Source organism: Nocardia glycosmidis, assembly GCF_052545115.1.
The window spans coordinates 57,672-115,342 of sequence record NZ_JBQWRH010000009.1 but is presented as its reverse complement, the minus strand read 5'-3'; the positions used below and the strand labels follow the sequence as shown (position 1 = coordinate 115,342).

The window sequence follows — 57,671 nt, the reverse complement described above, 5'->3', positions numbered from 1 at the left end:
CCGGGGGCGGATCGCCGCGGAAGTGGTCGAGGCCTACAAGAAAGCCAACGCGTAGCGGCGCCGAACCGGGGTACGCGGCCACCATGACTGCGGATGCCTCGTCACAGAATGTGCCGCGGCCCCGTCGCGAACTGTCGCACGCGGTAGGGGCGGCGCTGCGCGGGACACCGGACCGGCCGGTACCCCGGTCGGGTTCGGCGGACCCGTAGGGCGAGGACCCCCGCCGACCACGCGGTCACCGGGCCGGGTCACAGGCGAGCGACCACACGAATCGTGCGTATCCGAGGATCGGCGGCATCCGGCACATTCATGCCCGCCTCGACACCGGTGCGCAGATAGTCGAGCACCGGCCCGTCGATCATCTCCCCGGGAAGGATCACCGGAATGCCCGGTGGATACGGCGTCAGCTGCTCGGCGGCGACCCGGCCCACGGCCTCGTGGACGGGCACCGTCTCCGCGGGCCCGAAGAACGCGTCTCGGGGCAGCATCACCGTGTCCAGTTGCAGGTCCGCGGGGGAGGGCAGGTCGATGCGCGCCGGCGAGGGCTCGGTCAATTGATCGCGCCATGCCCTGATCGCGTCGACCAAGGTATCGACGGTGCCTTTGTCGTCACCGAGGGACAGCGTGGCGAGCAGTCGGCGGTGATCGGCGAGACCCATGTCGATGCGCCGGTGTTCCCGCAGCCAGTCGGCCGCCTGATAGCCGCTGGCCCCGGTGCCGGACAGATCCATCAGCACTTGCAGGCGATCGAGATCGTGCGAGGCTTCGACACCGAGCAGTTCTTGCTCGAGCACCTCGATACCCGGGATCTCGGTCAGCTGCCGCCTGGCGTGCTCGGCGACCCGCAACGCTTCGCCGAGCAATTCGTGCCCGCGCTCGACCATCTGTCTGCGCCAGCCGTCCATCGCCGCGTAGATCAGCACGTTCGGGCTGGTGGTCATCAGCAGGTCGGCGCATTCGCTGAGCCGGATCGGATCGACCAGATCCCCTTGCAAATGGAACACCGAACCCTGTTCGAATCCGGCGCCCATCTTGTGCACGCTGACCACGCAGATATCCGCGCCCGCGTCCATCGCCCAGGTCGGCAGGTCCGGATGGAACGGAAGATGGGCGCCCCACGCCTCGTCGACGATCAGCGGCTTGCCTCGTTCGTGGCAGATCGCGGCGATCGCCGCGCTGTCCGCGCAGGTGCCGTACGGCGTCGGACTCACGATCAGCGCACCCGACGCCTCGGGGTGCTGCTCCCAGGCCTGGCGCACCTGCTGCGGGGACGGCGGGTGGGAGAAATGATGCTGGGCATCCCATCGCGGGGTGATCCAGTGCGGTTGCACCCCGGAGAAGATCAGTCCCGCGACGATGGACTTATGGCTGTCACGTGCTACGAGCAGACCGCCGTCGTGTCCGCCTGCGACCGCCATCATGGCCGCCTTGACCGACAGCGAGCTGCCGCAGGTGGAGAAGAACGCGGTTTCGGCCCGAACCGCGTCGGCCATGAGCGCTTCGGCCCGTGCGAGATAGCCGTTGCGCGCCAGACGGTCGTCCAGCCCGGCAATGACCAGGACGTCGGATCTGAAGGCGTCCGATCCGATGACATCCAGGACGCGTTCGTCGGCGCCGCGTCCTTGCCGGTGTCCGGGTGGCGTGAACCCGTATCGGCCCATCCGGTGATAGTCGGCCAGCGCTTCCAGCAACGGAGTTCGTGAATGGTCCACGGCTACCGGCTACCCGGAATCGGTGGCGGCACACCCCCAGCGTGCGTCCGCTCGCGCCGGCCCGGCCGCCGGGCCTGTCGATTGACGGACGACATCGTGCCGCTGCCGCGGGACGGCGACCCGCTCGGCGTGGAAACCTTTGCCACCCATCGCCTTCCGCTGTCGTATGCGGCACAGGCGGATAAAATATTCCAGCAGAAATCGGACGGAGCGATGAAGATCGTCCTCGATCCCGCCGCGACCACTTGACCGGCGCGAACCCACCCGCACCGGTCTCGATCGAGGTGGTCGCCACCGGGTTCGAGGCCGGTTTGCCGGGTCCGTCCCTGGGTAGCTGCCGGGTATGACTCCTTCACTACGCGCAGTCGTGTGGCGGTGGTGGCTCGAGGCGCCGACCGCCGTGGCAACGCAGGCGGCGCGCGCGGGCGTGGAATCGGCGGTCGTTCTGGGTGCCAAGGCGGCGCTGGCGCCCGTGCACGCGGTCGCGGCGCGCGTGTCGTTGCTGCACCTCGGACGCGAGGAGGAACTGCGCGACGAGTTCGCGGCCCTGGTCGACCCGCACGCGCTGCGATCCCAGCGTCGAGTGGCAGTGCACGACGACCGCGCCACGGTGGAGGTCCGCGGTCTGGACTCGAGCAAGAGCGAGGCCGTCACCCAGGCGCTGCGGCGCACCCTCGACCGCAGCCGCGACGTGCGCTGGTGGCGAGTGAACGCGGTGACCGGCCGCGTCGTCGCCGCCCTCGTCCACGGGGCGGCCGACCTGCCCGCCCTGGTCGCGGCCGTCGAGTCGGTCGAGGCCGCCACCGCCGTCGACGACCTGGATTGGCGGCGCGACTGCGAACACCCCGACGATCGAGAACCTTTGCTGGCGGCCGGAATTCAGTTCGCGGGGGACGTGTGCGCGATCGGGCTGTCGGCGGCGGGAGCAGTACTGCCGCTGCGCGGACCGGCCCGGATGTTGCGCGCGGCGGCCGCGCTGGTCGACACCCAGCCCAGGGCACGTGGACTTCTGGAGGACCTACTGGGCCGTCCACGCACGGATACTGTGCTCGTCGCGGCCGGCGCCGTCGGCAACGCACTGGGCAACAACGCGGCCGAGGGCATCGCGAATCTCGTCATCGACGCCGTATACCGGGGCTTCACATTGGTGGAGGCGCTGACCCGGTACACCCAATGGCAGCGCTGGGAGCCCGAGGTCGACAGACGGCCCGCGCAGCTGTGCCAACCGCTGGCGTCGTCTTCGCGGGTGGTCGAGATGCCCCAAGGGCCGGTCGAGCGAGTCGCCGATGAAACCGCCGCGGGTGCGCTTGCCGGTGCGTTCACCGCCGTCCTGGGCGGGCGCGGCCTGTTCGGCGCGGCCGACGCGTTGGAACTCGGCGCGCCGAAGGCGGCGCGGGCCGGCCGCGAGGCCTACGGCGCGCTGGTTTCCACGCTGATCGGCCGGGGCGGAGCCCTCACCATGCACCCCGGGGCCTGGCGGCGCCTGGATCGGTTGTCGGCGCTGGTCGTGGACGGGGAGGCGCTGCTGACCTCACGTCGCCTGGTCCTCGACGCCGAGACGACCGACGAGCATTGGTCGATCGCCGAGGTCTGGAGTGCGAGTCAGCGTCTGCTCTGGGCCGAGGACACCGCGCACAGCCCTGCTGACGGCTCGCAGCCGGCCGACCACCGGCAGCAGTTGATACAGGCCGGAACGGGGAGGCCGGATCGCGGGGCGACGCGGCGCCCGGTATGGCGAGAGCTCCACGACAACGGCAAGCCGGTCGGCCGAGTCTTGATCGGACGCGAACTCGACCGCCGCGCGCACGCGGTACTCGGGCGAGCGCGAGCCGCGGGGCTGCGGGTGATCCTGGTCGCCGACGCCGATGCCGCCGAGTTGCGGTCGATGTCCGACGAATTCGTGGCCCCGGCCCGCTCGTTGAGCAAACTGGTGCGCGAACTGCAGCGGGACGGGCATGTGGTCGCCGTGCTGAGTTCCTCCGCGCACAAGGCGCTGGCGACCGCCGACGTCGCGATCGGGCTGGCCGCGCGGCCGGACGGCGTGCTGCAGCTGCCGTGGACCGCGGACCTGGTCTGCCGTGATCTCACGCAGGTGCAGCGGATACTGGCCGCCGTCGCTCCGGCTCGTCAGGTGAGCGAACGCGGACGTTCGCTCGCCTTGTCGGCGGCCGCCGTGGGCGGCTTGCTGCTCGCTGTCGCCCCGAACGCGCGCGGCCTCGCTTCGCCGATGGCCGCCGCGCACTACCTGGGATTCTGCACCGGCGCCTACAGCGGGTGGCGCGCGGCACGGACCGAGCCACGCGCGGCGCTCGCCCCGCTGCTGCCCTGGCACGCACTCGAACCCAGGGAGGCACTGAACCGATTGCCGGAGCCAACGGCAGTGTCCGACCGTGCCGAACCGAGCCCACCCGTTCGCATTCCGGGCCTGACCGTCCTCATGTCCGCGACATCGTTCGCGGGGCAACTGCGCCGCGAGCTGTCCGATCCGCTGACCCCGATTCTCGGGGTGGGCGCGATCGCCACCGCCGTGCTCGGCGCCCCGTCGGACGCTGTGCTCCTGTCGTCGGTGCTCGCGGTCAACGCATTGGTCTCCGCGTGGCAGCGCCAGCGCGCGGAAGATGCGCTGCGGCGGCTGTTCGAGAACGAACAGCTCACCGCACGTGTCATCGATCGCGCCGAACTGGACGCAGACGAGCCGCACGAGCACCTCCTGCCCGCGAACCTGCTCACTCTCGGTGACGCGATCGTGCTGCGCGCCGGTGACGTGGTCCCCGCCGACGCCAGGCTGCTGTACGCCGACGACCTGGAGATGGACGAATCCGGGCTCACCGGCGAGTCGGTGACCGTCGACAAGCAGGTCGCCGCGACCCCCGGGGCGGTGGTGGGGGATCGCGCGTGCATGGTCTTCGAAGGCAGCACCGTGGTCAACGGGGCAGGTCGGGCGGTCGTCGTCGCGGTCGGAGCCGACACCCAGGCCGGACGTGCGGCCGCCGGTGCCATCCCACCCGAAAAGGGCGGAGTGCAAGCGCAATTGCGCCGTCTGACCGACCACGCGTTACCGCTGACCCTGACCGGCGGCGGCATCGTGACCGGGTTGGGGATGCTGCGTGGCAGACCGCTGCGGGCCGCGATCGCCGACGGCGTGGCCGTCGCGGTGGCCGCGGTACCCGAGGGACTGCCACTCGTCGCCACCGTCGCTCAGCTCGCGGCCGCCCGTAGGCTCTCCCGGCACGGCGTGCTGGTCCGCGCCAGCCGGACGGTCGAGGCGCTGGGGCGGGTGGACACGCTGTGCTTCGACAAGACCGGCACCCTCACCGAGGGCCGCCTGCGCTTGACCACCCTCGCCGACCTCGACGAGCAGTGGGCCCCGGACGCGGACTCCGATGACGCTCGCAGGTTGCTGCGCGCGGCAGCCCGCGCCTGCCCCGATCCCGACGAGGGCCCGATCGTGCACGCTACCGACCGCGCGGTGGTCGAGGCCGCCGACGACGTGCTCGGCGACGCCACTCGCCCTTGGGATCCGATCGAGGAGATCCCGTTCGAGTCCAACCGCGGTTACGCCGCCGTGCTCGGCCGCACCACCCACAAGCTGCGGCTGATCGTGAAGGGCGCGCCCGAGGTGGTCCTGCCACGGTGCACCGGCGTGCGAAGGGGCGACACCGACAGCGATCCACTCGACGACCACATCCGCGAGCGCGCCGAAAAAGCGATCCACGACCTGGCCGAACAGGGCTTGCGCGTCCTGGTGGTGGCACGCCGTGACCTGCGCGCCGAGCCGGACGACGTCGAGGCCGCCGTCGAACAGCTCACTCTGCTCGGCTTCCTCGGCCTGGCCGACGCTCCACGCCCGCAGACTCTGCCGCTCGTCACCGCGCTGCGGCGCAACGGCATCAGCGTCCGCATGATCACCGGCGACCATCCGGTGACCGCGGCGGCGGTCGCCCGGCAACTGGGCATCGATCCCGGCAAGGTGATCACCGGCGCCGAGCTGGACGGCCGGGACGACACCGCGCAGGCCGAGCTGATCGAACACGGCACCGTCTTCGCCCGGGTCGACCCGCAGCAGAAGGTCCGCATCATCGCCGCGCTGCGCCGCGCGGGGCACGTCGTCGGCATGACCGGCGACGGCAGCAACGATGCCGCCGCGATCCGCACCGCCGACGTCGGAATCGGTGTGGCGGCCCAGGGTTCCGCGGCCGCCCGCAACGCCGCCGACCTGGTGCTCACCCATCCCGATCCGCTGGCGCTGCTGCACGCCCTCATCGAAGGGCGCGGTATGTGGCAGCGCGTCACCGATGCCGTCGGCGTGCTGGTCGGCGGCAACGCGGGCGAAGTGGCGTTCACGCTGTACGGCACCGCCGTCAGCGGCCACGCCCCGCTGCGCACCCGCCAATTCCTGCTGGTGAACATGCTGACGGATATGTTCCCGGCGATGGCGCTGGCGTTGTCCCGCGATCGGGACACCGCCGATCCGGCGGACACGAATGATCCGCAGACCCGGGCCGAGCGCGCGTCCGAACAACTCGCCGACCTCCCGGTCGCACACCTGGGCACGGATCTGCTGCACGCCCTCGCGGTCCGCGGCGTCGCGACGGCCACCAGCGCATCCGTCGCCTGGACCCTGGGCCGCATGACCGGCACACAACCGCGCGCCGCCACCATCGGGTTGGTCGCGCTCATCGGTACCCAACTCGGGCAGACCCTCGTCTCGGGCTACCGCAGCCCGCTGGTCTGGATCACCACGGCCGCCAGCGGCGCGGTGCTCGGTGCCGTGGTGATGACGCCGGGGCTGTGCACCTACTTCGGCTGCCGGCCGCTGGGCCCGGTCGGATGGGGGCTCGCGACCACGTGCGCGGCAACTGCCACCGCTGCCGCCGCCGTCCTGCCGCGGCTGTTCCCAGCCGGCGACCGAGCAGGTGTGTCGAGCACCGACGCGGCTGCGTTGTCGTGACGGGCGGCCGACCCATCCTTTGGCGTTCGCAATGCGGCAGATATTTGTTGCGCACGATGGATTTCATCGACCAGGACCTACCTTCTGCGGTCGCTGATTCCGGACGAAGATTACGCATTTCCCTCGGACGGGCGGGCATTGCGTGTGCGCGCGCAGTGGAGGAAGGTGAATATGTCCGGTGGCGCCGCCGGGGCGCCGCCCTGACCAGAGCAGGAGGGTGGCCCGTGTACGCCCGTTCCAGCACAATTACCGCCCAGCCGTCATCGATCGACGACGGGATCGCATACCTCCGCGAAGAAGTAATGCCGAAGCTGCCCGAAATCGACGGGTGGGTCGGCTTGTCCTTGATGGCTGATCGGTCGACCGGACGCTGCATCGCCACGACCGCGTGGGAATCCGACGCCGCGGTGCAAGGTAGCCGAGGCCGGGTCCAACCCTTGCGCGACGGTCTGGCCAGAAACCTCGGTGGTCGGGTCGATCTGGTCGAAGAATGGGAAATCGCGGTCATGCACCGCGATCATCCGGCCGGTGACAGCGCCTGCGCTCGGTGCACGTGGGTTCAGCTCGACCCGGACCGGCTCGACCGGCTGATCGACATCTTCAAGCTGGAGGTGCTGCCGCAGTCGGAGATGATCGACGGATTCTGCAGTGCCAGTCTGTTCGTCGACCGGGCCACCGGTCGAGCGGTGGGCGCGACGGTGTGGTCCAGCCGTGCGGCGATGGACGCCAACCGTGAGCAGACGAATCGGATCAGGGCTTCGGCGACCCAGCGGGTGGGCGCCAATGTGCTCGAGGTAGCGGAGTTCGATCTGGCGTTCGCGCACCTGCGTGTCCCCGAGATGGCGTGACATTCGGTATCCGGCCGGAGCCTGGATTTCCGGCCGGATACCTTCATATGGGCCCGGCTCGGTGCGGACCCCACGGCCGGATACGGCGCCGCTACCGTGGCGGATCGAGGCCGGTGCCGAGTGACAGTAGTTGTGCGCCACTGTGCGGTGCAGGCACCCCGCACTCCTCGGACTTGTGTTGCGGGAATCGATTTCAGCGCTCGAGGTACGCGGCCACCCGGTATCGATGATCCGGTCGATGTTTCAGGTGTGGTCGGCGGTGCGCGTCAGCCGGGTGCGTTGTATGCCGCCGGGAAGCCCGGTTCTCGAGCACGCCGGCGGCTTCACGGGACCGGCGAAGTGGTCGCTTCCGCTCCTTCGCGACCACGGGCACATGCTCGCGCTGAAGGGAGCCGGCGCCGGGCTACCGGCCGGGCAGCAGCCACGTTGTGACTGGCTGCGCCACGGCGTTTCGCGGAACTTCCACCGAAAAGCCCTACATTCCTAGAATGCCGCTCTAGGATGACGTTGCGGCTGTGGGAATGCCGGTTGCACCACGAGATCGGAGACAAGTTATGCGCGCAGCGGTGTATCACGGGGCCCGGGACGTCCGGATCGAGAAGGTCGAGGATCCCCGGATCGAGCACGCCAGTGATGTCATCGTCAAAACGATCACCACATCGATGTGCGGCTCCGATCTGTACACCTATGGGGGCGAGGCCGATCCGCTGGTGGTCCTCGGCCGTACGACGCTCGGTCACGAGATCTGCGCGGAAGTCGTCGAGGCCGGGGACGGAGTTCGGCGCTTCGTTGTCGGTGATCGGGTGACCTTTCCCTATTCGGTCAGTTGTGGTAGCTGCTTTTTGTGTCGCGTTGGTCAGACAGCGCATTGCGAGACATCGAAGGGGGCGATGTTCGGGGCTGGTGTCGCTTTCGGTGATCTCGGCGGCAGTCAGGCGGAATTCGTTCGCGTCCCGCTGGCCGACGACAATCTCGAGCATGTCCCGGGCCACATCGACGACGTCAGCGCACTGTTCCTGTCCTGCAATCTACCGGCTGCGATCATCGCGGTCGATGCGGCGAGTATCGAGGCGATGGACACGGTCGCGGTGATCGGATGTGGCCCGACCGGGCTGTTGGCACTCGCCCTCGCACGGCAGCGGACCCGCGGGCCGATTCTGGCGTTCGATACGGTGCCGAGCAGGCTTGCCGCGGCAGCGGATCGTGGCGCGCAGGCGGTTGATGCCGGTGGTTCCGACGCACTGTCCGCGGTCGCCGAGGCGACCGCGGGCCGAGGCGTCGACAAGGTGATCGAATTCGCCGGCCGTGGCTCCGCATTCGACCTCGCTCTGTCGATCGCTCGCCCCGGAGCTGTCATCAGCGGTGGCGGCGTCTACCTGGAGATGGAACACCCGGTGTCGCTATTGGATATGTACCGTAAGAACCTGCAGATTCGGTTGAATGGCTCCGCGAATGCCAAGGCGGCCCAATGGAAAGCCATGCAGTTGATCAGTAGCGGCGTCATCGACCCGACCTCGGTGATCTCGCATGAAGTGACACTGGATGAGTTGCCCAGCGCGGCTGCGGCGTTCGCCGACCGCGAGAACGGTTTCTTGAAGATGGCAATCCGTCCCTGACCGGTAACGGTCCGATACCGACGCAGGGCGGTCGCCTGGGCCGGGCCGACACCGGCGGAACTCGATCGAACGGGCCGGCTCTCCTGCGCAAGGATTCGCCGCCCGGCAGGCCGCTCTTGGATCCCGCGGTGGGGCAAGGGATTCAAGAGCTCCGGTACGTGATTCCGGTAGCAGAGTCGATCGCCGATGATCCGGCAGTGCAACAGCGCGGTGACCGTGGGCTATTGCGGAATGGCCGGGTTTCGTCGTGTGTGGCAAGGGTTTCGCTCGATCGCGTGTGCGCTGGAGGCGGAGGCTGCCGCATCGACAGGAGATGCTGTGCTGATGCGCTCGGTCGCCACGAGTTCTTCGGAATACCCTCCGAATAGAGCATCATTCTAGTACGATCAATTAATCAAGTATGTTGCGCCACACCGTGTCCGCCCATCGGCCGGCATCGGTGCGGCGTTTCCAAGACGGCAAGAATCAGCGTCGACCTGGCAGGGACGGTTCCGTGCGGCCGGCCACCGCATCGGCGTGGCGTTGGATTCTTCTCAGCACCTACGGGAGGCTCGAGGGTGAACACAACGATGCCCGAGACCGGCTTCTACACTTTGGCCGGGCAGGCCGAGAATCCGCGTGACCTGATCGGTGAGGTCCGCACCGCCGAGGAGTTAGGTATCGGGGAATGCTTCATCTCCGAAAGGTTTTCCACCAAGGAGGCCGCGACAATATGCGGCGCCGTTGGCGCGGTGAGCGAAAAAATAAGAATCACCACCGGCGCCACCAATCACAATATTCGGCATCCAATTGTGACAGCGTCCTTCGCGACCACGATGCATCGGCTGACGGGCGGGCGGTTCGCGCTCGGCATCGGCCGTGGTATCGCCGATTATCAACGCGCGTTCGGGATGCATTCCGTTACTACTGCGCAGATGGCGGAGTTTGCGTTGGTCATGCGCAAACTCTTCCGTGGCCTGACTGTCACGGACTATGCCGAACCGATGGGCCGATTCCCCGCGCTGCGTCTCGATCCGAACTTCGACGAAGACATCAAACTGGCCCTGGTGGCCATCGGGCCCAACTCCTTGGAACTCGGCGGCCGGGTATTCGACAAGGTTATTCTGCACACGGCTTTCACGGACGAGACCCTCGAGCATTGTGTGCGAATCGTCAAGCGAGCGGCCGAGACGGCGGGACGTGACCCGGCCGAAGTCGAGGTGTGGGCCTGCCCGGCGACTATCGGCGACCACCTGCCCGAAGAACTTCGGCTGCGCAAATTGGTCGGCCGTTTGGCCACCTACCTCCAGGGTTCCTTCGGTGATCTTCTGGTCCGGACGAACAATTGGGACCCGCGTGTCATCGAGCGCTTCAACGAGGATCCGGTAGTGCAAAGTTTCTATTCGCCGACCGGCGTTATGCGCGTTATCGACAGTCCAACGACGTCGATCGAAGATCTGGAACATATCGCGAAGCTGTTGCCCGATGAATGGCTGGCTGCTGCCGCGACCGGTAGCGCACAGGAGTGTGCTGCGACGATCAAAAATAAACTGGATCTGGGTGCCGACGGGGTAATCATGCATGGGGCGTCTCCGGCGCAGCTGGCGCCGATTATTTCGGCGTACCGGTCGATTCGTAAGGGTGCGAACTGATGAGAATATTGACCCGCTATGCGGCGGAGGAATTCACGCCGGAAAATATCAGTGCGATGCTTCGCACCCAACCGCTTTGGGGCGACATATCCGCTACGCACGTTACGTGCACGCCCGTCGGTGCCGGGCTGGTATCCAGCACGTACCGGCTGGAACTCACCTATGCCCAGCCCAGCGCCGCCGCACCGTCGAGTCTTATCGCGAAGGTGTCCTCGGCTAGCGAAGCGAGCCGCCAGTTCGCGGTGTCGACGGGTGGGTATCAACGCGAGGTGCTGTTCTACCGGCGCTTGGCCGGTATCGCTCGGACCCGCACTCCGCGGTGCTACTTCGCCGAGATCACCGACGATCTTGCCGGATTCGTCGTCCTACTCGAAGACATGGCCCCCACCGAAACGGTAGACCAGCTCAGCGGTTGCACCGTAGAACAGGCCGACCTCGCACTCGGGCAAGCGGCCGCACTGCACGCGCCGTCCTGGCAGCATCCTGCGCTGCATGCGGAAACGTGGCTGCCGCTGGAGCAGGTCTGGCGGCAGTTGGCCGAACCGATACCCCGGATAACGCAGACCTGGCTCGACCGGTTCGGCGCCTATCTCACACCGGAGCAGATCGAGACGGTCGTAAGACTTGGTGAGGCGGTACCCCGCTGGCTTGGAACAGTCACCGAACTTCGGTCACTGTGGCACGGGGACTTCCGCGTGGACAACATGATTTTCAACGGCCAGAACGGAAGCACGCCCGTCGCCATTCTCGATTGGCAAGTCGTATCGGCGGGCCCCGGAATCGCGGACGTGTCCTATTTTCTCGGTAGCTCTCTTCGCGGAGAGGACCGTATCGAGCACGAACGCACTCTGGTCGCTGAGTACCACCGACGGTTGACGTCGTATGGCGTCACGGACTACAGCTGGGACCGCTGTTGGCTCGAGTACCGCGCACACGCGCTGTGCGGGTTGATGGCGAGCGTCCCGGTGGCACTGTCTATTCAACGAACCGAGCGTGGCGACGCGATGTATGGCGCGATGGCTGCCCGGGCCGCCGACCAGGTCATCGCCAATGAGAGCTATGCCGCGTTGCAGCAGTTGTGAGGAGACCACGATGAGCGAAATCTCGATCACTGGGACGACGAAGCTCATGAGCAGCACGGCCAGGCGCGACGCGTTCCGAATCGAACGCGCCGATTTCTTGTCGTTCTGTCGCGAACTCGATGAGGGCGAATGGTCGATCGCGAGCAAGGCCGAGGGATGGCGCGTTCGAGACGTGGTGGCCCATCTGGGAGCCGTGTGCCATTCTCTGTTCGACCCGGGCGCAATGCTGGTGTTGCGCGGCCGCGACATCGAGGAAGCCAACGACATCTTCGTCGAACGTCGCCGGACGTGGTCGACAGCGCGGATCGTGGCCGAGTATCAGCGATGGAGTGGGCGTAGCTTGACGCTCGGCCGGATCATCGGCCGGTCACCATTGGCATCGGTCGGGATGCCGCTGGCCGGTCTCGGGCGATTCCCATTCCTCATGGCGCTCACCAGCGCGATGGTTTTCGACCATCACACCCACTTGCGGCACGATATCGCCCCGGCGCTGGACCGGCCGATACCGAGCTCGGATGCGAACCGGATGGCGCTCGTGCTGGAGTGGATGACGGCGGTCCTGGGCAATCAACTGCGCATCGCATCGCCGACATGGCTGGATCGCCCGATTGCGCTCGAGCTGGACGGGCCAGGTGGCGGAAAATGGCTGGTCAGCCCTGCGAATGACGGTGAAACAGCCACTGCCGCAACGGCGGCCACGACGATTCGGGCGGTCGCTGCGGAGTTTCCGGAATGGGCGACTCGGCGTGCGCGCTGGGCCGACCGGAACGTGGCCATCGCGGGCGATGTCGAGTACGGCCGGCAATTCCTCGATTCGATGAATGTGGTGTGATCATGGCCAGGTACGAATACATCGTGATCGGTGCGGGTTCCGCGGGATGCGCTGTAGCGGCTCGTCTGGCCGCTGCCGAGCCCGCCCGCTCGGTACTGCTCATCGAGGCCGGCGGGTCGGACATGCGATTGTCGACCCAGGCGCCGCTGGCCTACGCAGCTCAGTTCGGGGGTGCCACCGACTGGGGTTTCCACTCCGAACCTGAACCGAACTGCGCCGACCGCGTCATCGCCCAGCCGAGGGGCAAGGTGCTCGGCGGCACCAGCGCGATGAACGCGATGGTCTGGGTTCGTGGTGCCCGCAGCGACTACGACGGCTGGCAGTTGCCTGATTGGGCTTGGGACGATGTGGCCCCGGTGTTCCGGCGTATCGAGTCCCACTACCTCCGAGGCGAGAATCACGGGGACTGCGGCCCGATGCGTATCACCCAGTCCGCTGAACCCGACGAGACGTCGGTACGGTTCGTCGCCGCAGCGCGTGCGGCTGGAGTGCCCGCCAACGATGATGTCGGGGGACCAGACCTGGAGGGCGCGGCGCTGTCGCCGGTCACGGTATGGAAGGGAAGACGGTTCAGCGCTGCCCGCGCCTACCTGACTCCGGCAAGACGGCGCAAGAATCTGACCGTGATCACCCGGGCGCTGGTACACCGCGTGCTCATCAGCGAATCCCGGGCCGTCGGCGTGGAGTACGAACATCGCGGGCGACCGCAGGTCGTGCACGCGGATGGTGAAATCATTATCAGTGCTGGAGCTTTCGGCACCCCACAGCTGCTGCAGCTGTCCGGGATAGGCCCTGCCGACCGTCTCCGCGCAGTGGGAATCACCCCGCTGGTGGACAGCCCGCGAGTGGGGCACGGACTCGCCGACCACCCGTCGACATTCATGAGCTGGGATCTACAGCCAGGCTTCACCGGCCTCGCAGATGCAACACATCCGAAGTGGCTGATCCAATGGCTGATACGGCGCACCGGCAAGCTCGCCAGCAACCTCATCGAAGCCATAGCGCACATTCGCACGACCCCGGATCTCACCGACCCCGATTTTCAACTGATCTTCGCACCGGTCTACGCCTCGGGATTGGGCGATTCCGCACAGCGCGGACCGGCCTTCACGATCGCGCAATCGTTGTGGACACCGGCCAGCCGCGGCAGCGTTCTGGTCCGGTCACCCGACCCCCGAAGTGCACCGGCAATCCAGCTCAACACCTTTGACCGCCGGGCGGATATCGATGCGTTCATCAGGGCGGTCCGGCGCACCCGCGAGATCGTGGCCACCGAGCCACTCGCCTCGGTGGCGGCGGCCGAGATCAACCCCGGCCCACACGTCGTCACCGATCGCGATCTGGAACAGTGGATTCGTGGGAATGTCTCCGTCACAGGCCATCCTGCTTGCACGGCGGCCATGGGATCGGATACCGGCAGTGTCCTCGACGAGCACCTCCGGGTGCGTGGGGTCGCTGGTTTGCGGGTCGCCGATGCCTCGGCGTTGCCGGACATCCCGCGGGCGAATACCAACGCCCCGGCGATCATGATCGGCGAACGCTGCGCCGAGTTCATTTGCCGGGACAGGGCAGATCTTCGCTCACGCGGCGTCCCGCCGTGATCATGCACAGCCGGATTGCGCCAGAAGGCTCGCCGGGCGATGCATAGGCTCAGGCATGCCATGAGCATTGTCCCGAGTACTATCGCAACCCCGAGCGGCATCGCCGCTCCCAGGATGAGTAGGACGGCGCCTATAGTTCGCAGGTGGCCGCGAGTTGCGCCATAGGCCGTGCCGGCTGTTGGCCGAGGCTTTCGAACATTGCCGAAGCCCCGGCCAGGCCAGGTCCAGAGAGCCAGTCCGCGATCTTCTGGGTGGCATGCATAAACAGTATGGCGGCCAGTACAGCCCGTAGAATGAACAACCCGATGTCCACGGGGACCCTCCGTGGCGGAGTTCTACGTTCCGATGGGCGCGGCAGGATGAGCGACGATCGGGGTGCGTACCTTGCCAAGCCGGTCGACCTCAACCACGACCTCGTCGCCTGGGTGGAGCAGAACCGGAGGTTTACGACCCATTCCGATGCCACCCGGTGTCCCGGTGGCGATCACATCTCCGGGAAGGAGGGTGACAGTATCGGATATGTAGCTGATGATGCGGCCGACACTGTGGATCAGGTCTTTGGTCCGGCCTTCCTGCATCAGCTCGCCGTTGACATGAGTCGTCAACCGCCACCCTTCTCCGCTGCCCGGATCGCCTGCCTCGTCGGCGGTAATGACAGGTCCGATGGGACCACTGCGGTCAGCGTTCTTGCCGAGGGTGAACTGAGGGGTTTCCAATTGCTTGCGCCGGGCGCTGAGATCATTGAAGGTTGCGTAGCCGAGGACATGTTCGAGTGCGTCGGCCGCACTGATGTGGCCAGCGGTGTCGGCGATAACGACAGCCATTTCGACCTCCCAGTCCAGGCCGTCCTCGTAAGGCGGGACCGGCGCTGATGCGCCGTCCACAATGAGAGATTGCTGCCATCGGCCGAAAACCATCGGGTTGGCCGGTTCGTCGAGGCCTGCGAGGTCTTTCGACTCACCGGCATGGCTACGGTAGTTGATCCCCACGCAGAAGATGCGCGAGGTCACCGGCACTGCGGGGGCGAGAGTGAGGGTCTGGACATCGAGGATTGTCTCGGGGGTCGCGGCCAGATGGCGGCGAGGGTCGGCGTAGAACTCGTCGGCCGCGGCCAGCGGCCGAGCCTTGTCGCCGTCGAGCGTGGCGATCCAACGAACGCCGTGCTCGTTGGTGAAGCCAATCAGTTTCATGTCAGGAGTTTCCGTCCGTGTCAAAACGTACTGGGGGCAGCTCGCCGTAATGGGGGCCGTCGGGGTAGTCCTCCACTGTCGAGCCGTGTGGGATCGAGTCGAAGTCGCTGGGGCCGCCATAGGGGCGTGCCATCTCGTAGGCGATTTCGCGGGCGATCCTGCCGTCCTTCATCTCGAAGCAATGGACGAGACGCATACTGATCCGGTCGCCGGGTTCGAAACCCAGGTTCGGCATCTCATCGCCGACGACTGTTAGGTCACAGAGTTGGTCGTCGAAGACGAAACTCTCGGTAGCGAACCGGCGGAGGGTGATCGCCCGGTTGAAATGAATCGTGCGGAAGATCGCCATGTAGGCCTCGCGGACCTTGGCGGCATCGGTGTGGACCTGGCCGCGGTTCGGGGCCTCCCACACGATGTCAGGGCCGTACAGCGCAATCGCTTTGTCGATGCTGTCTGGATTCTCGTTGTGAAAATGAGCTTCGACGACCTTCAGGTTGTGAGCGATCAACTCCTCGCGCGACATCTGTGAGACATCGACACCGACATCGACGCCAGCAGCAGTAGCCATCTGCCCTCCAATTGAACATTATGAACATGATGATTTGGTAGCTTGGCAGCATGGGCCCCGGTCGTCAAGGGTTTGCGATACTGAGTTGAACGAGACCGTTGGTGGTTAGGAGCCCTCTGTGACCGCAGATCAGTCAGACATACGCTCTGACGGCGCCAGCACGGCTGCGCAGAAAGTGATCTTGTCGCCACTTGTACGCCGCTCCGCGCAGGCGCAAAGCCGCGCGGACCAAGTAGCGGCCCAGCTCGCCGAAGTGATCGCCAAACGGAAGCCCCGGGAGCGCCTGGGCACGAAGAAGGAGCTCCAGGCACAGGCAGGGGTTTCCATCGGTACTTTCAACGAGACCCTTCGAATCCTTCAGTCGAAGGGACTCATCGAACTTCGGCCTGGCCCCAATGGTGGCCTCTTCACCGCGGAACGTTCTCCGATGGCCCAACTCGGCGACGCGGTCCTCGAACTCGATATCAACGCCGCCTCGGTCGCTGAAGCGATGGACATCCGAGACGCGCTCGATCCTCTCCTGATCGAGGACGCTGTCCGCCATAGCTCAGAGCGCCACATTGAACTCATGCGTGAGGATCTCGACCGCATGGCAGCAGCCGTGTCGAGCGAAGACGGTATCGCGTTCCTCCGCGCCAACTGGAAACTGCATGCCACCATCTCCGATGTCAGCCCGCGGCCGATGCTCAAGGCCTTCTATGTCAGTCTCCTCAACCTCATCGAAGAGCACACGATCGCGATCGCCAGCGCTGCGATGGAACGCCCCCTTGCCGGGTTCCATCAAGAGCGGTACATCATCCACAGCTGTCTCGTCGAGGCAATCGCCGCCCGCGATCTGAAGTCCGCACTCGAATTGTCGAGCAAGCACAACAGGGGGATCGCGCGGCCCTCGTCATAACCTGGGTTGATTCTGGCGTGCTTACGGGCGCGATCACCTCACCTGCGCCGATGGTGAGCACGGGGCCGGTCTACGCCTGGTCGGCCGCACGGCCGCAGCCTCTTTCGAGGTAGTCGGACACCTCGAGGTATTGCGTTCGGAACGCCTTGGACCGGGAGCTTCGCGCATACTTCGATGAGCCATCGATCAGCATCCCGTGGTTCCTGATGCCGATCGCGGGTACCGCGACAATCAATTCCAGCGACACGCAACGCATCCGCCCCCAGGTGATCCTCGAAGGTGCGGCCGAGGACTGCGGGTGTCTCGGCGCCACTCTGAGACCGTCGAACGGGGTCGGCTCCTTCGTTCGAGGTGCTCGGTAATGTCGCGCGTGGCGGGCCTTGCGTGGGCGGGACCTCGGCAACCGTGGTCGGTTATCGGAGAGGGGGTAGGGGCGTGGCCTGCGCCGGATTCAGGGCGTCGAGGAGCAAGCTCAGGTATCGGCGGCGGCTGGGCTTGTCGAGGTCTATGGCGCCGAGTGCGGTGATCGTCATAGCGACCAGGTAGGGAACGTCTCTCGGTTCGATGTCGGGGCGCAGGTTTCCCGCAGCCTGTGCTCGTGCGATCGCCGGTCCGAAGGTTTCATCGCTGCGGCCTAGGAAATCAGCCGTGACTCTTGGCAGATTGCCGATCGAGTCGGCGAGCCCACGTTCGGCTCGGGTGATGTCGGCCAGCCGTTCGGCCACTTCGAGCAGAACGGTGCGGGGGGTGTCGCTCTGATCCAATTCGCCCAGTAGTGGCTGAATTTCGGTGGTCAGAATCCGTTCGTAGACGGCGAGGGCCAGTGCTTCGCGGTTGGGAAAGTGGCGATACAGCGTGGCTACGCCGACGCCGGCCTCCCGTGCGATACGTGCCAGCGTCGTCGAACCTTCGTTGGCCGCGAAGAGGCGTCTCGCTGCCTCGATGATCCGGGAAACGCTGGCGAAGGCATCCGTCCGAATTGGTTTCGACGGCACGCGCACTCCGCTCCTTCTTTCCATCCGGCCGTGCCGGGGTTGTGATCGAGCATACCTTGACCGTAAGTGATAGTCGACTACTGTTTTGATAGTCGACTATCGGTCGGCCCGTGGACTGCGCGATGGCGGCTGTAGCTCGCCCGAGAGGAACAAGCAATGTCGACCCTGCTGTACGGCGTCGGTAAGACCGCCTTTCGGCGACCTTGGTATTTCCTAGCGGCATGGTTGCTCGTGCTGGTAGCGATAGCCGGCGTGCTGTTCGCCAGCCCGCCCGATCTGAGCAGCGAAGTGCGTATCGACGGCACTGCGGCCCAGACTCTTATCGACGATCTCGGCGCGAAGATGCCGCTGATGTCCGGCGGTCAGGGAATCATCGCGTTCGAGACGACGGACGGTTCCCGGATCGACACCGGCGCGAACCTGAGTGCTCTGCTCGCCGCAGTCGATGGCGTGTACACCGCCGACCACGTCATCGACGCTCGCCAAGTCGTGGCGCAGGAAGCGGCCAAGGGGCCGGCGAGTCCGACGCTGGCCGCCGCGGGTGCGATCGCGCAGCTCGATGCGCGGGATGCCAAGTCGTCATCCACGGCGATACCACTCACTGTCGACGGACTGCCGGTGCCAGGCGTGACCATCTCACCGGACAGCTCCGCCGCACTGTTCCAATTCCAGTTCGACCAGCAAACTTTCGAGTTGTCCGAGGAAACGATCGATGGCACGGTAGCCGCGGCCGAGCATGCGATGGATGGCCGCGACATCGAGGTTCTGCCCTCGGCGGCGATGATGCAGGTGCCAGAGATCCTTGGTGCCGGTGAGGTAGTGGGTATCGGGATCGCGGCGCTGGTCCTGCTGGTGACACTGGGCTCGGTGGTCGCCGCAGGCCTGCCTTTGGCGACCGCGCTGGCCGGCGTGAGCGTCGGCGTGGGTGGCGCGCTGGCGATCTCGCATCTGATCTCGATGCATTCGCTGAGCGCCGTGCTCGGGCTCATGATCGGTCTGGCCGTGGGCATCGACTACTCGCTGTTCATCGTCAACCGGCATCGCCGCTTCATTCTGGACAACGAACTGACCGCCGACGAGGCGGTGGGACGTGCGCTCGGAACTTCCGGCACAGCTGTGGTTTTCGCCGGCGCGACCGTCGCCATCGCGCTCCTGGCTCTGGCGATCGTCCAGATCCGGCTGATCACGACGATGGCGATGACTGCGACGGGTACCGTGACGATCGCCGTCCTTGCTGCTCTGACGCTCCTGCCTGCGATGCTCGGCCTGGTCGGGGAGCGTATCTGCTCACCCAAGGCGCGCCTGGCTGCTGCATTCGGCCAAGCGAACCGCATGCCGTCCCGTTCGAAGCCGACGGTCGCAGCCCGGTGGGCGGAGTTCGTGATCAGACGTCGCTACCTCGCCGCGGCGGCAGCGCTGCTGGTGGCCGCACTGCTCGCGTTCCCCGCGGCGCAGATGAGCCTCGGGCTGCCATCAGGTGCGAGCTATGACCCCCAGACGCCGCAGCGCCAGAGCTACGAGGTGGTGCAGGACCGCTTCGGCGCGGGGTACAACGGGCCACTCGTGGTCGTCGCGGATTCGGGTGGCCGGCCAGGCCCGATCGCCGCGACCGATATCGCCGCCCTCTACCAGGATCTGGCGGGGACGCCCGATGTCTCCGCAGTCGCCCTGGGGGGCCTCAGCGCCGACGGTCGCACCGCTGTTTTCTCGGTCGTCCCGAGCAGTGGGCCGTCGGATCCGCAGACGGAACACTTGGTGCAGGAGATCCGGGGCCGTGCAGCGGAGTTCGCGACCAGGCGGAATCTGGACGTGGGTGTTACCGGTTTCACCGCGCTCGGAATCGACGTGTCCGATCGCCTCGCCGACGCGCTGCCGGTCTACCTCGCGGTCGTCGCGGTGCTGTCGATCCTCCTGCTGACGCTCGTCTTCCGCTCCATCGTCATCCCGATCAAGGCGACCATCGGATTCGTCCTCAGCATCCTCGCCGCCTTCGGGGCGACCACCGCCGTGTTCGAACTCGGCTGGGGGCAAGCGCTGTTCGGCATTGACGCCACCTCGCCGGTGATAGCGGTGTTGCCGATCGTGGCCACCGGCCTGCTCTACGGGCTCGCGATGGACTACGAGGTCTTCCTCGTCTCCTCGATGAAGGAGGCTCACGCACAGGGCCGACCCGGCAACGCCGCGATCACCCAGGGTTTCGACCAGGCCGCACATGTCGTGGTCGCCGCCGCGGTCATCATGACCGCGATCTTCGCTGGGTTCATTTTCAACGCCGACCCGATGGTCCAGCAGTTCGGATTCGCCTTGGCGGTGGGTGTCGTCGTCGACGCGTTCGTCGTGCGAATGCTCTTCGGCCCGGCCGTGATGTCGATCTTCGGTGACGCGGTGTGGTGGCTCCCGCGCATCCTGCAGCGCCTGCTCCCGGACATCGATATCGAAGGCAGTGGATTGGCTCGGGAATTGCCGGACGACCGACCCGCAAAGACCGCCCTTGCGGGAGGATTCAGCAAGGAGCGCGCAATCCTGTGATCTTGCATCTGTAAGAGTCACAGGATTGCCGGGCGCATCCCCGATGCCGCCGCTGAGAGTAAGCGCGACGGCCCTCGCCTGCTGTTGGAGCGATCGGCGAGGGTCGTCTGCGTACGAAGGCATCGTCTTGTTCCATCCGAGCTGAGGCATACTGGGTGCCGAGCCCACCCGTCGCACCCGGCGCAGGTATCGAAACCACTGCCGGGCGTATCGTGACCGCATGGGCGTCATCGGCGAACTGTTCCCGGGCAACAAACTGGCCCACGACGGCAGCGAAGACGGAGACGGGCAGACACATACTCCCCGATTCGACATCGATCTCGACACCGGAGTGGTGCGGCTGCCTCGCGCATCCGATCCAGCCGCCGACAAGCGACCAGACAGCGGACCGCGAGAAGCGTAGGCCCGCGTCCAGACGGTACCGCTGTGGTCCACCACAGCGCTTCCTGATTCGACTCGGGCAGAGAATATCTCGCCGATCGCACCGATCGCCGTGGGCGGCCGCCACCGGGGAAGGCCATGAATCACCCTTCGGCAAGATCCTCTCCGGCGCAGGCCTCCGGCGCATCGATCTCGATGCAGGGGACCGGAGCACGCGTCGGCAGATAACTCGGCGCCACACCACCCCGGCGAATCAACCGGCTGTACACGTCCACCGCATCCGTCGGCCGACGGGCCAACGTCGGATCGGTCAGCACATCAACCGTGTACAGGCCGAACCGCGGCGCATAGGAACCCCACTCGTAGTTATCGGTGAGACTCCAATAGTTGTAGCCGATCACGTTCATCCCATCGGCCTTCGCGCGCTGCAACCAATACACCGTGTCCCGCAGATGATCGGCACGGGTATAGCCGTCCGGCCGAACCTGCCCGTTCTCCGTCGGCAGCCCATTCTCCACCACATACAACGGACGATCCGGAAACTGACGCGCGTAATGCCGCAAAGCGTAGTAGACACCCTCCGGGTGCACCGGCAACTCCCACATCGGGACACCGCCCGCCGAACCGCCTTGCGCCGACTCCCCGGTCTGCGGCAGCGGAGCGAAATAGTAATCAACCCCGATGAAGTCCAGTTTCGCCGAAATTCGATCGACAATCGGCTGATTGACCTCCGCCTCCGCACCCGCGACATAGCCCAGATTGCTGGTCACCATCGCGTCCGGACGATACCGATGAATGTCGTCGTAGATCTCGTTGTGCGCCTGCGCGATCCGATCGAGCATCGCCGGCGCCTCCTCGACACTGATCCCACCCGTACGCAACTCGGTGCCGACATACGCGGCGGGCTCGTTGAACGTCACCCACAACGGCTTGCGTGAGGCATACCGTTGCACCACCTTGCGCATATTCACCAGCCAGTCCTGCACCATGCCCGGATTGCGCCACCCGCCGCGATCCGACGCCCATCCCGGATACACCCAGTGATCCAAGGTCAGCATCGGCCGCATCCCCGCCGCCACAATCCGGTCGATCACACTGTCATAGAAACCGAATGCCGCCTCGTCCCAAGTATCCGGCGCCGGCTGCAACCGCGCCCACTCGAGGCCCACCCGGTACACCCGCACCCCGAGCCGCGCCGCCAGCTCGATGTCGGTGATGTAGCGGCTCGCGAAGTCCACCGAGTCGCGATACGGATCGGCTGTCGCACCCGAGGCGATGTAGCGCGACCAGTTGCTGTCCGGCGCCTGGCCTTCGGACTGAAACCCCGATGACGCCACACCCCACAAAAAGTCCGGCGCGAGCGCCATCACTTCCGGAGGCGCCTGAGCAGTGGAGACGCCTGACACCATCAGCATCGACGCTACGGCCGACAGCGCGGCCGACCCGCGTCGGGACCTGGGTGTACGCATCGCCGAAGCGTAACTGGCTGGTTGCTGTGTTCTCGTGCAGAAATCTGCGTGTCGCCGATCGCGAAACCGACACGATCCGCTCACCCCGCGCGTCCTTGCGAAACGCCGCAAACCACCACAGCCGCGAAACAATTGACCGCGCACATCCGCCGCCGATCGAGCAGACTTGCCGGGGTGACCAGATACGCATTCGATGCCGACCGCGCCGCCCTCGTCGCCACCTGGGCCACCGGACGAGGTGACCTCGCCCAAACGGTGGCGATACTGCCCCCGCAGGCGACCGAAGACCAGGCTACCGATCTGGCGTCGAACCTGACTACGCTGTCGCGTTTCCAGTGGCGCACCTACACCCATCCGGCCAGCGCCGCCGGCGACCCCGACGTCCCCAATAGCGAGGCATGGCGGCGCGCCGATGAACGAAGGAACTTCAAAGAAGTCGAAGCAGGGCTGCGCAGCCCCAACTTACCCACCGGTGAAGGCCTCCTCGTCTCCTACAGCGGAGTCATCGAATCCGCCCACCGCATCGGACGAACGCTGCACGCCATCGACGACGACATCCTGCGCGACACCCTCATCGCCGAAGTACGCGCGGAACAGGAAGCCATCGAATCCGCCGAACGCGGCGACCTCTCCGGCCGCGCCCGGCAAGCCGTCGAACTGTCCCGCCCCGACGTGTCCCCGGCCCAGGTCCACGCCGCCGACGCACTCCTGCGTGCCGATCCGCTCGGCACCACCGAACTGTTCACCGAACTCGACCCGGCCTCCGCTTCTGTCGCCGCCGCACACTGGCTGTACGCCGCGGCTGAGGTCGCCGGCGAGGCCGCGAGCATACCCACCACCGATGTCGTCGCCGAAGCCGACGACATCGAAGCAATCCAAGTCGACACTCCCACCCTCGTCCTCGAACGGCTCGCCGCCGGCGACACCCCCACCGAGGTTGTCCTCGACCTGATCGCCGAAGCGATTGCCGTGCACGAAGGCCGGGTCCCGGCACCGTGGAGTCTCGTCGCCCGGGTCGCCGAAATCGAAGCGCAAGCGCACCGATTCGGCGTCGACGCCGACACGCGCGAGGCGATGCTCACCGGCTTCCGGATCAGCCGCCTCGACCCCGCGCGCCCCGCCCTCGACCTCCTGGAAGACCTCCTCGACGGCATCCGCGGCTGCCTGCTGGTCTATACCGCGCACACCGTCGGCGACGAACCCGAATCCCGGTTCGCCGCCGATGTCCGTCTCGAAGCCGACGCCGACCCCGAAGATCTCCTCTAGCGCCGCGTTGGGGCATACACCCGCGATGCCCCGTCCGACCGGGACCAGCGGCTACGGCACCCGCGACACAGCGATCGCCGACTCGGTAAGGCTGCCCAGATACAGCACGCCGTCCTGCTCGACCACGCCGGTCACCATCGAGTAGGCAGTGCCTTCGGTTTGCAGATCATGCACGACCTTGCCGTCGAAATCGACCGCCATCACCCACACCGTCCGCGCCGGCTTCGGCTGCATCCATCCCGGCAGCGCCCACACGATACGTCGCAAAATGCCCGGTAGTGGTAGTAGGCGGTCCAGCAGTGGATTTCGTGGCGACGGCAGCGTGATCCACACCGAGTTGTCGCTGCCGAGACCCATATTGTCCGGGAATCCGGGCAGGTTCTCGATCAGCTGGTCCTGCGTCCCCGCCTGCGGGCCGGTCAGCCAGTAGCGAGTCACCCGGTAGCCGCCGGTCTCGGCGACCAGCACGCAGGAGCGATCGGGCGCCAGGACGACGCCGTTGGCGAACTGAAGGTCGTCGATCAGCGTCTCCACCGTGCCCGACGGATCGCGGCGGAAGAGGCGACCCGTGCCCGAGTGCTCCAGGATGTCGCCCATGTACTCGGCGAGGGAGTACCGACGCGACGACGCCGAGAAGTAGATCGTGCCGTCGGCATCGCGAACGACATTGCTGGCGAACCGGAGACGCTCACCGCCGAACTCGTCGACCAGCACCGTGATCTTGCCGGTGGGGTCCAACTCCAGCAGTCCGCGCTCGAAATCGCAGATCAGTACGCGGCCGTCGGCGTCGGCGTGCAGGCCGAGCGGACGGCCGCCGGTGTTCGCGAGCTCGCGCACGTCGCCGGTCGCTGGGTCGACGCTGAGAATCGCGCCGTCCTCCGTGCCGGCCACGATCCTGCCGTCGGGGGAGCGCACCACGTCCTCCGGGCCTATCCCGGGCAGCTCGAGCCTTCTGATCTCGGGAAGAGGTGGAACGCTGCAGGTTTGACGGGCGCGGAGCGGCGGAGGCGGTGGCGTCCAGCGTTGTGGCTGCATCGTCGAGGCGAGCATGGGATCAGGGTAGCCGGGGAGTGCGGAGTTCTCCCGAGAAAAACGACGCGAGTAGGAGAGGGCTGTTCTGGTCGCGCAAGGTGGCACCTCCAGTGGTAGTGGCAACCGGCAGCGGTGGAAAATTAACATGTCCTTACGTAGATATGCGCATTAACGAATGTATTTCATCACATCGTACAAACAACCCGCTCACCGCACTCTTCGGACAAGCACAGACGCCGGGGGAGCCGAGCCCGGACTGGGTTCTCGTCACGGAAACGCCGCGCGAAAGCTGAGCCGGGCCCACCTCGTTGCGATCGTCTCGGCGACCCTTTCGGCGGCGGAGCGGAAGCGATTCCATGCCGGTCAGGGCTGGTGGGTGATGGTGTACCAGAGGATGGCGAGGGTACCGAGCGTGAAAAGCGGGGACACGATCCAGATTTCGAGCTTGTTGCCGGTTCGATCGATGACCGGGAATCTGACGCGGAGCTCGAACGGCCAGAACAGGCGGCAACCGCGGTCGGTGAGGCAGTCACCGATCAAGTGCGCCAGCGCGCCCAATCCGACCGCGAAGGGCAGCCAGACCGGCTTGTCGGCGATCCAATGCTCCATCGTGAAGGTGCCGCCGGTGGCGAGCACCACGATCGGCCCCCAGGATTTGAAGCCGTTGCCGGACGGGCACAGGTGGAGTGCGCGTACGGCCAGGGCCAGCAGAAAGAAGACGAGGCTCAGAGTGAACCAGCGGCCGAGCCAGTGCTCGCCGGCCCAGGTTCCGTACGCAGCAGCCGCGACGAACGCGAAAGAATGCGTAGCGTGGCGATGCCCGCCCGAGATCCAGGAAATGAGCCGGCACGCGGTATGCGTAATCGGGCCCAACGCATGTGCGATCGTGCCGTCGGGGTGATCCGCATCCGGGAGCAGCGCGGCGCCCGCCGTGAGAAACACTCCCAGTAGCAGATCCACCGTCCCGAGCTGCCCCGTGGCATTCTGCAGGGCCGGAAAGGTCAGTACCGAAACCGGCAGTGTCGCTGCCGCCGCCGACCAAGCCAGCGCACCGCTGGTCGCATGTGAATGTCCGAGCATCGCTCGAACATTAGTTCAGCTATCTATTCCGATGCGAATGCCGTTGTGCGGTAGAACAAGCTGAGGCTTCTACGGGGGAGTCGAGTTGCTCACCTGCGATCAGCTTCATGCCCTTGGCGTTTGCGGCCTGCGCATCGACCGCATGTGATACCAGAGTGCATGGCATCCGGACTGGATCGCCGCATCTGCTAATCATCTCGATACGTAAATCTGCGCATGTATGCATGTAATGAAATATAACCCTCAGAAACATGACAATCACACAAAAAACCGCACATAAGACCGGGCAGCCCGTTACCTTCAACTGCGAGGCTGCCAGCGCCTGCAGCAGTACCGATCCGGTTCGAGGCAGGGGAGAAGCGGTTCGTTGCCGAGGCTACGGTTCTACCTTCATGCCGAACCAACCGCGCACGTGGTAGTCGTGTCTGAGGCCATCAGCGGTGCCCGAATGCGGAGTCGGCACCGGCGCGCAGCTGAGACAGCGGCCAGCCAGACGATACCGACGAGTCTGCGTCAGGCGGGGGGCAGCCCACCGAGGGTCGCGATGAACCGCTCGCTGATCTCCACCTGTCGTGCCGGATCGAATGTCTCGCGCGTCAGCACGCCCATCACCTGCATGCCCATCAACGAGGTCAGCAGGGCGTCGGTCTCGAGTGCGGTGTCGACGTCGGCGTCGATCTCGCCGGCGGTCCGGGCGTCGTCGAGGAAGCCGGCGATGCGGGTGCGCCAGGCGTCCATCACGTCGGTGTTGAGTTGCGCCATCGCCGGGTCGTACATGGCGCGCTGCCACAGGGTGGTGGCGAGTCGCGCTTCGAGGAGCGTCTCGTCGGTCAAAGGCATGACCTCGCGGCAGAAGATCCGCAGGCCCACGAGGCCGCGGGCGTCGCCGATCAGGTGGGCCACTCGCTCGTTCGTGGCCTGGTAGATGTGTGCGAACGCGAACCGCAGCAGCTCGTCCTTGCCCGCGAAGTAGGTGGCCAGGGCGCCGTTGGCGTAGCCCGCTTCCTCGGCGATCGTCCGCATGCTGACCGCGGACAGCCCACGTGTCGCGATCAGCCGCCATACGACGGCGGCGATCTCACGGCGGCGCTCGTCGTGATCGACGATCTTGGGCACAGCGGGCTACCTCCCAGGTTGATCGGGGGACGAGTAGACGCTACCCACTCGTCCCCCGACTGCGCACCCGGGCTACCGGCGTCAGCGCTGGTACGCCTTGGTTCCCTGGAACCAGGTCTGCTCGACGACGGTGCCGTGAGTGGTGTCACAGCCGGCACCTCGAACAGGTTGCGGTCCAGGACCATGTAGTCGGCTCGAATCTCCTTGGAATTGAGCTATCTGGGGCTTTGACGATGTGAAGATCTGTGCGTTGCGATCACGAGTCGTGATCCAGAGCATGGTCAGGGCGAACACACATTCCGCGAACGCCAAGCCGAGCGATGCGCTCATCGCGGGATCAGACGAGGACATCGAGATGTCGACGACACCGACCGCGTGGGCGTGTGTGCCGTGCACGTGGTCCCCGGTGAGGTGTGCGCCGATCATGACGCTGGACATCGCGGCGGTCAGCGCCCACGCCGGGGGAGCGGCTCTGTGGGAACTCATGCGCACCAGGTGGACACCGCAGGCGACGCACGCCACGGCCATCGCCGCGACGCCGGCCTGCCGGGCCACGCCGATGTCGTGGATCATCGTGAGGTGCGCCGCGGCCGACACCGCGGACAGAACCAGCGCGAACAGTGCCGCGAGCCGGTGGCCTGCGTGCGGTTCCCGGCGGTCAGCCGTTGCCGTGACCATGGCAGTGGCTCGCGCTGGTCGGCGGAATGTTCATGACCGGGCAGCGGTCGTTGAAGTTGTAGGGCTTCAAGGTGAATCCCGCGTAGTCGGTGGGCATGATCGGCCAGTCCTCGGTCCGCGGGAAGTGGGTGATGCCGAAGGTGTGCCAGAGCACGATGTCCTGCCCGTCGACGTCCCGGTCGGCGGAGAGATAGGCCGGCAGCCCGCTGACTCCCGAGCTCTGGTTCACGAAATCGCCTGCGGCATAACGCTCGTGCACGTCGTACCGACTGACCCACACTTGGTTCGTGGTGAACGCCGCGCGGGTGGCGATCGAGGAGGCCGGGTCGGCGAGCAGTGTCGGATTCTGCTGCGCGTGCAGCGCGTAGGACGGATGATGGCCCATCCGTCCGGTCTTCTCGGTGTTGACGACATGCCACGTGCGGCCGGACTCGGCGTTCGCGCGGCGCACTCCCTCGGACTCGCGGGTGATCCTGGTCCTGCGGGCGGTGAAGGCGTTGCCCCACGGATTTCCCTCGCCCATCGGCACACTCACGGCGTCCACCTCCTCGACCCCGTTGGCGATACCGTCGACCATCATGTCCAGTCGGGCGCTGAACAGGTGCTGGTGGTAGGGGAGCCCGAGGCCCGGGGCGACGAGGCTCTGGTAGTCCGAACCCTCCTCCGGATATGCCGCGGTGAACGCCATCCCGGTCAGCTTCGCCTCGAGCTCGATGGTGCCGTCGAGGTAGAGGTACCAATAGAACCCGTAGTCGTAGTTGCCGACCGTGGTGAAGAAGCTGATCACCAGGCGACGTTGACGCCGGACCTCACTGGTGCCGGTGAAGATGTCGGTGTGCTTCCACAGCGTGCCGTAGTCCTCCTCGTGCATGCAGATCGCGTTGGTGATGGTGCGGGGGCTGCCCTGCTCGTCGGCGAGAACCGCGTCGAAGTAGTGGATTTCGCCGAGGCAGTCGCAACCGAGTCGCAGGGAGTTCGCGTAGCGTCCGTACACGTATTCACCGGTGTCGAAGTAGTTCTGCCAGTAGCGATTCGGTGACGGATCGCCGTACGGAACCACCATCTCGTTGATGGATGCGCGGTAGAGGACGCTGCGCCCCTGGTACTCGAGATTGCGCAGGACGAGCCCCTCGCGGGCGTCGAAGGAGATGTCCAGCGACCAGTTGGTCCAGTCGATGTGCTCACCCGTCACCGTGAAGCTCGGACCCTGCGGCTGGGTGATCTCGATCGGTTTCAGTCCGGCGAGGGGTGCTCCGGCGACCTCCGGGGTGTCGAAGTTCGCCGATTCGGTGGGCACCTCGAACAGGCGGTAATCGATGATGTCGACGATCTCCCGGTTGATGGTGTCGACGTAGGCGCACAGTCCGTCGACGGGGTGCGCCCACGGCAGATCCTTCTCGTGGTCCTGGACGAAGGCGAAGGACCGGATAATGCGGCGGCCCTTCTCGTTCGGGTTGTCGTAGGTGCCTGCGGAGAGTGGGACCGAGACGGTCTTCGCGGGATCGACGCCACGCTTGCGCAGCGCCTCGGCCCACTGCGGGTCACTCGCGAGGAACTCGGCGACGATCCCGAACTCCTCGTCGAGAATCGGCAGTTGCCCGACCTCCTGATCGACGGGTGCGCTGGACGTCACCGAGCGCTGCGGCAGCGAGACGACGTTGTCGGTGGCGGCGCCGGTCGCGAGGTCCAGCAACATCACCCGGACGTGTCGCTCGGGCGCTGGGGCGTCGCCCTTCGCGTGAGCGAGCACGTCGGCCTTGTCGGGCTCCTCGAGGCCGACGTAGACGAAGCGGGTGGAGGTGGTGACGAGAGCTGCGTCGACGAGGACCTCCCTCGCCAGGACGATCTCCTCCGCGGTGAGACTTCCGAGCACGTCGCTGGTGGTGTCGGGCGGGTTCGTGGCGGTCATGGCGCTCCTCGAGATGTTATCCGCGCTCGGTACGATGCACCCGAACTGAAACTCTACGTTAGTAGAAAAAAACTGGACTGTGAGCGCTTCGGCCGAATTGCACGACGTAACAACTTCGTTTCGCTCGAAGCTTCGATCACATTCGCTGCCACCGATCGTGCGCGGGGTCGTCTGCAGTCGGCGCGAAGCTTTGGCGGGCCCGGCAACGTAGCACTCCGGCATTTGGTTGCGCTCGATCAAGGTCATCAGCGTCCAATATGGGGTTCGGCACCAAGACCACACCCGACGGGCGCCGATCCTCGCCGGGCAGGCGGTTGTACCCGTACCGAGTAAATCGCCTCCGCGATGGTATCGACGGCCTGAAGCTCGGGGAAGTACCTGCCCGACCAGCTAGTTTACATAATATGGATTATCGGCGTAAATTTCGGGTGGTCTGCGGGGTGCTACGCGTTGTGTTGATCAGAAAAAATTGACAGCAATCCGGGGTTCTGGGGTGAGTCTGCTTGTGTTTGCCCCCCGCAGTCCTGGCCTTCTGTCTCCGTGTGTTCGTCCGTTTGAACCAAGGTGCTCGGCGACCTTTCGATGGCAGGATCTTTGCGGTATCGGAGATCTTTGCGCGTGCGAGTTTTGCGAAGGTTCGGGTCGCTCAGGCCGCTGCGAATCCGCTGGGTGCCACTTCCCCTCCTCCCCCTCCCTTCCGCCACTGCATCGAAACGTCACAGTGACATAAATCGGCGGACGGGCCGGCCCCCGATCCGTGGGAGCCCGCGTCGAGCACCGGAGGTGTCACGGCGCGGATCCCGCCGCGCTGCGCGTCCGGACCCGTGACTTGGTGACGGACGCCGCGGCGCTGTCGGCGCGGGAGGTCTCCCACCTGCGCGTGCAGCCGTCTGCCCCCACGGGGTGTCGCGGTCGGGACCTCGACGACTCTTCCTACCGCGGTCAGGAGGTGGGTTTGTGTACCCGGTTGCCGTGGAATTGCAGCAATGCCGTGAGGGTTTGCTCGGGGGCTTCCAGTTGTGGGTAGTGGCCGATGCGCTGCAGTTCCACCACGTCGGGGTCGGGGATCAGCTGGCGGTAGCGGCGCACCATGTGCGCGCCGGAGACCGGGTCGGTGAGTCCGTCGACGATCCGGATCGGTACGGGGGCCTGTTGCAGGGCGCCCACCCAGCGCTGCCGGTGCGCGCGGCGCTCGGCCATGTAGCGGATCAGCTTGTGGCCATTGCGTTTGCCGTGCTTGCTACACCACAGTAACCAGAATTGGTGGAGTTCGGCGTCGGCGGGTTTGGTGTCGGGCCCGAACACCGCGGCCAGGCTGCGGTGGAAGGTGTGCTCGGTGCCGAGCATGCTGATGAGCGGTCCGAGTGGGCCGGCCAGTAGCCGCTGGATCAGTCGCGGGTGGTGCGCTTCGGGGAACAGGCCGCCGTTGAGCAGGCACACCGATTCCAGCACCAGCGACTCGTCGCCGGCGGCGCGGCGTTCGGCGTCCCGGGCGAGCAGTTCCTGGGCGACGGTGTCGCCGTAGTCGTGGGCGAGGATGTGGAATCGGTGGATGCCCTGCTCGCGGAGCAGGTTCTCATGAATGTCGGCCTGGTCGGTGATGCGGTAGTCGTAGTGGCGTGGTTTCGCCGACCACCCGAAGCCGATCATGTCGAGCGCGATGACCCGTGCGAAGTGTTCGCACAGACTGGGCCAGATCCGGTGCCAGTCCCAGGACGCGGTGGGGAATCCGTGGATGCACACCAGGGTCCCCTCCGTGCCGCCGCCGCCGTCGCGCCAGAAGATTTGGTGGCCGCGATGCGTGAAGCGCCGTCCGTTCGCCCGCCAGGCGGTGAACTCCTCCATGTCTACCTCCTCGTCGCCGACATGCATGGTGTGTGGGTGCCCGGACCCAGTAGTTCAGTCGGCCATACGCGTGTCGGGTGCCGCGCGGGCCATGTGCCGATCGTGCGCTCTGCGAGAATTCCACCGTGGATGTCGCGATCGGCTTGGTTGTGCTGGTTGCGTCGGCGGCCGCGTTGGCGGCGCTGGCGCGTCGGCTCGGGATTTCCGGGCCGTTGGTGCTGACGCTGGCCGGGGTGGCGGCGTCGTATCTGCCGTTCGTGCCGGAGATCCACTTGGAGCCGCAGATCATTCTGCTCGGTTTCCTGCCTCCTTTGTTGTATACGGCCGCGATTCGCACGTCGCTGGTGGATTTCCGGGCGAACGCAGGCACCATCGCGTGGCTGTCGGTGGGGCTGGTGTTGTTCACGACGTTCGCGGTGGCGGTGGTGGTGTGGTGGTTGCTGCCGGTGCCGGTCGCGGTCGCGGTCGCGTTGGGGGCGGTGGTGGCTCCGCCGGACGCGGTGGCTGCGACGGCTGTGGCGCGCCGGGTCGGGATGCCGCGGCGGATCGTCACGATCCTGGAAGACGAGTCGCTGTTCAACGACGCCACCGCGCTGGTGGCGTTGCGGACGGCGCTGACCGCGACCGCGGGGACGGTGTCGGTGTGGCAAGCCGGTGGTGATCTGGTGTTGGCGGCGGGTGGCGGCGCGGCGATCGGGATCGTCGTGGCCGCTGTGCTGGCTATGCTGCGCCGGCGCATCACCGATCCGGTGCTGGATACGACGTTGTCGTTTCTGGCGCCTTTTGTGGCGTATCTGCCTGCCGAGGGCATCCACGCGTCGGGCGTGATCGCGGTGGTCACCTGCGGCATGATTCTGGGGCACAACGCGCCCGTGTGGCAGAGTGCGGCGTCGCGGATCGCCGAGCGCATCAATTGGCGGACCATCCAGTTCATTCTGGAGAGCGCGGTGTTCGTCCTGATCGGGTTGCAGGTGCATGCGATTGTGGAGGGCGCGTGGGGCAGCGGGCTGGATCATCGGACGCTGCTGCTCGCGGCGCTGGGGGTGTTGGCGGCGACGATGATTGCCCGTCCGGTGTGGGTGTTCGGCTCGTCGCTGGTGTCACGCAGCCTCGGGATGGGCGGCGCGGTGCCGCTGAGTCAGTTGGTCGTGGTGTCGTGGGCGGGGATGCGTGGCGTAGTGACGCTGGCGGCGGTGTTGCTGTTGCCGCCGGACACTCCGCAGTTGCCGGTGTTGAAGCTGCTGGCGCTGGTGGTGGTCGCGGGAACGTTGCTGCTGCAAGGCACGTCGTTGCCGTGGCTGGTGCGGTGGCTGCGGCTGCGTGGTCCCAGTCGCGCCGAGGACGCGCTGCAGAAGGCCAATGTGATGCAGCAGTCGACTGCGGCGGGTTTGGCTGTGCTCGAGGCGCAAGCGACGCCCGATACACCGCCCGGGGTGGTGGAGATGTTGCGTGATCGCGTCACGTGGAAGGCCAACGCGGCGTGGGAGCGGCTCGGGCGGGCCGAGTCGGAACTGGTGACGCCGACCGCGGAGTATCGGCGGCTGCGGTTGGAGATGTTGCGCGCTGAACGGGAAACTGTTTTGCGGGTGCGCGATTCGGGCACGGTGGATTACGAGATCCTGCAATACGTGCTGGCGCGGTTGGATTTGGAAGAGTCGATCATCGATCGCTACGACGAGACGGAGGAAGAGCGGGGCGAACCGCTGGCGGCGCCGCCGTCCGAGGAGACTTGTGCGCATTTGCGTTCCGCGCCGTTGGTGCGTTCGCACGCCGGGCCTGACGAATGCGCCGAATGTGTCGCGGAAGGGCAAGCGTGGGTGCATCTGCGGATGTGTTTGTCGTGCGGGCACGTCGCCTGTTGCGATTCGTCGCCGGGTAACCACGCGACCGGGCACTACGTCGGTAGCGGGCACCCGGTGATGTGCAGTGTGGAACCGGGCGAGGCGTGGCGGTGGTGTTATGTCGATGAGCTACTCGGGTAGCGAGCGGGGTTCAGCGCTGGGCATGGGAGTAGATCAGGCGTGCGAACTCAGCCAGCAGTCCGTCCAGGGACAGGTCTTCGCCGCCCGCGGTGATCTGCTGGTAGCCGACGAGCATTGCCATGCCCAGGGAGGTGACCACGGCGGCGGTTTCGTCGTCACCGACGACTCCTTTGATCGCTTTGTGTACGGTGCGCCTGCGGGAGTCGTCGACGCGTTTGAGTGCGAGATTGACCGATTCGTCGTTGGCGGCCCAGGCGCGGATCGCGGCTTCGGCGGTGTGGTGCAGTCCGGCGGCGAGGTCGGACATGGCGCGGATGTCATTGTCCGGGTTGCCCTGGTTGAACGGCATCGTCTCCAGGATGCGCACCTGGCGGTTCTCCCAGTGGTCGAGTAAGGCGTCGACGAATCCCTGCCAGCTGCCGAAGTGGTGGTAGAACGATCCGCTGGTGACGCCGAGCCGACGACACAGTACGCCGATGTTCAGGCCCTTGAAGCCGAATTCGGCGAGCACCTCCAAGCCGGTGTCGAAGTACTGCTCTTTGGTGACCACACGTGACATTCGCGGCGCCGTTCTCTTCGTTCGGGCGGGGGTCAGGGACCGAACAGTACCCCATCGTGGCGTCCGGCCGGGTGGCGCCGGGCGATGTACCGGTGCGTATATCCCCGCGATAGGGGTGCCCGGTTGCCAGCTGAAATTGCTGGCGCCGGTGCGCGATCGGTCTTATGAGCGCCGCGGTGTTCGCCGAGCCGGAATTCGGTGCAGGCGAGCCGGTTCGGGTGGTGTGTGGCCCCAACAGCCCGAGTCCAGGATTCTCGTGCATGTGAGCACTTCGGCACGGACCCTGAGTACGGTCAGGTGGTTGACCCGGAAATTGTTGCCACGAATGCGTTTACAGGTGGATGCCCAGTAGCGCGTCGGCGGCGCTGGTGATCAGGGTGGGGGCTTCGTTGTCCTGGCCGCCGTAGTCGATGGCCTGACGGGCCCAGTTGTCCACGGCGTCGAGCGCTTTGGGTGTGTCCAGATCGTCGGCCAGATGCCGGCGCAGCCGCGCGATCGTGTCGGTGGCCGAGGGGCCCGTCGTCAGCGCGGTGGCTTCGCGCCAGAGGTGCAGACGGTGTTGCGCCTGCTCGAGCAGCGTGTCGGTCCACATCCGGTCCTGGCGGTAGTGACCGGCCAGCAGGGCGAGACGGATCGCGCCGGGGTCGACGCCGTCGCGGCGCAGCGCCGAGACCAGTACCAGGTTGCCCCGGGACTTCGACATCTTCTCCCCGTCCAACCCGATCAGACCGGCGTGCACGTAGTGGCGGGCGAAACGTCGGCCCGCGATCAGCGATTCGGTGTGCGCGGCGGAGTATTCGTGGTGCGGGTAGATCAGGTCGCTGCCGCCGCCCTGAATATCGAATTCCGGGCCGAGGCGGTTGACCGCGATCGCCGAACACTCGATGTGCCAGCCGGGTCTGCCGGTGCCGAACGGGGCGGTCCAAGACGGTTCGCCGGGACGGGCCGCGCGCCATAGCAGCGCGTCGATGGTGTCGCGTTTGCCCGGACGGTCCGGGTCGCCGCCGCGTTCGGCGAACAGCCGTTCCATGGTGGGACGGTCGTAGCCGGATTCGTAACCGAACTGCTCGGTGGCGTCGGCACGGAAGTAGACGTCCGGGTATTGGGGGTCGTCGACGATGTAAGCGGCACCCGACGCCAGCAGCTTCTGCACGAATTCGACGACTTCGTCGACGGATTCGATGGCGCCCACGTATTCGCGGGGCGGCACGACCCGCAGCGCGGACATGTCCTGGCGGAACAGATCGGTCTCCGCGGCGCCGAGTTCGCGCCAGTCCACGCCGTCGCGTTCGGCGCGTTCGAACAGCGGGTCGTCGACGTCGGTGACGTTCTGCACGTAGTGCACGTCGTGGCCTGCGTCGCGCCACAACCGGTTGACCAGGTCGAAGGTCAGGTAGGTGGCGGCGTGTCCGAGATGGGTGGCGTCGTACGGGGTGATCCCGCAGACGTACATGGTGGCGGTAGTGCCGGGGGTGACCGGCCGGATCAGTCGGTCTGCGGTGTCGTGCAACCGCAACGGCGGTCCTGCTCCGGGGACGGCGGGGATGGCGGGGGCGGACCAGGACTGCATGGTATGAGGGTAAAGGGGTGGTCGAGGGCATCCGCAGCCGCCCCTGGCCTCGACGTCGGCCGGCGGGTGCGGAAACCCCTCGTGACCTGCGCTTTCCAGCAAATCGTGGGATGTCAAGATTTTGGGTTTGGCTGAATCACCTGTCGCGGCGGGTGGGATCGGTGATGGTGTCGGCTCAGAAGGCGGGCCACGGGATGGGACGTGCGGTGCGCGGGACCGGCATCACCGGGTTGTCGAGCACGTCTTGGGTGCGATCGATGAGCGCGTCGATCTCGGCGTCGGTGATGTGTTCGCTCAGTGCGTCGGCGAACACGCCCGGCAACTGTTTGGCGAATGCGGTGATGTCCGCGATCAGGCCGTCGTCGATGGGTTGGCCGGCCCAGCCCCACAGCACGGTGCGCAGTTTGTGCTCGGTGTGCAGGCAGATGCCGTGGTCGACGCCGTACACCTGACCGTCCACGCCTTCCAGCGCGTGACCGCCTTTGCGGTCGGCGTTGTTGAGCAGGATGTCCAGCACCGCCACGCGCTGCAACCGGGGATCGTCGGCGTGGATCAGTGACACTTCGTTGCCGTCTTGGTCCAGTGCGCGCAGCACCTCACGGAATCCATCGGGTACTGTGCCGGCGGGGCACAGGTCGATCAGGTCGAGTCGGTCGCCGCGGTCGGTGTGGTTGTCCACGCCGTCGACCCAGCGTTGCACCATACCGAGCCCGAAAGGACCGTCACGCAGGATGGTTTCGGGGATGATTCCCCAGCCGAGGGCCTCGGAGATCAGATACGACGCCACCTCTCGTCCGGCCAGGGTGCCGTCGGGAAAGTCCCACAGCGGTTGTTCGCCGCGGATCGGTTTGTAAACCACGCGCAGCGGCGGCTGCTGCACCTCGCCGTCGAGCACATCGCAGACCAGGGTCACGTTGCTGGCTGTGTTCACCCGCCCGATCACCGTCAGCTCGCCGCTGCGGAATCGGTCCCCGGCCTCGGTCACCGAATCACTCCTCCAGTTCGGCCGCGCCGAAGATGTCGCCGCGTTTGTAGCCGTTGGTGCGCACGCACATGTGCCCGCGCGCCGACAGCGGCTCGCCGCACAGCGGGCACGGCGGCCGGCCCGCCGCGATCACCCGGGTGGAGCGCAGCGCGAATTCGCGGGCCTGGATCGGGGTGAGGAACACCCGCACCGCATCGGGTCCTTCCTCGGTGTCGTCGAGCACCACCGACTCGTCGACCTCGGTTTCGGTGATCGCCAGCAGTTCCACCACCACCGCACCCGCATCGGCGTCCCAGCCGAGGCCCATGGTGCCGACACGGAACTCGGCGTCGATCGGGGTGACCAGCGGCGCGTTGTCGCTGACGTCCTCGGCCTGCGGCGGCACCTCCGCGCCGAAGCGGCGCGCGACCTCGTCCAGCAGCAGACCCATCCGGTCGGCGAGCACCTTCACCTGCTGCTTCTCCAGCAGCACGCTGACTATGCGCGGATCCTGCACGGCCTGCAGATAGAACGCGCGATCGCCCGGCTCACCGACGGTCCCGGCGACGAAACGATCGGGGGTGCGGAATACATGGATTGCGCGTGACACATGCACCTCCTGATACGTGACCTTGATCGACTACCCGCGGCGCGCGGATTCCATACACCGACTGTTCGGTTGTTCACAAGGAATCTCGGCGCTCCGCATTCCCATTATCCGCACTTCCCGCGGCACCGAGCTCGCCGCCGGGAACTGGACCGGCGGCTACGGTGTCCGGCGCTGCCGACGCGGCGCCCGCGGGTTGCCCGCCAGCGGCGGCGAGGGCGGACAGATCGGCGCCGGTGTCGTTCATCCGCCACACATACGGCGCGGTCGGGGTGTAGCGGATGACGCTGATGGAGGCGGGTTCGACCATGATCCGCTGGAAGCCGTCGAGGTGGATGCCGAGCGCGTCGGCGAGCACCGCTTTGATCACGTCGCCGTGCGTGCACGCCACCCACAGTGCGTCGTGGCCGTGGTGCTCGGCCAGTGCGCGGTCGTGGTCGCGGATCGCGGCGACTGCGCGGGTCTGTACCTGGGCCAGGCCCTCCCCGCCGGGGAACACCGCACCGGAGGCATGTCGCTGCACGACTTTCCACAGCGGTTCGGTCAGCAGTTCGGCGATCGGGCGGCCGGTCCAGTCGCCGTAGTCGACCTCGATGAGCCGGTCGTCGAACACCGGATCCAGCCCGAACTTTTCCGCCAGCGGCGCCACCGTGCGCTGGCAGCGCAGCAGCGGGGAATGCACAATGCGTTCGATCGGCAGCTCGGCCAGTCGTTGGGCCACGGTCCGCGCCTGCTCTTCGCCGCGCTCGGTGAGCTCGACGCCGGTGCTGCGACCGGCCAGGGTGCGGGCAGTGTTCGACGTCGACACACCGTGTCGCAACAGGATCACCGTCATGCGGTCAGCCTAGCGATCATGTCGCCGGGACCACGCCTGCCGCCAGCAGGCCCATGATGATCAGGCCCAGCACGATGCGGTAGCCGACGAACCAGCCCAGCGAATGCTTGCCGACGAACTTCAGCAGCCACGCCACCGAGGCGTAGCCGACGACGAACGCCACAATCGTCGCGACCAGCAGCTGCGCCCCGCTGGCATTGAGTCCCTCCCCTGCCGGTTGGAATGCGTCGGGCAGGCTGAACAGGCCTGAGGCGGTCACCGCGGGAATGGCGAGCAGGAACGAGAACCGCACGGCCGCTTCGCGCTCCAGGCCGAGGAACAGGCCGGCGGTCGCGGTCGCACCCGAACGCGACACGCCCGGGATCAACGCCAGGCATTGGGCGAAGCCCATGATCAGCCCGTCGCGGGTGGTCAGCTGCTCGAGTGGACGGATCTTGCGCCCGTAGTACTCACCGGCGGCGATGACCAGCGCGAACGCGATCAGCATGAACGACACCAGCCACAGATTGCGGGCGCTGGTGCGGATGTGGTCCTTGAACAGGAAGCCCAGCACCCCGATCGGGATGGTCGCGATGATGACGTACCAGCCGATGCGGTAGTCGAGTTCGCGCTGGGTCTGCTGGTCGAGCACGCGTGTGTGTTCGGCGGTGATGACCGGAAGTTTCGTGGTGGGCTGATCGTGCAGTGGCAGCTCCTGCCGGTCGCGTGGGCTCACCCGTTCGCGCAGACCCGCGAACCAGGCCAACACGATCCGCCAGATGTCCTTGGCGAAGTACACCAGTACCGCGGTCTCGGTGCCGAGCTGGGTGACCGCGGTGAACGACGCGCCCGCGTCGTCGCCGAAGAAGACCGCCGACACGATGCGTAGATGCGCCGAAGAGGAGACCGGCAGAAACTCCGTGAGCCCCTGCACCAGACCGAGCACCAACGCCTGCACCCAGGTCATCGACTCGCCAACCACGAACCAGCCTCCGCTTCCGCCCGAAATGCCTGCTGTTACCTGGGCAATGTTTCGGCGGTCTGTCGCGTCGTCGTGACCACCGCCGCAATCACGCAGCGACAGTACAGTGTCCGGGCTGCGGCGGCTTGCCCGGCCGTTGTCGCTGCCGCCGTCGCGTGCGAGAAGTGCGACCCACTGCGCTGGTGAGCGTCCAGTTGCGTAGGCACACTCTAGGCTTGACGCCGTGACGATTGCGTGGGCACGGTGATGGAACAGCGGACGGTCGGCCGCAGCGGCCTGCGGGTGTCGCGGATAGGACTGGCGACCCACACCTGGGGTGCGCATACCGATGCCGACACCGCGGCAGTGCAGTTGGTGGCGTTCGCCGAAGCCGGCGGAACGCTGGTCGACACCTCCCCCGCTTACGCGGGCGGGGCGGCGCAGCGGATCCTGGCCGAACTGCTCGGTGATCTGGTCTCGCGTGACGATCTGGTGCTCAGCGGCTGCGCGGGGGTCGCGCCGCGGATCGCGGCCGCACCGGGGGGATCTGCTGTGCCCGCGCCGGAGCCGGTGCGTCCGGAGGTGGATACCTCGCGCCGTTCGCTGCTGCGCCAACTCGATCGGACGCTGCTCGAGCTGGGCACCGACTACCTCGACATCTGGCATGTGGCCGCCTGGGATCCGGCGACGCCGTTGGACGAGGTCGCCGCGACCGTCGAATACGCGGTCCGTTCGGGGCGGGTCCGCTATGCGGGGGTGCGGGGTTTCAACGCCTGGCAGGTCGCCAGTCTCGCGGCGGTCGCGCCGGTCACTGTCGCGCAGACTCCGTACTCGTTGCTCACGCGTGAGACCGAAACCGATTTCGTTCCGGCGGCCCGGCATCATGGTGTCGGTGTGATCGCTACGGCGCCGCTGGCCGGGGGCATCCTCACCGGCAAGTATCGCGACGGGGTGCCCGCCGATTCGCGGGGCGCGGATGAGGCGACCGCCGCCGAGATCCGGCACCGGCTCGATGAGCACGCCACCCGGGTGGTCGAGGCGCTGGTGACCGCGGCCGACGGTCTGGCGACCTCGCCGCTGGCTGTCGCGTTGGCCTGGATCCGCGAGCGGCCCGGTATCGCGAGCATGATCGTCGGCGCCCGCGATATCGGGCAGCTCACCGGCGTGCTGGCAGCGGAGACGCTGGAGTTGCCGCGGGCGATCGCGGCCGCCTTGGACGACGTCAGTGCACGCACCGAGTGACAGAGATTAGCCTTACCTGCATGAGCGCGCGAACCAGGAACACAGCCCGGTATCCGCTCGTGCCCAGCGCCGGCGAGGCGCGGGCATGAGCGCTGCGGTGGCCTCGGCCGGATGGGGGAACCGGGTCCGCGGGGTGTGGTGGCGGGCGGTTGTGGCTCTGCTCGCGGTGACCCTGCTGGCCGGGGTGACTGCGTGCGGCGGCGGCGCGGATTCACGCGGTGGGCGCGGGCCGGCGACGGCGACCCTCACCGATCTGGATCCGGTGCCGGTCGGGCCGGAGCCTACGCCGACGTTGCCGGTGCGGGTGCGTTCGTTCGACGGGGGCGAAGTCACCGTCACCGATGCGAGCCGCATCATCGCGGTGGACCGTTACGGCACCCTGGCCCAGATCGTCTACGCGCTCGGGTTGGGGTCGAAGCTGGTGGGGCGCAGTACCTCTGCGGGGTTTCCGGCCGTGCGTGGTGTGCCGAATGTGGCCGGCGGCAATGGGTCGCTGAATGTGGAATCGGTGTTGGCGCTGCGGCCTTCGGTGTTCTTGACCGACACCACCAGTGCCGCGCCTGCGGTGCGGGAGCAGTTGCGTGCGGCTGGTGTGACAGTCGTCTATTTCGACCCGCAGCGCACGATGGATGGGGTGGTGCCGCAGATCGAAGCGGTCGCGGGCGCGTTGGGGGTGCCCGAGCGGGGGCAGGCGCTGGCGCAGCGTACCCGTGCCGAGATCGTCGCGGCCGGCGCCGCGGTGCCCGCTCCGCAGCCGCCGTTGACCATCGCGTTCCTGTATCTGCGTTCCACGGCGATCACGATGCTCGCCGGGCCGGGGTCGGGTGCGGATGCGTTGATCGCGGCGCTGGGTGCGCGGGACGCGGGCACGGCGGCGGGGCTGAAGGAGCCGTTCACCGCGATCACCAGTGAGGCGATGATCGGTGCGGCGCCGGATGTGTTGCTGGTGATGTCGGACGGGCTGACGTCCGTCGGCGGCGTCGAGGGGTTGCAGAAGGTGCCCGGCATCGCCCAGACTCCGGCTGGGCGCAGCCGGCGGGTGGTGGACATGTCCGATGCGGTGCTGCTGAGTTTCGGGCCGAACACCGGCCGGGTGATCGCGGCGCTGAGTCAGGCCGTATACGGCACCGGGCAGGCATGAGCGTTACAGCGACGGCGCGACAGGTTTCTCCCGCGCCGCGGTCACGGCGGCGTTCGCAGGTGCTGGTCGTGTTCGTGGTCGCGGTCGCCGGGTTGGTGGTGCTGGCGCTGGTGTCGGCGGCGATCGGGCAGGTGCCCACTACCCCGGGCGAGGTGGCGGGCAGTGTGCTGCACCGGGTCGGGCTGGATCTCGGGCCGATGCCGGCGCATCCCTCGGGGGAAGTGACGTTGTGGCAGGTGCGTTTCCCGCGGGTGGTGTTGGCGGTGCTGGTGGGTGCGGCGTTGGCGACAGCGGGTGCGTTGTTGCAGGGGGTGTTCGCCAATCCGCTGGCCGAGCCCGGTGTGATCGGAGTGTCGGCCGGTGCGGCGGTCGGGGCGGGCACGGTGATCGTGGTGGGTGGGGCGTTCGTGGCGGCGTGGTCGGTGGCCGCGGCCGCGTTCGTGGCGGGTCTGGCGACCACGTTGCTGGTGTACGTGTTGGCGCGCGCGAACGGCCGCACGGAGGTCGTGACGTTGGTGCTGACCGGTGTCGCGATCAATGCCTTCGCGGGTGGGGTGATCGCGCTGCTGTTGTTCGTGGCCTCCCCCGCGGCCCGCGACCAGATCGTGTTCTGGCAATTGGGGTCGCTCAACGGTGCCACCTGGGAATCCGTCGGCGTGGTGGCGCCGCTCACCGCTGTGGGCGTGGCGGCGGCGGTGTTGCTGGCGCCGCGGCTGGATTTGCTGGCGCTCGGTGAGTCCGCTGCTCGTCATCTCGGTGTCGACGTGGAGCGGCTGCGCCGGAACGTGATCGTGGTCGTCGCGGTCCTGGCCACCGCCGGTGTCGCGTTCACCGGAATCATCCTGTTCGTCGGGTTGATCGTTCCGCATCTGGTGCGCATGCTGGTCGGTCCCGGCCATCGTGTCCTCATCCCGCTCAGCGCCATCGTCGGGGCGGTGGTGCTGCTGGCCGCCGATGTCACCGCCCGTTCGCTGGTCGACAATGCCGATCTGCCGCTGGGTATGCTCACCTCGCTCATCGGCGGCCCGGTCTTCTTCTGGCTGCTGCGCCGCACCCGAGCCCGCTCCGGAGGCTGGGGGTGACCGCCCGCCGCTTCGGCCGAGGAGCAGGTGGCTGCGGCGCCTCGGGCTACGGCGCAGGGAGCTGCGGCCGGTTGGGAGGTGTGCGGTGAGTGTGTTGCGGCGGGTGCACGAGTTGCCGGTGCGGCCGGTGCTCGGGGATGCCACGGTGCGGGCGGTGGGGGTGAGTGTGGATCGTCATGGCGGCGGTGGGCGGGTGCGTCGGGTGCTGGAGGGCGTCGACTTCGAGGCCGTCGCGGGGCAGGTTGTGGCGCTCGTCGGACCCAATGGGGCGGGTAAGTCGACGCTGCTGGCCGCGCTGGCCGGGGAATTGACGCTCAGCGCGGGCAGGGTGGAACTCGACGGGCTGCCGTTGACGCAGTGGTCGACGCTGGACATGGCGCGGCGGCGTGCGGTGTTGCCGCAGACCCACACGGTCGGTTTCCCGTTCACCGCGCGGGAAGTGATAGCGATGGGCCGTGCGCCCTGGGTGCGTACCGAGCGTCGCGAACTCGATGACGAACACATCGCCGCCGCGATGGCCGCCACCGATGTGGAACACCTCGCCGCCCGGTCCTTTCCGACCCTTTCCGGTGGTGAACGCGCTCGGGTCGCGTTGGCTCGGGTGCTCGCTCAGGACACCGCGACGTTGCTGCTGGACGAGCCGACCGCGGCGCTGGATCTCGGTCACCAGGAAGCCGTCCTGCGTTTGGCCGCCGCCCGCGCCGGCGCGGGAGTCGCCGTGGTCGTCGTGCTGCATGACCTGGGGATCGCGGCCGCGTACGCCGACCGCGTCGCGGTGCTCGATTCCGGGCGCATCGCCGCCGACGGGCCACCGCGCGATGTGCTGACCACCGATCTGCTCACCCGTGTCTACCGGCATCCGGTCGAAGTGCTGGATCACCCGGTCACCGGCGCCCAACTGGTCCTGCCGGTGCGCCGCTGAGCCTGGGATGCGGCGGTCGGCCCACCGACCGCCGATCTCGGTGTCGCCGTCTCGTGCCGCGGCGCGCGGACCGGTTCGGGTTGCCGTAGCGGCGCCGGGCACTCCGGCCTGCGCGGCTTACCGCCAGACCAGTTTGAGCACCGCGGGTGTCAGCAGCATGCGGATCACGGTGGCATCCAGGATCAGTGCCGCGATCATGCCGTAGGCGATGTATTTCATCAGTACCAGATCCGAGAACCCGAACGCGCCGGTGACCACGATGAGGATGGCTGCGGCGGAGGTGATGACGCCGCCGGTGTGGGCGATGCCGGAGCGGATCGCTTCCGGCGCGTCGGTGCCGGCGGCGCGCGCCTCCGACATCCGTGACAGCAGGAACACCTCGTAGTCGGTGGATAGTCCGAACACCACTGTCACGATCAACGCCAGCACCGCGAACATCAAGGGGCCCGTGGTGAAACCGACGATGCCCGCGCCGTGGCCCTCGACGAATACCCAGGTCAGCATGCCGAGTGTGGCGACGAGGCTGAGCGCGCTCATCGCGACGGCTTTCAGCGCGAGCACGACTGAACCGAACGCGGCATACAGCAGCGCCAGCGCCGCGGCCACCAGGATCGCCAGCAGCATCGGCAGGCCGTCGAGCAGACCGTTGATGCTGTCGCGCTCGAGTGCGGGTACTCCGGTGACCATTACCCGCACCCCCGCTGGTTCGGGGATCGCACGCAGCGCGGCGATCACCCGGTCGGCGTCACGCTTGTCGGCCAGCCCTGCGCTGAGCACGTCGACGCCGGCCTCGGTCGCCGCTGCGGGTTCGAAGCGGCCGGTCAAGCCGGGAATCTGGTTGGCGGCGTACCGGATGTCGCTCAGCTGCCGCGGGTCGGCGCCGACCACGACGAGTTTCAGGGGTTCGGTGCGGAAGCTGGGGAACAACTCGTCGAAACGTTGCTGCGCCAGCCGCGCCGGATGGTCTTCGGCCAGGTACCGTTCGCTGAGTCCGCCGAACTCGATGTGCCGCAGCGGGATGGTGAGCGCGAGCAGCGCGAGCACGATCGGCGCGGCCACCGCCAGCGGTCGCCGCATCGCCCACACGGCGAGGCGGGAAAAGAATCCGGCGTCGATCTGCGCGTCGGTTCTGGTGCGGGAGAATCGTTTCCAGGCCAGGAAGTCGATGCGGTGCCCGACGATGCTCAACGCCGCCGGCAGTGCGGTCACCGACAGCAGCGCCGCGAACAGCACCGAGCTGATGCCGCCCAGCGGCACCGAGCGCAGCACCCCGTTCGGGAAGATGAACAGCGCGCCGAGGCTGATCGCGATGATCGCCGCGGAGAACAGCACAGTACGTCCGGCGGTTGCGACGGTGCGGGCGGTGGCTTCCTGCACGTCCCGGCCGGCGGCGAGTTCCTCCCGGAACCGGGTGACGGTGAACAGTCCGTAGTCGATCGCCAACCCCAGGCTCACCAGGGTCGTGACGGCGCCGGCGAAGACGTTGACGTCGATGTGGTCGGTGAGCAGGCGCAGCCCGCCTTGGGTGCCCAGGATGGTCATGCCACCGATCAGCACCGGCAGCAGCGCCCCGATCACGCCGCCGAACACGAAATACAGCACAACCGCCACGATCGGCAAGGCGATCAGTTCGGCGTGTCCGATATCGCGCTGCATGCCGGTGTTGATGCCTTCGACGATCGGCTGCAACCCGGCCGTCTGCACCGTTGTGCCGCCCGGGCCACCGCCGGCGCGGCCGGCGCCGAGATGGTCTGCGATCACCGCGTAGTTCTCGACGGTGGCGGTGCCCGAGCCACGCAATCCGACGCTGGCGAAGGCATGGGTGCGGGTGGCGTCGGTGGCCTGCGCGGAAAACGGGCTGTCCCAGTAGCTGTCGATCTTCAGGATGCGATCGGGGTAGGTCGCCCGCAGCGCGGCGAGTTGTGCGGTGACCGGGCCGCGGACGGCGGGGTCGTCGACGGTGGTGCCGTCGGGGGTGGTGTAGAGCAGGATCAGGTCGCTGTCGGTGTCGCGGCCGAACGTGCGGTCGGCGAGTTCGGCGGCGGCGACCGATTCGCTGGTCTCGTCGAACCAGCCCTCCTGGGTCAACCGGCTCGACAGATCGCGGCCGTACCAGCCCGACACCAGCACGAACAGGATGAAGACAGCCAGCACGAGCACGCGGTGGCGGTGGATGAACCGGCCCCACCGCAGCGATCCGGGTGTTAGCATGGGTTCGCGGCCCCGTTCAGCCGCAGGCCGGTGTGCGGTAGTCGGCCGAACGCAGGATGCCGCACAGGTCGGTCCGCGAGATTCGCCACTTGCCGTCGATCAGCACGAAGTGCACGATCGTGGTGCGCACGGCGGTGCCGGTGCCGTCCTTGTCCAGTCGCATAGTGGCGGTCAGGGTGCCGTCGTGGTTGTCGAACACCGGGGCGGTCACGCCGTAGACGGCGCGTGGATTGTCCCGCAGCGCCCGGTACATGTCCGGGATGGCCTGGCCGAACGCGTCGCCGTCCTCGATGAGGGCGGTGCGTTCGCTGTCGGGCAGGGCCGGGTCCAGCGCTCGTTTGATCTGGGTGTCCAGGTCGGCGGCGGACGGCAGCGGCGGGTGTGCGGCGCCGGCGGAGATGGCGATCGAGGACGACAGCGACGCGTTCGCCGAGGAGCGGGCGGCGTCGACGGCGGCTTCGTCGGCTCCCCTGTCGCAGGCGGCGCCCGACGCTGTCAGCAGCAGGCCGGCCGCGGCCACCGTGGTTCGGGCGAGTCGGGTGTGGGTCATCGGCACTACCTGCCGTCGATGACGGAGTTGATCCGTCACCGCAGGACCCGCACGCTGGTGGCGTCCCGGCCGGCGGCGTCGATCGGCGCGGCGGCGGGGACCAAATCCCGCACCAGTGCGATGACACTGCGTTCGTGGTCGATGTCGGTGGCGGTGGCATCGGCGACCGCGCACACGTCTTCCGGTCCGGGTACGGCGCTGTCGAAGGCGCGGCGGTAGATCTCCAGCGTGAGCATCGCGCGGACGGTCCGCAACGCGAAGGCGTGGCCATCGGCAGTCGCCCCGAACCCCTGCGCGTGTAGGCGGCGCTGCAGTGCGGACGGGTCGAAGGCATCGGTGTCGGACATGGTGAAGCCGTGCTCGGTGCCGGGGTGGCCGAGGGTGATGTCATCGATGGCAAACCCCGGCGGATGGTCGGCTTTCAACCGGATCTCCCTGAATCGGACGGTGGGTGGGCTCCACCGTAACTCCGATCTTCGACATCGCGCCCGAGCCGACACCCGGTCGGCCGGTTCGGTACGTCATCATGGTCAGATGGTGAGGTTGCGGAAGATTCGTCGGTAGTTAGGAGTTCGGTGCATGCGCCCTCGCGGCTCGGTTCTCTCGGCACTCGCGGCTGCGGTGGTGCTGGTGGTGCTGTCCGGTTGCTCTTCCCGTACCGGCGGTGCGGACCTGCCGACCAGGGATCCGGCCACTGCGGCGGTCGCGCCCGCGGTGACCGCGCCGCCGGCGGGCCGTGTGCTGCCCGCCGGCCCGGTCGCCGCGCTGGAATCCGATCCCGGTACCGGGCTGCTGGCCGCGCTCGACGGCACCGCCCTCACCGTCATCGACCCTGACGCCGCCCAACCCGTGGTGCGCACCGTGACGCTGCCGGAACGCGCGAGCGCTCTCGCGCCGGGCAGGCCCGGTGAGATGCTGGCGACCGCGCCGGGGCGGGTGCTGCGGGTGGATCTCGCCGCGGGCACGGTCAGCGAGGTCGCCGTCGATGGTGACGTGCGGTCGGTGCTGCCGCGGCCGGACGGTGGGCTGCTGGTCGGCACCGCCGACGGCCGGGTGCGGGAGGTGGCGGCGGGTGGCGCGGTGACCAAGACGGTGTCCGGGCTCGTTTCGGCCGATGAGCTCGCCGAAGCCGACGGGAAACTCACCGTGCTCGACCGCCGCCAAACCGCGATCTTCGAAGTCGACCTGGGCGGTGGCCGGCTCGGGCTGGCGCTGCGGGCGGGTGACGGTGCCGCGGAGATGATCGGCGACGCGCGCGGCCGGTCCATAGTCACCGACACCGCCGGTGGTGAGCTGCTGGTCTACACCGCGGGACCGCTCGTGCTGCGTCAGCGTTTCCCGGTAGGATCTTCGCCTTACGCACTTGCCTACGATCAGCGGTCCGACACCGTGTGGGTGACGTGTACGCAGAGCAACGAGGTCGTCGGGTTCGACCTGTCGACGGGTATACCGAAAGAAGTGGGACGCTATGCCACCGTCCGGCAACCGAACTCGGTGACCATCGAGCAACGCAGCGGGGACTTGTTCGTAGGATCCGCGACCGGCGACGGTCTGCAACGGATCGGTGCGGACGATCGGAAGAGAGGGCACTGATGGCTCGGACATCGCGCGCGGGCGAGGATTCCGCGGCAGCCGCTGATCCGGCAGCACACCGGCGGCGCGGGCGTGCGCTGCCCGCGGGCTGGGAGACCACCAGCGATGATTACGAGTATGTGCCGCTGCGCTTGCCGCCGGATGTCACGCGGGTGACCGCGTCGATGCGGCTGGCGATCCAGGCCGAGTTCGGTGGTTGGGAGCTTTCGAGGGTGCGGGCCTACACCGACGGCAGCAGGCGGGTCCTGCTGCGGCGGCGAAAATCCACCCTACTACCCCAGTCCGAACCCGGAATGTGAGCCGATGTACGCCCTGCTACTCCGACTGATGTTCCTGGTCGCGCCGGAACGCATCCACCACCTCGCCTTCTCGGTCATGCGGTTGGCGGGCGGCTGCGCGCCGCTGCGCTGGGCGATGAGCAAGATTCTCGTGACCGACGACCCGATCCTGCGCACTACGGCGTTCGGGATCGAATTTCCCGCGCCGCTGGGGTTGGCCGCCGGGTTCGACAAGAACGCCGACGGTGTCGACGCCTGGGCTCCGCTCGGGTTCGGCTTCGCCGAGATCGGCACCGTCACCGCCCAGCCGCAGCCCGGCAATCCCGCTCCGCGATTGTTCCGGCTGCCCGCCGACCGGGCCCTGATCAACCGGATGGGTTTCAACAACCAGGGTGCCGCGGCTGCCGCGCAGCGGCTGCGCACCCGGCGTGGCGGTGTGCCGATCGGCGCGAACATCGGTAAGACGAAGATCGTCGAACCGGACGCCGCGGCCGCCGACTACGCCACCAGCGCCGCGCTGCTGGGCCCGTTGGCCGATTTTGTCGTGGTCAACGTCAGCTCCCCCAACACCCCCGGCTTGCGGGATCTGCAGGCGGTCGAATCGCTGCGTCCGCTGCTGCGGGCGGTACTGGACAGTGTGCGGGTGCCGGTGTTGGTGAAGATCGCACCGGACTTGTCCGACGAGGACATCGACGCGGTCGCCGACCTGGCTGTCGAGCTGGGTTTGGCCGGCATAGTGGCCACCAACACCACGATTCGCCGCGACGGGCTGCGCACCGATCCGGATGAGGTCGCCGCCATGGGCGCGGGCGGTCTGTCCGGACCGCCGGTGGCCGACCGCTCGCTCGAGGTGCTGCGCCGGTTGTATCGGCGAGTCGGTGACCGGCTGGTGCTGATCTCGGTCGGCGGTATCGAAACGGTCGACCAGGCGTGGGAACGTGTCCTCGCCGGCGCGGCACTGCTGCAGGGCTACACCGGCTTCATCTATGGTGGCCCGTTCTGGATGCGCAAGATCCATCGTGGTCTGGCGCAGCGGCTGCGTGCCGGCGGATACCGTAGCCTCGGCGACGCCGTGGGCGCGGAGCACGAAGCGCACGCCTGATCTTCCGCGCGGTTCAGCCGTGGACGAACGGGGGGTCGATCGTCGGGGTGAGCGTTCGGTGGGTGCGTGCTCGCCGCCCCGGCGGCGCCGGGTCTCCTTTCGGTCGCAATTCCTTCTCCAGCCGCGCCGCCATCCGTTTGGCCAGCAGGATCACCGCCTGTTCGCGCAGGATGCCCAGTTCGTCGGCGTGGACGTCGACGCGGGCCTGCGTCATCCGGTCGTGCACCATGTGCGGGTCGCTGAGCAGTTCGTCCAAGCGCATGCCCGCCAGCGCCTGGGTGCGGGTCAGTCGTCGGTCCGGTAGCCAGCTCAGTCGCCAGCCATCGAAGGTGTCGCTGTCGCGGTAGGCGGCTTCCGGGGTTATGTCGCTGGTCATCGTCCATTCGGTGGTGTGAATGGTCATCGCTGTCTCCGGTGCGACTGGTGGAGCGAGGCCGGCTCCAGGGTGCTGAGTTCGATGATCACGAATGCCTCGAGTCGTGCATCCGCTGGTACAGCGCAGTGGATGTGTGCTGCACCGTGGTTTCTGCGGTGTCGGTGCGCGCCGAGAGGTCGGTTCGGTGGGCCGGGGTGCCGCGTCGGAAGCTCGGCCGCGTGGGGGTTCGGGTGCGCCGGTGCCGGCCGTATCGTTTCCGGGCGGCAGGCATGCTCGCCCGATTCGGTGCGGCGTTGCTGGTGGGCCCGCGATCGGCAGCGGGTATCGCCGTGGCTATCGACGTCCCAGAGGAGTGTGGGCCCGAACCCGGGCGAGGTGCGGTCGAAGGGGGAAAGCCTTCGCGCTGACGCGTGGCAGGCGATGACCGGGATGCGGTGTTGCGGGACGGTCCGGCGGCTCGTTTAGTCCACCACCGACTTCGGCGCCCGCTGGGTATCCGATCCGGCGGGGCGGTGGTGCCGTCGCCGTCCGATCTGCCGTATTCGGAGAATCATTCTCATCACCAGCCCTCCCTCTGTCTGGTGCCGCGATGGGGATCGCCTATCAAGTGTGGCATTTGCCGTTCCCCATGCGCAATTGCCGTTGTAATTTGGTAATTGACAATTCGCTTGCCGGCTAAACCCGATGTGCCGGTCTACGTGCGATCGAGGGGGTCGCCCATGGTCCCGCAGGATTCGGGAATGGTTGCCGTTCGCGATATCCTCACCCGGCTGTGCAAACGGTCCGGCCTGAGCTCGGATCGGTTGCGCAGCACCGAAATCGACGTACTGCCGCTGCTGGACCTGCTGGCCGTGCGCCAGTACGCGCGGCGCGCGGGCATCGAGCGGGAAGAGGCGGTGCTGCCGCTGGTGCGCGAACTGGCCGGGCGTTTGGAACCCACCGACCGGCTCATTGTGGATGCGGAACTGTCGCTGGGGTTGCTGCGTGCAGACCCGCCCGCCGCCGTCGATGCCGGCCGGCTCTATGCCGCGGATCTGGGTGAGCGGCGCGAATATCTCATCGAGCATTGGGCTGTCCTGCACGAAGTCCTTGGGGCGCAACCGTTTCCCGTCGCGCCGACGGTGCGGTCCCTGCGCGGTGCGCCCGAGCGCCGCGCGTTCACCGCGTTGGCCGCGCAGCTGGCCACAGCCTCGGTGTTCGCTGGAGCGCATGTCGCGGCAACCAGCGCGACCACCTCGAAAACCACTGTCGGCGAATCTGGTTCGGCGAAGCCTCGCGGCGTGGTGACCGTCGTCGGCGACGCGGTCATCGACCACATGTACCTGGTCGACCAGATCCCCGGCCCGGGCGGCACCGCGGGCGGCGGCTACCAGGCACATCCCGGTGGCAAAGGACTCACCCGCGCGGTCGCCGCCGCGCGGCTCGGTCTGCGGGTACGGCTGATCTCGGCCGTCGGTGACGACGACGCGGGCAGCCGCATCCTGGAATACCTGCGTAGCGAGCGCGTCGACACCGAACTGGTCAAAGTGGTGCCCTACGCGCCGACTCCGGTCACCGCGGTGATCGTCGCGGGTACCGGCGCAGCGAGCACGATCGGCTGCAAAGACGAGCGAATCCGGCTCAGCGCCCAGGACTTACGCAGTGACGCGATCCGCGGCGCGATCGCCGCCTCCGACGCGGTGCTGCTGACCTTCGAACAACCCACCGCGGTGCTCGAGCAGATCATGGCGGATCTGCGCGGGCTGCGGTCGCGGCCGCTGGTGGTCGTGCATCCGGCGCCGCCGCTGGATCGCCCGCAGTACTTGTACCAGCACCTCGGAGTGGTGGATTACCTGGTCGGCGGTGACAAGGACCTGGGCGCGCTGGCGATGGTGCCCGCCGCGGTCGGCGACTGCGGGGAAAAGACCGCGACGCTGTTGCGTGCCCTCGGGGTCCAGGCGGTGTGCGCGATCAAGGATTTCCGGTGCGCGGTGTGGTCGGACCAGCTCAGCGACCGGTTCCAGCCCTTCCCGACCGCGCTGCGCGACTCGGTCGGCGCTCACGCTGCCTTCTCCGCAGCCCTGGTATATCGTCTCGTCTCGACGCGCCGCCCCGCCGCACGCAACGACTACGTCTGGGCGACCGCCGCGATGGTGGCGACGCAATCGATCGGGGACGTCCCGGGAGCAATGCCACTGGTCAGTGAGATCGAACGGATTGTCAAACTCGCTTCGGAGGAGCATTGACCAGAATTGTGGACCTTGCCGACACCGAGCATCGGTTCCGTCGCAAGGGGCATGATCTGCGTGTTCGAGTGGTGGAGCTGAGTGGGGACGCCGAGCGCGGACACCTGCTGCTGTTCGGCGCGGTCGCCGACGAATGCCTGGTGCGAGTGCATTCGCGGTGCCTGTACGGGGAGGCGCTGCGATCGCAGGACTGCGACTGCGGCCCTGAACTGGACAAGGCCCTGGATCTCATCCAGGCCGCCGGCGCCGGGGTGTTGGTGTATCTGGAGCAGGAAGGTCGCGGCGCGGGACTGATCGCCAAGGCCCTGGGGTATCGCGAAAGCGAGCGCACCGGCGCCGACACGTTCGCCAGCTATGAGAACCTCGGCTACCCCGCCGACGCCCGCACCTACTCCGCGACCGCCCGCGCGCTCGCCGACCTGGGATTACGGTCAGTGCAGCTACTCACCAACAACCCCGCCAAGGTCGAAGCTCTGCGGCAGGGAGGTTTGCGGGTCACCGCGGTGCCCTTGCGCACGCGGGCGCTGAGCGAACGTGCCCGTGCCTACCTGGAAGCCAAGCGCGTCCAGCGCAAGCACTGGATTCCGACCGACTCCGCGCCGTGGGCAGTCGAGGAGCCAATCGGAGACGAGCCGTTGACCCTCTCGATGTAAGGGCCACGACAATCAGGAGACCGCGCGACGGCGCCAACTCGATCGCCATACGCACGGTGGCGGTACCCAGGTGGGCGGCACGCCGTTCTCGATCTGCAACATCGGTTTCCCTGGCCTCCGATTGAACATGCGTTTAACATATTGAACATGCGTTCAAAGGATGAGCTGCCCGAAATCGAGAAGATTCGCGTCGACCTCACCGGAGCACCGCAGACGATGCTCGCAACGTTGTATGCCAAGGCGCTGGACGCCGACGCCGAGAAACCACTGCTGGGCGACACCTGGGCCAAGGACGCGGTGCGCCGCATCGACTACAACTGGCGACGCACCAGCATCACCGCACGCAACCAGTCCGGAGTGACACTGCGCACGGTCCACTTCGACAACTGGGCGCGTGAGTTCCTCGCCCGTCATGACCGTGCCACCGTGCTGCACCTCGGTTGCGGGCTGGACAGCCGAGTCTTCCGGCTGAACCCCGGTCCGGACATCGAGTGGTACGACATCGACTACCCCGACGTGGTCACCTTGCACGAACAGCTCTACCCGCCGCGCCCGCATCACCACCGCGTCGCCACGTCCGTGACGGATCCGGCGTGGCTGCAAGCGATTCCCGCCGACCGTCCGGTGCTGATGATCGCCGAGGGCCTGACCATGTACCTCACCGAAGACGCCGGCGTCGCCCTGCTGCGCGCAGTGGTCGGACACTTCCCCTCCGGAGAACTGCAATTCGACGCATTCAACGCCCTCGGGATCAAGGCGCAGAAAATCAACACCGTCGTCCGGCGCTCCGGCGCGAGGCTGCACTGGGCGATCAATGGGCCCGACGACATCGTCTCCGCGGTCCCCGGAGTTCGGCGGCTCGCCGCGATATCGGTATTCGACGCCGAGGCGTTCCGCAGGGGAATGCCCGGCAGATACCGGTTGATCGGGAAGGTGATGTCCGTGGTACCGGCGGTCCGGATGATCGCCCAGTACCACCGCTACGCTTTCTGAACCTGCTGTCCTGCCGATGTCGGCCGATGGACGCTCTCTGCGCAATCGCTCGGATCGAGCCGCAGCTGCTCGACGTCGCTGTGATCCGCGCCGAGAAGCCCTGTAGACACCTCAACTTCTCTCCCCGGAAAGCGTTGTGGCCCTGAGCGATTTCGCTCAGGGCCACAGCCGTTTCGCCCGGCAAGCCGAGGCCGGTGGTTACTTCTGCTCGTAGGTGCCGATCAGGGTGGCGCGGGCCAGGGTGTGGGCGAACAGGTTGAAGCCGAGGTAGGCGGGGGTGGCGTTCTCATCGATGCCGAGGCTGTCCACATCGACGGCGTGCACGACGACGAAGTAGCGGTGCGGGCCGTGGCCGGGCGGTGGGCCTGCGCCGACGAAACCGCGGAAGCCGCCGTCGTTACGGAGAGTGATCGCGCCGGCCGGGAGGGCGCCACCTTCCTCGCCGCTGCCGGCGCCACTGGGCAGGGAGCTTACGGTGCCCGGGATGTCGGCGACGGCCCAATGCCAGAAGCCGGACGCGGTGGGCGCGTCCGGGTCGAACACGGTGACCGCGAAGCTCTTGGTTTCCGCCGGCACACCCGACCAGGACAGCTGGGGGGAGATGTCCTTGCCGCCCGCGCCGAAGACGCCGCTGACCTGATCATTGTTCAACGGCCGGCCGTCGGTGACATCGGTGGAGGTGAGGGTGAACGACGGCACCTGGGGCAGTGCGTCGTACGGGTTGTAGGCCATGGAACCTCTTTTCCGGATCGTTCAGCTGTGTAGGAGGAAGTGTTCCAGCACGCGGGTGCCGAACTCGAGCGCGGGCACCGGCACCCGCTCGTCGACGCCGTGGAACAGCGCAGTGAAGTCCAGTTCCGGGGGCAGCTGCAGCGGGGCGAAGCCGAAGCAGCGAATCCCCAAGCGGGCGAACGCTTTCGCGTCCGTACCGCCGGAGAGCATGTAGGGCACCGTGCGGCCGCGCGGATCGTGAGCGAGCACGGCGTTGTTCATCGCGTCGACCAGATCGCCGTCGAAAGTCGTCTCGTAGGAGTCGAGTTTGGTGATCCACTCGCGTTCGACGTCGGGGCCGAGCAGCTCGTCCACCTCCCGTTCGAACGCCGCCTGCCGCCCCGGCACCACACGGCAGTCCACTACCGCCTCGGCGGTCTGCGGGATCACGTTGGCCTTGTACCCGGCCTGCAGCATCGTCGGATTCGCGGTATCGCGCAGGGTCGCGCCGATGATGCGGGAAATGGTGCCCAGCTTGGCCAGCTGGCCTTCGATATCGGGGCTCGACGGATCGAACTCGAGGCCGGTCTCTTCGGCGACGGCGGCGAGGAACGCGGCCACCGAATCCGAAAGAACCAGGGGGAAGGTGTGTTTGCCCAATCGTGCCACCGCGTCGGCGAGGATGGTCACCGCGTTGTCCTCGTGCAGGAACGAACCGTGGCCCGCGCGGGCCTTGGCGCGCAACCGCATCCAGCCGAGACCCTTTTCGGCGGTCTCCACCAGATACAGCCTGCGTTCGGTGCCGTCGCGGCGCGGCACGGTCAGCGAGAACCCGCCGACCTCCCCCACCGCCTCGGTGACACCGTCGAACAGATCGGGGCGGTTGTCCACCAGCCACTGCGAGCCCCACTTGCCGCCGTTCTCCTCGTCGGCCAGAAAGGCGAAAACCAGATCACGCGGCGGCACCGTGCCCTCGAGCTTGAACTGGCGGGCCACCGCCAGCGTCATACCGACCATGTCCTTCATGTCGATCGCGCCGCGACCCCACACGTAGCCGTCGCGGACGGCACCGGAAAAGGGATGCACACTCCAGTCGGCGGCCTGGGCAGGTACCACGTCGAGGTGTCCGTGGATCATCAGCGCGCCGCGACCAGGATCGGCCCCTGGCAGCCGCGCGAAGACGTTCCCGCGTCCTGGTGCGCCGGACTCGACGTACTCGGTGACATATCCCGCCCGGTGCAGCTGGTCGGCCACCCACTGCGCGCACTCGCGCTCCCCTTTCGTGGTGGCCAGATCGCCGGTATTGGAGGTGTCGAAGCGGATCAGCGTGCTGACCAACTCCACCACTTCCGACACCGCGCGAGCACTTCGGTTCGGATCGATTCCTTCGCCAGTTGCGGACACGCTCCCTTTCCTACCATCCGGACGGCGAAGAAACCTGGCGGCTGCGGTCTCGGGTCGGGTCACCGGGCCCGCACGGTGCGATATCGCGCCCGGCGCAGTTGCCCTCAGTGTGATCGCAACTCTGCCCTACCGGGCCCACTTCGTTGGGGAACGCCCCGGGAGCAGGCCGATGGACGTACTGGCTAGTGCGCAGTGGGCTCGTGTCGAGGTACCGGTGGCGCCGCTTGCGTTCGCACGACTCCGCGATCATCGATGCCGGCGCCTGACGCTGGTCCTTCACCCGATCCGTCACTTTCGTTGAGCCGGGCGCGAGGCGGGCACCGCGACTTCGTCGCCGCCTCGAGAACCTCCTCGACCGCCGACATCCGACGGCCACCTGCTCCCCCGCCTTGAACATACGTTCGAAGAACTCCACTGACCTCCCGCAGAAAAAGCCCGGCTCGCCCACCGCCGGGCCATCCGCCTGCAGCCATCCGAGAATCAGCAGGTCGGGCCGCGATTTGGTCCACGCCCGACGATCCGATAATCTTGCTGAGCACACCGGTCCGGGTGGCGGAATGGCAGACGCGCTAGCTTGAGGTGCTAGTGCCCTTTATCGGGCGTGGGGGTTCAAGTCCCCCTCCGGACACAGAATTGTGGCATTTATGCCCCCCAAAACCGGGTCCGGGCATCGCCTGGACACCCTGTCCTGGCCGTACACCGTCACCTGCGAGTTCGCTCCGTTTGGCGGTGGTCGATGTGACCGATGACACGGTATCCCCGCTGATCCCTTCCCTCTCCTCCATCGGGCTCACCGGTGGCGATGGCTGCGGAATCGGTGCCGGTCTGCTCGATGGCGACCATCGAGCAACCACCAGCACACACCGCGGTGTACAGCGTGCGCCCGGTCGACACCAACGGGCGCGTGGTCGACAAAGCCGTTCTGCGAGCACTGGATTGGCACCCCGGAGACCTGCTGTCCTGGCGGATCACCGCGGGGGCTGATCGTGATCACCCGCCCCGGCTACGGCCGCCGCGGGATCACCAAGCACGGGCACCTATCCCTGCCCGCCCATGCACGGCGCGCCGCAGGCATCCACCATCACGACAGGGTCCTGTTGGCCGCCGATCCTGATCAACACCTGCTGGTGGTTTCCCACCACACGTCCTCGACGAAATGGCCGCTCACCGCTTCTGCGAGGGAGTGGGACGATGAGCGCACGCAGCGACGCCGACATCGCCGCGGTCCGGATAATGATGGACCGGCTCGATCTCACCGTCACCGACATCAGCGACGACACCGGTCCGGCCACTGTTTCTCGGGCTCGAACTCGAGATCGTCGTGCCGGAGCACGCCTACACCGGCGCGGTCGAGTTGGCCAAATGCCCCCATCAACAACAGACCGCCTCCTCACTATTCACTCACCGGCCACCTCTACGAGAACCTTGACTGCCCGCCCGGACCTCAGTTGTTCGAAGCCTTCGGCGATGAGTCGTTCGAACGGAATCGTTTGCACCCACCCGTCCATCGGGAAGGCTCCTGCCGCCAATTGCCGGAGCACGTCAGGAAAGTCGTTGTGGTATCCCATGGACCCGGTGATCGAACGCTCTGCCATCAGCAGCTGATTGGTAGCGATTGGCACCGGGGCAAGGTGCGCGGCGACGACAACCAACCGGCCCTGCGGGCCAAGTGCCTGGATCCCCGCAGTCACCGCGTCGGGGACACCTGCTGCGTCGACCACAGCGTTGGCTCCGTCCCCTACGAAACTCCGCAGTTGACCTGGAAAGGCGTCGGCTCCGGGATCGGCCGAAGCCAGGCCGAGCCGCTCGAGCACCGCACGCCGATCCGGCGACGGTTCAACGACGAGTACTCGGTCGACGCCACGTGCCCTGAGACTCAGTGCGGTGCCGATGCCTATGGGGCCACCACCGAACACGACCGCGATATGCCCAGCCGTCAGTCCGGTCCTGGCCGCTGCGTGCCACGCTACCGCCATCGGCTCGGTCAGAGCGCCCGCCTGAAGGCTCACCCCGTCGGGCAGCGGATGCACGGCAGACCGCCGCACCACGGCGGTGTCGGCGAGGAAACCAGGCGTCATCAGACCGTAGAAGGCAGCGTCAAGGTTGTAGCGCTCGTCGTCGCCGGGCCTGCGGAAGATGGGCTCGAGCGCGACCCGCTGACCAACGACCACATCATCGACTCCCTCGCCGATCGCCGAGACCTTTCCCGAGGCTTCGTGCCCCAAGGTCAGCGGCCCCACGTGTCCCGTAACCGGGTGAGCTTCGTGAACGGGGATGAACAACGGGCCGTGCAGATATTCATGCAAATCGCTGCCGCAGATCCCGTTGTAGGCGATCCGGACCGCTACCTCACCGGGTCCAGGAGCCGGCTCGGGTAAGTCCTCCAGTCGTATGTCGGTCTTGCCGTGAAACACCCAGGCCCGCATAGCTCTCCTTCCGTCGAGCCCAACACTGGCACACCCATGCCGCGCCCAGGAGTCCACGAAAGTGGACGACTGCCGT

The 57,671-nt window shown here is 67.1% G+C and carries 49 protein-coding genes, 1 tRNA gene and 1 pseudogene (2 of these 51 cut by a window edge); 25 read left to right on the top strand and 26 right to left on the bottom strand.

The features are described 5' to 3' along the window. Window positions 1–55, top strand: the end of a protein-coding gene (locus ACT86A_RS13760) for a histone-like nucleoid-structuring protein Lsr2 (RefSeq protein WP_445092487.1). Its footprint begins 281 nt before the window's first position; only the last 55 of its 336 coding nucleotides appear in the window; its start codon lies off the left edge, out of view; the stop codon is at window positions 53–55. A gap of 193 nt (window positions 56–248) precedes the next feature. Here the strand turns inward: ACT86A_RS13760 and ACT86A_RS13755 are convergent, their stop codons facing one another. Then, a complete protein-coding gene (locus tag ACT86A_RS13755; protein ID WP_445092486.1) occupies window positions 249–1,712 on the bottom strand; it encodes an aminotransferase class I/II-fold pyridoxal phosphate-dependent enzyme in 1,464 nt (487 codons plus the stop codon). 78 nt (window positions 1,713–1,790) lie between these two features. Between ACT86A_RS13755 and ACT86A_RS13750 the strand changes: the two are divergent. The 8 genes and pseudogenes from ACT86A_RS13750 to ACT86A_RS13715 all read left to right on the top strand — a co-directional run. Beyond that, window positions 1,791–1,961 (top strand): annotated as a pseudogene (locus ACT86A_RS13750) (glutathione-dependent formaldehyde dehydrogenase); the annotation flags it as partial. 94 nt (window positions 1,962–2,055) lie between these two features. Further along, window positions 2,056–6,663 (top strand): cation-translocating P-type ATPase, encoded by a 4,608-nt coding sequence (locus tag ACT86A_RS13745; RefSeq protein ID WP_445092485.1) that lies wholly within the window; start codon window positions 2,056–2,058, stop codon window positions 6,661–6,663. Between the two features lie 224 nt (window positions 6,664–6,887). Then, window positions 6,888–7,511, top strand: a complete 624-nt coding sequence (locus ACT86A_RS13740; RefSeq protein WP_445092484.1) for a hypothetical protein — start codon at window positions 6,888–6,890, stop codon at window positions 7,509–7,511. 554 nt (window positions 7,512–8,065) lie between these two features. Continuing rightward, the gene (locus ACT86A_RS13735; RefSeq protein ID WP_445092483.1) at window positions 8,066–9,127 is read left to right on the top strand and encodes an alcohol dehydrogenase catalytic domain-containing protein; all 1,062 of its coding nucleotides are present in this window, start codon (window positions 8,066–8,068) and stop codon (window positions 9,125–9,127) included. 569 nt (window positions 9,128–9,696) lie between these two features. Further along, window positions 9,697–10,758: a TIGR03857 family LLM class F420-dependent oxidoreductase gene (locus ACT86A_RS13730; RefSeq protein WP_445092482.1), complete on the top strand. Its 1,062-nt coding sequence runs from the start codon at window positions 9,697–9,699 to the stop codon at window positions 10,756–10,758. Next, window positions 10,758–11,840, top strand: coding sequence for an oxidoreductase family protein (locus ACT86A_RS13725; protein WP_445092481.1), 1,083 nt, complete (start codon window positions 10,758–10,760; stop codon window positions 11,838–11,840). The genes ACT86A_RS13730 and ACT86A_RS13725 overlap by 1 nt, the downstream gene beginning before the upstream one ends. Window positions 11,841–11,850: 10 nt before the next feature. Then, the gene (locus ACT86A_RS13720) at window positions 11,851–12,672 is read left to right on the top strand and encodes a maleylpyruvate isomerase N-terminal domain-containing protein (protein WP_445092480.1); all 822 of its coding nucleotides are present in this window, start codon (window positions 11,851–11,853) and stop codon (window positions 12,670–12,672) included. A 2-nt stretch (window positions 12,673–12,674) separates the two neighbouring features. Next, window positions 12,675–14,273 carry a GMC family oxidoreductase gene (locus ACT86A_RS13715; protein ID WP_445092479.1) on the top strand — a complete coding sequence of 533 codons (1,599 nt, stop codon included), beginning with the start codon at window positions 12,675–12,677 and terminating at the stop codon, window positions 14,271–14,273. A gap of 130 nt (window positions 14,274–14,403) precedes the next feature. Here ACT86A_RS13715 and ACT86A_RS13710 read toward each other — a convergent pair whose 3' ends face one another. Genes ACT86A_RS13710 through ACT86A_RS13700 form a run of 3 tightly spaced genes read right to left on the bottom strand, consistent with a single transcriptional unit; the run spans window position 14,404 to window position 16,031 of the window. Continuing rightward, entirely contained in the window at window positions 14,404–14,586 is a 183-nt protein-coding gene (locus ACT86A_RS13710) for a DoxX family protein (RefSeq protein WP_445092478.1), read from the bottom strand. Window positions 14,587–14,608: 22 nt separating this feature from the next. Then, on the bottom strand, window positions 14,609–15,463 hold the full coding sequence (locus ACT86A_RS13705; RefSeq protein ID WP_445092477.1) for a fumarylacetoacetate hydrolase family protein: 855 nt from the start codon (window positions 15,461–15,463) through the stop codon (window positions 14,609–14,611). A 1-nt stretch (window position 15,464) separates the two neighbouring features. Next, window positions 15,465–16,031 carry a nuclear transport factor 2 family protein gene (locus ACT86A_RS13700; protein ID WP_445092476.1) on the bottom strand — a complete coding sequence of 189 codons (567 nt, stop codon included), beginning with the start codon at window positions 16,029–16,031 and terminating at the stop codon, window positions 15,465–15,467. 118 nt (window positions 16,032–16,149) lie between these two features. Here ACT86A_RS13700 and ACT86A_RS13695 point away from each other — a divergent pair, with 118 nt between their 5' ends. Next, window positions 16,150–16,929, top strand: a complete 780-nt coding sequence (locus tag ACT86A_RS13695) for a FadR/GntR family transcriptional regulator (RefSeq protein ID WP_445092475.1) — start codon at window positions 16,150–16,152, stop codon at window positions 16,927–16,929. Window positions 16,930–17,342: 413 nt separating this feature from the next. Here ACT86A_RS13695 and ACT86A_RS13690 read toward each other — a convergent pair whose 3' ends face one another. Continuing rightward, complete coding sequence (locus ACT86A_RS13690) at window positions 17,343–17,930, bottom strand: TetR/AcrR family transcriptional regulator (RefSeq protein WP_445092474.1); 588 nt, start codon at window positions 17,928–17,930, stop codon at window positions 17,343–17,345. 150 nt (window positions 17,931–18,080) lie between these two features. Here ACT86A_RS13690 and ACT86A_RS13685 point away from each other — a divergent pair, with 150 nt between their 5' ends. Further along, on the top strand, window positions 18,081–20,453 hold the full coding sequence (locus ACT86A_RS13685) for an MMPL family transporter (protein ID WP_445092473.1): 2,373 nt from the start codon (window positions 18,081–18,083) through the stop codon (window positions 20,451–20,453). A 220-nt stretch (window positions 20,454–20,673) separates the two neighbouring features. Further along, window positions 20,674–20,856, top strand: a complete 183-nt coding sequence (locus tag ACT86A_RS13680; protein WP_445092472.1) for a hypothetical protein — start codon at window positions 20,674–20,676, stop codon at window positions 20,854–20,856. A gap of 121 nt (window positions 20,857–20,977) precedes the next feature. Here the strand turns inward: ACT86A_RS13680 and ACT86A_RS13675 are convergent, their stop codons facing one another. After that, on the bottom strand, window positions 20,978–22,303 hold the full coding sequence (locus ACT86A_RS13675; RefSeq protein ID WP_445092471.1) for a family 1 glycosylhydrolase: 1,326 nt from the start codon (window positions 22,301–22,303) through the stop codon (window positions 20,978–20,980). Window positions 22,304–22,477: 174 nt separating this feature from the next. Here ACT86A_RS13675 and ACT86A_RS13670 point away from each other — a divergent pair, with 174 nt between their 5' ends. Beyond that, window positions 22,478–23,569 (top strand): hypothetical protein, encoded by a 1,092-nt coding sequence (locus ACT86A_RS13670; RefSeq protein WP_445092470.1) that lies wholly within the window; start codon window positions 22,478–22,480, stop codon window positions 23,567–23,569. Window positions 23,570–23,620: 51 nt separating this feature from the next. On the opposite strand, the gene ACT86A_RS13665 is transcribed toward ACT86A_RS13670, so the two are convergent. The 6 genes from ACT86A_RS13665 to ACT86A_RS13640 form a co-directional block, all read right to left on the bottom strand. Further along, complete coding sequence (locus tag ACT86A_RS13665) at window positions 23,621–24,604, bottom strand: SMP-30/gluconolactonase/LRE family protein (RefSeq protein WP_445092575.1); 984 nt, start codon at window positions 24,602–24,604, stop codon at window positions 23,621–23,623. Between the two features lie 360 nt (window positions 24,605–24,964). Next, window positions 24,965–25,681 carry a metal-dependent hydrolase gene (locus tag ACT86A_RS13660; protein WP_445092469.1) on the bottom strand — a complete coding sequence of 239 codons (717 nt, stop codon included), beginning with the start codon at window positions 25,679–25,681 and terminating at the stop codon, window positions 24,965–24,967. Between the two features lie 513 nt (window positions 25,682–26,194). Continuing rightward, complete coding sequence (locus tag ACT86A_RS13655) at window positions 26,195–26,797, bottom strand: TetR/AcrR family transcriptional regulator (protein ID WP_445092468.1); 603 nt, start codon at window positions 26,795–26,797, stop codon at window positions 26,195–26,197. Window positions 26,798–26,878: 81 nt separating this feature from the next. Further along, window positions 26,879–27,475, bottom strand: a complete 597-nt coding sequence (locus ACT86A_RS13650) for a hypothetical protein (protein WP_445092467.1) — start codon at window positions 27,473–27,475, stop codon at window positions 26,879–26,881. Then, the gene (locus tag ACT86A_RS13645) at window positions 27,456–29,384 is read right to left on the bottom strand and encodes a primary-amine oxidase (RefSeq protein WP_445092466.1); all 1,929 of its coding nucleotides are present in this window, start codon (window positions 29,382–29,384) and stop codon (window positions 27,456–27,458) included. The genes ACT86A_RS13650 and ACT86A_RS13645 overlap by 20 nt, the downstream gene beginning before the upstream one ends. A 942-nt stretch (window positions 29,385–30,326) precedes the next feature. Beyond that, on the bottom strand, window positions 30,327–31,229 hold the full coding sequence (locus tag ACT86A_RS13640; protein ID WP_445092465.1) for an alpha/beta fold hydrolase: 903 nt from the start codon (window positions 31,227–31,229) through the stop codon (window positions 30,327–30,329). 125 nt (window positions 31,230–31,354) lie between these two features. Between ACT86A_RS13640 and ACT86A_RS13635 the strand changes: the two genes are divergently transcribed. After that, the gene (locus ACT86A_RS13635) at window positions 31,355–33,211 is read left to right on the top strand and encodes a Na+/H+ antiporter (protein WP_445092464.1); all 1,857 of its coding nucleotides are present in this window, start codon (window positions 31,355–31,357) and stop codon (window positions 33,209–33,211) included. 10 nt (window positions 33,212–33,221) lie between these two features. On the opposite strand, the gene ACT86A_RS13630 is transcribed toward ACT86A_RS13635, so the two are convergent. The 6 genes from ACT86A_RS13630 to ACT86A_RS13605 form a co-directional block, all read right to left on the bottom strand. Then, entirely contained in the window at window positions 33,222–33,770 is a 549-nt protein-coding gene (locus tag ACT86A_RS13630; protein WP_445092463.1) for a TetR/AcrR family transcriptional regulator, read from the bottom strand. 331 nt (window positions 33,771–34,101) lie between these two features. Further along, entirely contained in the window at window positions 34,102–35,340 is a 1,239-nt protein-coding gene (gene mshC / locus ACT86A_RS13625) for a cysteine--1-D-myo-inosityl 2-amino-2-deoxy-alpha-D-glucopyranoside ligase (protein ID WP_445092462.1), read from the bottom strand. Between the two features lie 175 nt (window positions 35,341–35,515). Next, window positions 35,516–36,325: an SCO1664 family protein gene (locus ACT86A_RS13620; RefSeq protein WP_445092461.1), complete on the bottom strand. Its 810-nt coding sequence runs from the start codon at window positions 36,323–36,325 to the stop codon at window positions 35,516–35,518. Between the two features lie 4 nt (window positions 36,326–36,329). Further along, window positions 36,330–36,914 carry a DUF3090 domain-containing protein gene (locus tag ACT86A_RS13615; protein ID WP_445092460.1) on the bottom strand — a complete coding sequence of 195 codons (585 nt, stop codon included), beginning with the start codon at window positions 36,912–36,914 and terminating at the stop codon, window positions 36,330–36,332. Window positions 36,915–36,987: 73 nt separating this feature from the next. After that, complete coding sequence (locus tag ACT86A_RS13610; protein WP_445092459.1) at window positions 36,988–37,746, bottom strand: histidine phosphatase family protein; 759 nt, start codon at window positions 37,744–37,746, stop codon at window positions 36,988–36,990. Between the two features lie 16 nt (window positions 37,747–37,762). Next, the gene (locus ACT86A_RS13605) at window positions 37,763–38,692 is read right to left on the bottom strand and encodes an undecaprenyl-diphosphate phosphatase (RefSeq protein ID WP_445092574.1); all 930 of its coding nucleotides are present in this window, start codon (window positions 38,690–38,692) and stop codon (window positions 37,763–37,765) included. 261 nt (window positions 38,693–38,953) lie between these two features. Between ACT86A_RS13605 and ACT86A_RS13600 the strand changes: the two genes are divergently transcribed. The 4 genes from ACT86A_RS13600 (at window position 38,954) to ACT86A_RS13585 (ending at window position 43,073) form a co-directional block, all read left to right on the top strand. Beyond that, window positions 38,954–39,928 carry an aldo/keto reductase gene (locus ACT86A_RS13600; RefSeq protein WP_445092458.1) on the top strand — a complete coding sequence of 325 codons (975 nt, stop codon included), beginning with the start codon at window positions 38,954–38,956 and terminating at the stop codon, window positions 39,926–39,928. Between the two features lie 85 nt (window positions 39,929–40,013). Next, on the top strand, window positions 40,014–41,069 hold the full coding sequence (locus ACT86A_RS13595) for a heme/hemin ABC transporter substrate-binding protein (protein ID WP_445092457.1): 1,056 nt from the start codon (window positions 40,014–40,016) through the stop codon (window positions 41,067–41,069). Then, window positions 41,066–42,151: a FecCD family ABC transporter permease gene (locus ACT86A_RS13590; protein ID WP_445092456.1), complete on the top strand. Its 1,086-nt coding sequence runs from the start codon at window positions 41,066–41,068 to the stop codon at window positions 42,149–42,151. The genes ACT86A_RS13595 and ACT86A_RS13590 overlap by 4 nt, the downstream gene beginning before the upstream one ends. A gap of 85 nt (window positions 42,152–42,236) precedes the next feature. Then, on the top strand, window positions 42,237–43,073 hold the full coding sequence (locus tag ACT86A_RS13585) for a heme ABC transporter ATP-binding protein (RefSeq protein ID WP_445092455.1): 837 nt from the start codon (window positions 42,237–42,239) through the stop codon (window positions 43,071–43,073). 117 nt (window positions 43,074–43,190) lie between these two features. Here ACT86A_RS13585 and ACT86A_RS13580 read toward each other — a convergent pair whose 3' ends face one another. Genes ACT86A_RS13580 through ACT86A_RS13570 form a run of 3 tightly spaced genes read right to left on the bottom strand, consistent with a single transcriptional unit; the run spans window position 43,191 to window position 46,259 of the window. Then, the gene (locus ACT86A_RS13580; RefSeq protein WP_445092454.1) at window positions 43,191–45,284 is read right to left on the bottom strand and encodes an MMPL family transporter; all 2,094 of its coding nucleotides are present in this window, start codon (window positions 45,282–45,284) and stop codon (window positions 43,191–43,193) included. Window positions 45,285–45,300: 16 nt separating this feature from the next. After that, window positions 45,301–45,834: a WKL family lipoprotein gene (locus ACT86A_RS13575; protein ID WP_445092453.1), complete on the bottom strand. Its 534-nt coding sequence runs from the start codon at window positions 45,832–45,834 to the stop codon at window positions 45,301–45,303. Window positions 45,835–45,869: 35 nt separating this feature from the next. Then, window positions 45,870–46,259 (bottom strand): hypothetical protein, encoded by a 390-nt coding sequence (locus tag ACT86A_RS13570; protein ID WP_445092452.1) that lies wholly within the window; start codon window positions 46,257–46,259, stop codon window positions 45,870–45,872. 154 nt (window positions 46,260–46,413) lie between these two features. Between ACT86A_RS13570 and ACT86A_RS13565 the strand changes: the two genes are divergently transcribed. Genes ACT86A_RS13565 through ACT86A_RS13555 form a run of 3 tightly spaced genes read left to right on the top strand, consistent with a single transcriptional unit; the run spans window position 46,414 to window position 48,807 of the window. Then, the gene (locus ACT86A_RS13565) at window positions 46,414–47,427 is read left to right on the top strand and encodes a YncE family protein (protein WP_445092451.1); all 1,014 of its coding nucleotides are present in this window, start codon (window positions 46,414–46,416) and stop codon (window positions 47,425–47,427) included. After that, entirely contained in the window at window positions 47,427–47,726 is a 300-nt protein-coding gene (locus ACT86A_RS13560; RefSeq protein WP_445092450.1) for a DUF5703 family protein, read from the top strand. Before ACT86A_RS13565 ends, ACT86A_RS13560 begins: the two co-directional genes overlap by 1 nt. 4 nt (window positions 47,727–47,730) lie before the next feature. Next, complete coding sequence (locus ACT86A_RS13555; protein WP_445092449.1) at window positions 47,731–48,807, top strand: quinone-dependent dihydroorotate dehydrogenase; 1,077 nt, start codon at window positions 47,731–47,733, stop codon at window positions 48,805–48,807. 13 nt (window positions 48,808–48,820) lie between these two features. On the opposite strand, the gene ACT86A_RS13550 is transcribed toward ACT86A_RS13555, so the two are convergent. Next, window positions 48,821–49,210, bottom strand: coding sequence for a hypothetical protein (locus tag ACT86A_RS13550; protein ID WP_445092448.1), 390 nt, complete (start codon window positions 49,208–49,210; stop codon window positions 48,821–48,823). A 713-nt stretch (window positions 49,211–49,923) separates the two neighbouring features. On the opposite strand from ACT86A_RS13550, the gene ACT86A_RS13545 reads away from it, so the two are divergent. The 3 genes from ACT86A_RS13545 to ACT86A_RS13535 all read left to right on the top strand — a co-directional run bounded on the left by ACT86A_RS13545 (window position 49,924) and on the right by ACT86A_RS13535 (window position 53,054). Next, window positions 49,924–51,408, top strand: coding sequence for a PfkB family carbohydrate kinase (locus tag ACT86A_RS13545; RefSeq protein ID WP_445092447.1), 1,485 nt, complete (start codon window positions 49,924–49,926; stop codon window positions 51,406–51,408). Next, window positions 51,405–52,061 (top strand): GTP cyclohydrolase II RibA, encoded by a 657-nt coding sequence (ribA, locus tag ACT86A_RS13540; protein WP_445092446.1) that lies wholly within the window; start codon window positions 51,405–51,407, stop codon window positions 52,059–52,061. The genes ACT86A_RS13545 and ribA overlap by 4 nt, the downstream gene beginning before the upstream one ends. A 147-nt stretch (window positions 52,062–52,208) precedes the next feature. Further along, complete coding sequence (locus ACT86A_RS13535) at window positions 52,209–53,054, top strand: class I SAM-dependent methyltransferase (RefSeq protein WP_445092445.1); 846 nt, start codon at window positions 52,209–52,211, stop codon at window positions 53,052–53,054. Window positions 53,055–53,252: 198 nt separating this feature from the next. On the opposite strand, the gene ACT86A_RS13530 is transcribed toward ACT86A_RS13535, so the two are convergent. Together ACT86A_RS13530 and ACT86A_RS13525 are read right to left on the bottom strand one after the other, a co-directional pair. After that, window positions 53,253–53,786, bottom strand: a complete 534-nt coding sequence (locus tag ACT86A_RS13530; RefSeq protein ID WP_445092444.1) for a YbhB/YbcL family Raf kinase inhibitor-like protein — start codon at window positions 53,784–53,786, stop codon at window positions 53,253–53,255. A gap of 21 nt (window positions 53,787–53,807) precedes the next feature. Beyond that, a complete protein-coding gene (locus tag ACT86A_RS13525) occupies window positions 53,808–55,169 on the bottom strand; it encodes a M20/M25/M40 family metallo-hydrolase (protein WP_445092443.1) in 1,362 nt (453 codons plus the stop codon). Between the two features lie 543 nt (window positions 55,170–55,712). Here ACT86A_RS13525 and ACT86A_RS13520 point away from each other — a divergent pair. Beyond that, window positions 55,713–55,797: transfer RNA gene (locus tag ACT86A_RS13520), tRNA-Leu, on the top strand. Between the two features lie 769 nt (window positions 55,798–56,566). Here the strand turns inward: ACT86A_RS13520 and ACT86A_RS13515 are convergent. Next, window positions 56,567–57,595: a zinc-binding dehydrogenase gene (locus ACT86A_RS13515; RefSeq protein WP_445092442.1), complete on the bottom strand. Its 1,029-nt coding sequence runs from the start codon at window positions 57,593–57,595 to the stop codon at window positions 56,567–56,569. Window positions 57,596–57,670: 75 nt separating this feature from the next. Continuing rightward, window position 57,671: a 1-nt sliver of a helix-turn-helix transcriptional regulator gene (locus ACT86A_RS13510; protein WP_445092441.1), read on the bottom strand. It continues 731 nt past the right edge of the window; just 1 of its 732 coding nucleotides falls inside the window; the start codon falls outside the window, past its right edge; its stop codon straddles the right edge of the window (only 1 of its three bases is visible, at window position 57,671).

Excerpts from the sequence above, each read along its gene's own strand:
- ACT86A_RS13745 (WP_445092485.1), top strand. The coding sequence starts at position 2,056 with ATGACTCCTTCACTACGCGCAGTCGTGTGGCGGTGGTGGCTCGAGGCG.
- ACT86A_RS13735 (WP_445092483.1), top strand. The coding sequence starts at position 8,066 with ATGCGCGCAGCGGTGTATCACGGGGCCCGGGACGTCCGGATCGAGAAG.
- ACT86A_RS13730 (WP_445092482.1), top strand. The coding sequence starts at position 9,697 with ATGCCCGAGACCGGCTTCTACACTTTGGCCGGGCAGGCCGAGAATCCG.
- ACT86A_RS13725 (WP_445092481.1), top strand. The coding sequence starts at position 10,758 with ATGAGAATATTGACCCGCTATGCGGCGGAGGAATTCACGCCGGAAAAT.
- ACT86A_RS13720 (WP_445092480.1), top strand. The coding sequence starts at position 11,851 with ATGAGCGAAATCTCGATCACTGGGACGACGAAGCTCATGAGCAGCACG.
- ACT86A_RS13715 (WP_445092479.1), top strand. The coding sequence starts at position 12,675 with ATGGCCAGGTACGAATACATCGTGATCGGTGCGGGTTCCGCGGGATGC.
- ACT86A_RS13705 (WP_445092477.1), bottom strand. The coding sequence starts at position 15,463 with ATGAAACTGATTGGCTTCACCAACGAGCACGGCGTTCGTTGGATCGCC.
- ACT86A_RS13700 (WP_445092476.1), bottom strand. The coding sequence starts at position 16,031 with ATGGCTACTGCTGCTGGCGTCGATGTCGGTGTCGATGTCTCACAGATG.
- ACT86A_RS13685 (WP_445092473.1), top strand. The coding sequence starts at position 18,081 with ATGTCGACCCTGCTGTACGGCGTCGGTAAGACCGCCTTTCGGCGACCT.
- ACT86A_RS13680 (WP_445092472.1), top strand. The coding sequence starts at position 20,674 with ATGGGCGTCATCGGCGAACTGTTCCCGGGCAACAAACTGGCCCACGAC.
- ACT86A_RS13675 (WP_445092471.1), bottom strand. The coding sequence starts at position 22,303 with ATGCGTACACCCAGGTCCCGACGCGGGTCGGCCGCGCTGTCGGCCGTA.
- ACT86A_RS13665 (WP_445092575.1), bottom strand. The coding sequence starts at position 24,604 with ATGCAGCCACAACGCTGGACGCCACCGCCTCCGCCGCTCCGCGCCCGT.
- ACT86A_RS13660 (WP_445092469.1), bottom strand. The coding sequence starts at position 25,681 with ATGCTCGGACATTCACATGCGACCAGCGGTGCGCTGGCTTGGTCGGCG.
- ACT86A_RS13650 (WP_445092467.1), bottom strand. The coding sequence starts at position 27,475 with ATGGTCACGGCAACGGCTGACCGCCGGGAACCGCACGCAGGCCACCGG.
- ACT86A_RS13645 (WP_445092466.1), bottom strand. The coding sequence starts at position 29,384 with ATGACCGCCACGAACCCGCCCGACACCACCAGCGACGTGCTCGGAAGT.
- ACT86A_RS13640 (WP_445092465.1), bottom strand. The coding sequence starts at position 31,229 with ATGGAGGAGTTCACCGCCTGGCGGGCGAACGGACGGCGCTTCACGCAT.
- ACT86A_RS13630 (WP_445092463.1), bottom strand. The coding sequence starts at position 33,770 with ATGTCACGTGTGGTCACCAAAGAGCAGTACTTCGACACCGGCTTGGAG.
- mshC (WP_445092462.1), bottom strand. The coding sequence starts at position 35,340 with ATGCAGTCCTGGTCCGCCCCCGCCATCCCCGCCGTCCCCGGAGCAGGA.
- ACT86A_RS13610 (WP_445092459.1), bottom strand. The coding sequence starts at position 37,746 with ATGACGGTGATCCTGTTGCGACACGGTGTGTCGACGTCGAACACTGCC.
- ACT86A_RS13605 (WP_445092574.1), bottom strand. The coding sequence starts at position 38,692 with ATGACCTGGGTGCAGGCGTTGGTGCTCGGTCTGGTGCAGGGGCTCACG.
- ACT86A_RS13600 (WP_445092458.1), top strand. The coding sequence starts at position 38,954 with ATGGAACAGCGGACGGTCGGCCGCAGCGGCCTGCGGGTGTCGCGGATA.
- ACT86A_RS13595 (WP_445092457.1), top strand. The coding sequence starts at position 40,014 with ATGAGCGCTGCGGTGGCCTCGGCCGGATGGGGGAACCGGGTCCGCGGG.
- ACT86A_RS13590 (WP_445092456.1), top strand. The coding sequence starts at position 41,066 with ATGAGCGTTACAGCGACGGCGCGACAGGTTTCTCCCGCGCCGCGGTCA.
- ACT86A_RS13580 (WP_445092454.1), bottom strand. The coding sequence starts at position 45,284 with ATGCTAACACCCGGATCGCTGCGGTGGGGCCGGTTCATCCACCGCCAC.
- ACT86A_RS13575 (WP_445092453.1), bottom strand. The coding sequence starts at position 45,834 with ATGACCCACACCCGACTCGCCCGAACCACGGTGGCCGCGGCCGGCCTG.
- ACT86A_RS13565 (WP_445092451.1), top strand. The coding sequence starts at position 46,414 with ATGCGCCCTCGCGGCTCGGTTCTCTCGGCACTCGCGGCTGCGGTGGTG.
- ACT86A_RS13560 (WP_445092450.1), top strand. The coding sequence starts at position 47,427 with ATGGCTCGGACATCGCGCGCGGGCGAGGATTCCGCGGCAGCCGCTGAT.
- ACT86A_RS13555 (WP_445092449.1), top strand. The coding sequence starts at position 47,731 with ATGTACGCCCTGCTACTCCGACTGATGTTCCTGGTCGCGCCGGAACGC.
- ACT86A_RS13550 (WP_445092448.1), bottom strand. The coding sequence starts at position 49,210 with ATGACCATTCACACCACCGAATGGACGATGACCAGCGACATAACCCCG.
- ACT86A_RS13545 (WP_445092447.1), top strand. The coding sequence starts at position 49,924 with ATGGTTGCCGTTCGCGATATCCTCACCCGGCTGTGCAAACGGTCCGGC.
- ACT86A_RS13535 (WP_445092445.1), top strand. The coding sequence starts at position 52,209 with ATGCGTTCAAAGGATGAGCTGCCCGAAATCGAGAAGATTCGCGTCGAC.
- ACT86A_RS13530 (WP_445092444.1), bottom strand. The coding sequence starts at position 53,786 with ATGGCCTACAACCCGTACGACGCACTGCCCCAGGTGCCGTCGTTCACC.
- ACT86A_RS13515 (WP_445092442.1), bottom strand. The coding sequence starts at position 57,595 with ATGCGGGCCTGGGTGTTTCACGGCAAGACCGACATACGACTGGAGGAC.